Genomic DNA, 57,671 nt, shown 5'->3' on the forward strand with positions numbered 1-57,671 from the left:
GCCGTCAGCACCGGCGCGGCGCCATCGGTACCCTGGTTGTTGCCCAGGACCCAGTAGAGCGCGCCGCCTGCCACCACCAGAAGCACGGCCGCGATGGCCGGTCCGACGAAGGGACGGAAGGAGCTGTTTCGTGATGCCGCCCGCGGCGGCTTGGCGGCCGCACGCGCAGGCTCGGGCTTGACCCGTTCTTCGGCTGCGCGCGCAGGCTCGACCCGCCCGATATCTGCCCCGCTGGCAGCGGCTGCGGCCAGGATCGCGGCTTCGGCGGCATGATCGTCATGGATCGGACGCGCCGTGGCCCGCGGCAGCGGCGAAGGACCGCGCGACACCGGAATTGCCGACGCCGGGCCGCGCGGCTCGATCTTGTTGCCCATGTCATGCTGGATCGACGAGCCGATCAGGCTCTCGATTTCATCCATCGGATCGAGGGGAGCCTTGGGCGTCTCGACCGGGGCCGGCTTGGGCTCCACTGGCGCGGCGGCTGCCGGGGTGGGCGCTTCCGCCGGCGCGGCGGGCTTGGCATTGGAGCCGACGCCGAACACCGGCGGCACGGCGAAGCGATCGCTCGCCGGCTTGGGCTGGGCGGCAAAATTCACGGCGCGCAGGAAGGGCTTGGGCGCCGGCTGCTCCGGCTCAGCCGGTGCGGCAGTCGATTGCGGCGTGCTGGTGCCCTCGTCCCCTGCGGGATGGCTCTCCACCACCGGCTCGGGATCGCTCAGTTCGGCCGCGATCAGGTCGGCAATGGCGTCGTGGCTCTCGGGAGCGCTCGGCGGCACCTCGATAACCGGCTCGTTGGTCACCGGCTCGGAGAGCTTGGCCGTGCCAAAGCCGAAGTCGAAATCATGGCTCGTGAACGCCACCGGCTCGCTCGCGGCAGGCTCACTGCGCGTCGGCTCGGGCATCCGCACGGGCTCGACCGCCCGTGGCGGTTCGGGCGCGCGCGGCGGCTCGGCAGCGCGGATCGGCTCGGGCGTAACCTCGGGCTGCGGCTCCGGGCGCGGTTCGACGCGCGCAGTCTCGGCCACCGGGCGCGCCGGAGCGATGAACGACGGAACCTGGGCAGTCTGCGGCTTCTCGGGCTCCACCGGTGTAGCAGGCTGCTCGGCCATGACCGGCGGCTCTTCAACGCGCGCCATCACGGGCTCCTGCCTGGCCGGCTCGGCCGGGCGCTCGGCAGGCTTGTTGAAGCGATCCTGCCAGCTCACCAGCGGCGCCGGCGCCAGGGCTTCGGCGGGCTTCGGCGGCGCGCCGAAATCGAAATCGAACTTTTCCCCGGCCTGCGCGTTCTCGGGAGGACCCGGGATACGCACGGCAGGAGCAGCCGTCGGCGCCGGGGATGAAGCTTGCGGCTCTGGTGCCGGAGCGGCTTGGTTTGCAGCAGGCTTTTCCGGCTGGGCGTCGGAGGCCGTCATGCGCGCGAGTTCGGCAATCAAGTCGTCGGAACCATCCGACTGACCAGTCGATTGCTGCGGTTTGGCTGTGCTCATTAAGCAGCGCCCCTAGTAATTGTCGCGCGGAAACTCAGGCCCCCGCCGAGGTTTTCCGCTAGTCAGCACGTCAATGCGCCCGAATTATGAAAGGGCCTCTGGCGCCGACACTCCCAATAGTGTCAGACCATTGAGAAGTACCTGCCGGACGGCATCGACCAACGCGAGTCGAGCAAGCGTGAGTTTCGGTTGCTCAACGTTAACAAATCGTAATTGCGGATCTTCGTTACCCTTGGCCCAAAAGCCATGGAAGGCCGCTGCAACATCATGCAAGTAAAACGCGATACGATGCGGTTCATGGGCCACCGCCGCCGCAGCAACGGTACGCGGCCACGCCGCCAATACTCTGATGAGCTCAAGGTCGGCCGGATGGACCAAAAGGTCAAGCTCCGCTCCCTTGATGGCCGCATCGGAGAGGTTCAGTGCAGGCAGTTCGTGGTCGGCCTTGCGGAACACCGAATAGGCGCGCGCATGGGCGTACTGCACGTAGAACACCGGGTTGTCGCGGGTCTGTTCCTTGACCAGCGCGAAATCGAAATCCATTGCCGCGTCATTGCGCCGGAACAGCAGCATGAAACGCGTCGCGTCTGCCCCGACCTCGTCCACCAGGTCTGCCAGCGTCACCAGGTCGCCCGAGCGCTTGGACATCTTGACCGGCTCGCCGTTGCGCAGCAGCCGCACGAGCTGGCAGATACGCACGTCGATATCCGCCTCGCCCAGCGAAACCGCCTTCACGGCCGCCTGCAGCCGCTTGATGTAGCCGGAATGGTCGGCGCCCAGCACGTTGACCATGTGGTTGAAGCCACGCAGGTACTTGTTGCGGTGATAGGCGATGTCCGCCGCGAAATAGGTGTATGACCCGTCCGATTTGATGAGGGCGCGGTCGGTATCGTCCCCGTAATCCTTGGCCCGGAACAGGGTCTGCTCGCGATCTTCCCAGTCGTCCGGCGTCTTGCCCTTGGGCGCCTCGAGCCGACCCTGGTAGACCATGCCGCGCTCGCGCAGCCATTCGAGCGTCAGGTCGATATCGCCGCCCTGCCCGTGCAGCGTGCGCTCCGAAAAGAACACGTCATGCTTGATGCCGAGCTTGCCCAGGTCTGCCTTGATCAGCGCCAGCATCGCGGCGAGCGTGCGCTCCTTGATCAACGGCAGCACGGCTTCTTCGCCATCCTTGAGCAGCCGGTCGCCGAACTCCTCGGCCAGTTCCTTGCCCACTGGCACCAGGTAGTCGCCCGGATAAAGACCGGCCGGAATCTCGACCTTCTCGCCCAGCGCCTCGCGGTAGCGCAGGAATGCCGAGCGTGCCAGCACGTCGACCTGCCCGCCGGCGTCGTTGATGTAGTATTCGCGCGTCACGTCATAGCCCGTGAAGGCCATGAGCGAAGCGAGCGTGTCGCCGTAGACGGCGCCGCGCGTATGGCCGACATGCATGGGGCCGGTCGGGTTGGCCGAGACGTATTCGATATTGACCTTCTCGCCCGCCCCGACATTGGAACGGCCGAAGTTCTCGCCCTCGGTACCGATCGACTTGAGCACCTGGTGCCAGACCTGGTCGGCGAGCCGGAAGTTGAGGAACCCGGGGCCGGCGACCTCGACCGAGGCCACGTCCCGATCGTGCTTGAAATGCTCGGCCAGTACGGTCGCCACCTCGCGCGGGCTCTTGCCCAGCGGCTTGGCAACGATCATGGCCGCATTGCTCGAAAGGTCGCCATGTCCGGCGTCTCGCGGCGGCTCGACCACAAATCGGCTCAGCAGCGCCTTGTCGAGCTCGGGGAAGAGCACGTGCAGCGCAGCGGCGATGCGTGTCGAGAAAAGCGCGAAGACGTCCATGGTAAACCCGTTGATGGAAAGGCTAGCCGGGTTAGCGGAAATCCGGGCGAGCGTCAAACAAGCGGGCATATTCGTCAAGCGCATAGGGGTCGGTCATGCCCGCCACGAAGTCGGCGACCACTCGCGCGCGCCCTGCCCGGCTCCCGGCGGCGTCCGCCGCCTCCTGCCAGCGTCCCGGGAGCCCGCCGTCCTCGAAATATCGGTCGAACAGCGCCGCGACCACCGCCTCGCCTTGCCGCACCGGCTCCATGACATCCTCGTGCCGGTAGACGTTTTCGAACAGGAACCGCTTCAGCCCCAGTTCCGCCTCTGCAAGGCTGTTGGAGAACCGGATCAGGGACTGCCCGGCATTGCGCACGTCGTCCGAGTTGGCCGGCTCCACCATGGCGATGGCGCTCGAGCTGGTGACAATGACGTTCTCGATGCTCCGTGTGATCAGCCGCCGCTGGATTTCGTGCGTCTGCCGGCTCGGGTCGATATCGGGCCAGAGCTCGAGCACTTCGCGCACGATAGGGCCCGCCAGGGGCACGTCCATGAGCTGCGGCAGCGTCAGCAAGCCCGCGCGCAGGGCATCGTCGATGTCATGGGCGTTGTAGGCGATATCGTCTGCAATCGCCGCCGTCTGCGCCTCCAGGCTCGCATAGCTCGACAGCAGTAGCGGTTCGCTCACCGGTATCTCGTCGAGCCCGGGCGGCAAGCCTTCCTTGATATAGCGTCCAACCGGGTTGCCAGCCTCATCGATCAGCGGCCCGTTATGCTTGAGAATACCCTCCAGCGTCTCCCAGGTCAGGTTGAGCCCGTCATGGAGCGCGTAGCGATTCTCGAGCCGCGTCACGACGCGCAGCGCCTGCACGTTGTGGTCGAACCCGCCCCAGTCGGCCATCTTGTCGTGCAGAACGCGCTCACCCGCATGCCCGAACGGGGTGTGCCCGAGGTCATGGGCCAGGGCCACGGCCTCCGCCAGGTCCTCGTTGAGCGCCAGCGCCCGGGCGATCGAGCGCGCCATCTGGCTCACTTCGAGCGTGTGGGTCAGGCGGGTGCGGAAATGCTGGCCCTCGTGATGGAGAAACACCTGCGTCTTGTGCTGCAGCCGCCGGAAGGCCGTCGAGTGGATGATCCGGTCGCGGTCGCGCTGGTATTCTGAGCGCGTCGGGCTCGGGCCCGGGCTGAACAGGCGCCCGCGTGTCTGGGTTGGGTCGCAGGCATAGGGGGCAAGCTCACTCACGATTGACGACAGCCCTCTTTTCAAGTCGGTGGATGGTAACTATTTTAAACTGCCCTCCCAGAAAACGGGCCGGAAAAACACCATGACCGAATCCCTATCCGCCGTAAACGACGTCACCATGACCGATCGCGCCGCCAGGCGCATCGCGCGCATCCTCTCAAAGGAGCCGGAAGGCACCGTGCTGCGCATCTCCGTTGCCGGCGGCGGCTGCTCGGGCTTCCAGTACGAATACAACCTCGTTCAGGACCAGCCTGCGGCTGACGACATCGTTCTGCGCAAGGATGAGGCCGTCGTTCTCATCGACTCGCTCAGCCTCGAGTTCATGGGCGGCTCCCAGATCGACTTCGCCGACGATCTCATCGGCCAGGCCTTCCAGATCAAGAACCCGAACGCCGTCGCCTCGTGCGGCTGCGGCACCAGTTTCGCCCTCTGAGCTCTCCGGATTTCGTCCGCCGCTGGCGCGCCTTGTTGCGCGCCCGGCCCTGATTCTCAATCGACTTCCCCGCAATCACCTTCTAGGTTTTCCTCCTTTCGCTGATTTGCTTTAGGGGATGCTGATGGATTTGCAGGCCAGGCTCGATGCGGCAGTCGAGAGCGCGATTGCCCGCAACAAGATCGTCGGCGCCGTCCTCCTGGTCGCGCGCCACGGGGAGGTCGTCTATCGCCGCGCCGCCGGCTATTTCGACCGCGAAGCGAAGCGGCCGATGGGCGACCGGGCCATCTTCCGCCTCGCCTCGGTCACCAAGCCCCTCGTCGCCGCCACGGCGCTCGCCCAGGTCGAACGCGGGCTTCTGGGGCTGGACAATTCCGTCTCCGACTACCTGCCCTATTTCCGGCCACGCCTCGCTGATGGCTCCGAAGCCACCATCCGGATTCGCCACCTGCTGACCCACACGGCCGGGCTGGGTTACGACTACCCGTCCGATCCGCTGATCAATACCGGCCTCACCAATACCGATTTCGGCTTCGAGGAGAATTTCACGCGCCTCGCCGCACAGCCTCTGCTGTTCACGCCGGGGAGCCGCTGGGAATATTCGGTCGCCATCGACGTTCTCGGCGCCATCGTCGCAGGCGTCCATGGCAGCACTCTCCACGACGCCCTTGCCCATTACGTCACGGGCCCCTTGGGCATGAAGGACACGGGATTCGCGGTCACCGACACCAGCCGGCTCGCCCCGCCCTATGCCGATGCGACACCCGAACCGTTGCGCATGCCCGATCCCCACACCGTCACGAACGACAAGGGCGATAGCACCAGCTTCTCGCCCGGACGCATCTTCAATCGCCGCGCTTTCCAGTCCGGCGGCGCCGGCGCCGTCGGCACCGCGGACGACCTGCTGGCCTTCTTCGAGGCCATCCGCACCGGCGGTGGCCCGATTCTGCTCAACGACACCGTGGCCCAGGCCGTGCAGAACCAGATCGGCGACGCGCCGCGCAAGGACGAGGATGCCGGGCGCCGCTTCGGCTGGTTCGGCTCGGTTCTTGTGGACCCGCGACTAGCGGACACTCCGCAGGGCGCCGGCACCATCGACTGGGGCGGCATTTACGGGCATAGCTGGTTCATCGACCCGGTCGCGGGCCTCACCATGGTCTCGCTGACCAACACGGCGGTGGAAGGCTGCACCGGCAACTATCCAACCGAGCTCATCGACGCCATCTATGACCGCCAGCCCGACTGAACCCAAGGAGCGCAGGATGCGGATCGCCACCTGGAACATCAACGGCGTCAAGGCGCGCGAAGGTGCCCTCAAGCAGTTCCTCAAGGAGCACCAGCCCGACATCCTGTGCCTTCAGGAGATCAAGACCGTCGACGAGGGCTTCCCCGCCGCCGAGATCGAAGGCCTGGGCTACAACGTCGCCACGCACGGCCAGAAGAGCTGGAACGGCGTCGCCATTCTCTCCAAGATGCCCGCCGACGAGATCACCCGCGGGCTTCCCGGCGACGACACCGACGAACAGTCGCGCCTCATCGAGGGCGTGTTCTCGGTTGAGGGCGGCGCCATCCGCGTCTGCAACATCTACCTGCCGAACGGCAATCCGGTCGATTCCGAGAAGTTCCCCTATAAGCTGCGCTGGATGGAGCGCCTGATCGCATTCGTCGAGGAACGCCTCGAGTTCGAGGAGCCCTTCATCCTGCTCGGCGACTTCAATCTCATCCCGGCCCCCATCGACGCGCACGATCCCGATGCCTGGTGGGGTGACGCGCTTTTCCGGCCGGAAAGCCTCGAAAAATTCCGCGCCCTCGCCAACCTCGGCCTCACCGACGCCCTCAGGGCCGTCACCGACGAGCCTGCCTATACCTTCTGGGATTTCCAGGCCGGAGCATGGCGGCGCAATGCGGGCATCCGCATCGATCACCTCATGCTCTCGCCCCAGGCCGCCGACCGGCTCGAAAACGTTACGGTCCACAAGGACGTGCGCGGCTGGGACAAGCCCAGCGATCACGTCCCGGTGGAAGGCGAATTCACCTTCTAGCCGAAACGAAAAAGGCCCGGCATTGCCGGGCCTTTCACCTTGCGGGACCTCAAACGCTCAGTGAGCGGTGAACTGGGGTCCGTATTTCTTGATCATCTTGACCGCGTCGGAGCGTTCCTTGGGCGTGGCCAGCGACATCGCGCTGGTGAGGAGGTCATTGACCCACCCCTCGTCCGCCGTGCCCACCGTGCCGTTATGGGCCAGTGTCAGCCACATGAGGCCCTCAGCCGGCTGCGCCTGGATGCCGTCGCCGTTGAACAGCAGGTCGCCAAGCTTGGCCTGAGCCGCCACATGCCCCTTGCGGGCCGCGAGCGACAGCCACCGGGCGCCCTGCAGCGGGTTGATGCCGATCTTGTCGTCCTGGAGGTAGAGTTCGCCGACTCGATACTGCGCGTCCGCGTCGCCGAAATACGTGGCGGCATGCATGAGCAGCGCATAGGAGCGATCCGCGTCCGCGACGATACCGGCGCCGGGCAGGCCTTCCTTGTAGTACTCGCCCACCTTCACGAAAGACTGGGCCACGATATCGGCCTCGAGTCCCTTGGGAGCGGCATCTGCGTGGTCGTTGGCAATCTGGGAGAAGTAGCCGAAGGCCTTGACCGGGTCCTTCTCCACGCCCTCTCCGTTCTCATACATCACGCCGAGCCGATAAAGTGCCATCGGCTGGCCCGCATCGGCGGCGCCTTGTAATGCTGACATAAGGTCGTCGTTGGAAATACCACCACCGGCGCCATCGAGCATGTTGGCCATGTTGAGGGCCGCGTCGGCCGCGGTCTGCCCCGCTGCCGGGGAAGGCAGGGCTGGCAGTTCGGTTCCGCCTGCCTCTGCCAGCGCTGGGCCGGCGGGCTGTTCGAGGGCCGATGCAGCCATGGGAGCGGACGGAACGACCGGAACCTGCATGGCGGCATCTTGCGCAACGGCTGGTAGGATGGCACCCGCCCCCGCGAACGCCGAAACCGCCGCAACGGAAATCAGGGCCCTTCTAACCCCAAAAGTCCGCATGACACTCCTTCGCGCCCTTACCACAGGCCGGCGCAGCTTCGTGCGCCACTCTTGCCTGCTGGGCAAACATCCAATCCACCCCAGAACCGATCTGGGTCTCGCGCGGCGCCCAATCACGCTTACGCCGCTCAAACTCTTCACTGGCAACTCCGGCACCGGAGGGTGTCTGTCGTTCCAGAGTGATTACGTCGCCATCCCGTAGGAGTGCGATAGGGCCGCAAGTGGCCGCTTCGGGCCGATGCCCGATGCAGTTCCCCCGCATTGCCCCCGAAATTTGGATGGCGGCAGGACGGGCAACTCGGTTGCCCTTGCCGTCGTCCGAACGTGCCGCTGTTACAGCCGGCACCGCTTGCACCTCCCCTGGGAAGTCGCGCTCTGCGGCACGGCTGGAGAGGCTATGGCTCTGGATGTACGCGTGATTTGTGACCGGAATTAAGCAAACTTGCGCCCGAACCAAGCCATTTGCGCTGGTCGCTGCATGAGCCCCTCGCGAGGTGCAGAACGGCAACACTCGCGCCGTCGCCCGTGACGCCTTGCGTCCACGACCGGCAATCGGTGCTCGTCTTTCGAACCTCTGAGCCAGGCTCATTTGTTCAATCCCCCTTGCCGCACCCCCGAAGGGATGCAGTCAGGCCGGCCACGAGGAAAGGCAAGATCGCGCGCCTGCACACAGGTCGCCTCGACGATACCGCCCCCAATACCGGTCTCCGGTCGGTTTTAGGTGAGATTGTGGCGCGGACCATCGCCAAAAGATTGACGAGCGCTCCTCAAGCCCCGATTCAAACCTTGTGTTGCACAAAAAACACGGAGAGTGGCCTAGAGCCACTTTCGCGCCCGCATCCACCAGATGCTCAGCCCGGCGACCGCCACCAGAAACACGACGACCGCCCAGAAGGCATGCGGGTTGTCCGCTCCCGGAATCGGGAAGTTCATGCCGAACACCCCGCTGAGCACGGTCAACGGCGTGAACACCACGGTCACGGCTGCCAGCACCAGCATGGACTTGTTCATCTGCTCGGCGCGGCTGTCCATGATCTGTTCGTGAATGAGCACGGCTCGTTCAGAAAGCGCCTGCAACTCGTCGCCCAGCCTTGCCGTGCGCGCCGACGCCTCGCGCAACCGAGCCCGGTCCCGAGCGGAAAAGAACGACAGATCCTCGATCTCGAGCGTATTGAGCACGTCCCTCTGCGGCCAGAGCAGCTTGCGGAAACCGATGAGCGTCCGCCGCAGATGCGCCAGCTTGGCCCGGCTATCCCCGTTCTGCTCGAGCATGAGCTCTTCTTCGATCGCGTCGATGGAATCGCCCAGATGCTCCAGCAGCGGCTCGATCCGGTCGCTGGCCCGCAGCGACAGCCGCGCCACCAGGTCGGCCGGCGAGACCGGCGCGTGATGGCTTTGCTCCCAGTGGCCGAAGCCGAGCAGTTCCGGAATATTGAGCTCGGAAGCGACGATCACCCGGCCCTTCTCGATCCAGATGCCCACGAGCTGGCGGCCGATATCGTCGGTCTTGGCCCCTGGCCGCGCGATGCGCAGCACCAGGATGGCCTTGTCGTCCAGCATCGTGCAGCGCGACTGCGTGCTCGGAACCGTCAGGGTATCGGTATTGAACGGCCCGAGCTCCTGCTTGAGCCAGACCTTGAATTCGGGAGCCTTGGAATTCCCGCATACGAGCATGAAGCCCTTGGGAAACGGTACCGCCCCTTCCCCGGGCGCCATACGCTTGACGCCGCCCTTGCCGTCGAAAACCAGCACCGCTCCCGGCGCCTGGGCGGCGGAGTCTTTCATCTCCGCCGCACTCTTGTCGGGAACGAGGTCATCCATCCGGCTTTCCTCTCGATTGGGGAGCGGTCTAGCTCAGCCGCGCCAGGGCCTGGCTGATCTTGTCGCGCCGCGCCACGGCATCTTCACGACGCTGGCGCTGCTCCTCGATCACTTCCTCGGGCGCCTTGGCCACGAACTGCTCGTTGCCCAGCTTCTTGTCGATGCCGCTGACTTCGCCGTCGAGCTTGCCAATTTCCTTTTCGAGGCGGGCCCGCTCGACGCCGATGTCGATGATCCCCTCGAGCGGCAACGCCCAGGTGGCTTCCCCGATTACGAACTGCGCCGATCCCTTGGGGATCGACGCCGCCTCGCTGATCGGCTCGACACGAGCCAGGCGCGAGATGAGCGCCGAACCCGCAAGCATACGCCGCGTGGTCTCGGCCGTATTGCCCGTCACCAGCAGCGGCACCTTGGCCGACACCGGCACGTTCATGTCCGTCCGGATCGAGCGGATCGCCGAGATCAGGTCGATCAGCCAGCCGATCTCGGCATCGGCCTCGGCATCCTCGAGGCCCGAGAGGTCCGGCCAGCGCGTCAGCACCAGCAGTTCCTCGCGCTTGGGCCCCACCTTGCCGGTTTCGCCCCACAGCTCCTCGGTCACGAACGGCATCATCGGATGCAGGATCTTGAGGATCTGGTCGAGCGCCCAGGCGGCCGTGGCCCGCGTCTCCGCCTTAGCTGCCTCGTCCTCGCCCATGAACACGGGCTTGGCCAGTTCCACATACCAGTCGCAGAACGTGCCCCAGACGAAGTCATAGGCATTGTTGGCCGCTTCGTTGAACTTGTAGTCCTCGATGGCCTTGGTCACCGCCGCCGCAGCGCGAGCCGTGGCGCCCACGATCCAGCGGTTGAGCGCCACCTTGTTGGCCTTGGGGTCGTAGCCCTCGACACGGAAGCACTCGTTCATCTCGAGGAACCGCGCCGCGTTCCAGAGCTTGGTCACGAAGTTCCGATAGCCCTCGACGCGGTTGATCGAGAGGCGCAGGTCACGGCCCTGCGCGGCCATCGCAGCCAGCGTGAAGCGGGTGGCGTCGGCACCGTACTGATCAACCAGACTGAGAGGATCGATCACGTTCCCCTTGGTCTTGCTCATCTTCTGGCCCTTTTCGTCACGGACCAGGGCGTGCATGTAGACGGTCTGGAACGGCTCCTCGTGGAGGAATTCCAGCCCCATCATCATCATGCGGGCGACCCAGAAGAAGATGATATCGAACCCCGTCACGAGCACGCTCGTGGGGTAATAGCGTTTCAGCTCGGCAGTCTCGTCCGGCCAGCCCAGCGTCGAGAACGGCCAGAGTGCCGACGAGAACCAAGTATCCAGCACGTCCTCGTCGCGCGTCAGCTCGACGGGCTCGCCATAATGGGCAAGCGCCTTGGCCTTGGCGTCGTCCTCGTCCGTCGCCACGAAGCAGGTCTTGTCCGGGCCATACCAGGCCGGGATCTGGTGGCCCCACCAGAGCTGGCGCGAAATGCACCACGGCTTGATGTTCTCGAGCCAGGCGAAATAGGTGTTTTCGTACTGCTGCGGCACGAACTTGGTGCGGCCTTCCCGCACCGAGGCCAGAGCCGGCTGCGCCAGGATCTCGGCCTGCACGAACCACTGGTCGGTCAGGTACGGCTCGATCACCACGAGCTTGGACTTCTCGTCGTGCGGCACCATGATCTTCTTGTCCTCGACTTGGTCGAGGATTTCGAGCGCTTCGAGATCGGCGAGAATCTGCTTGCGCGCCTCGAACCGGTCGAGACCGCGATACTTCTCGGGCGCGTTCTCGTTGATCGCCGCGCGAGAGGTGAAGATGTTGATGGTGTCGAGCTTGTTGCGCTGACCGACCTCGAAGTCATTGAAATCGTGCGCGGGCGTGATCTTCACGGCGCCCGAACCGAGCGTCGGGTCGGCATAGTCGTCACCCACGATCGGAATGCGACGGCCCACCAGCGGCAGTTCCACGAACTTGCCGATCAGCGATTTGTAGCGCTCGTCCTCGGGGTGCACGGCCACGCCCGTATCGCCCAGCATGGTCTCGGGGCGCGTCGTCGCCACCACGATATAGTTGCGCGTCTCGTATTCGGTCGGCTTGCCGTCCTCGTCGAACGCGATCGGGAACTGATACGTCACGCCATCCGCCAGCGGATAGCGCAGGTGCCACATCTTGCCCTTGACCTCGATGTTCTCGACCTCGAGGTCCGAAATCGCCGTTTCCAGCCCCGGATGCCAGTTGACCAGCCGCTTGGCGCGATAGATCAGGCCGCGCTCGTAAAGCTCGACGAACACCTTGATGACGGCTCGCACCATCTGGTCGTCCGGCTGCCCGCGATCGCCCATGGTGAAACGCTCGCGCGACCAGTCGGCCGAGGCGCCCAGGCGCCGCAGCTGGTTGAGGATGGCCCCGCCGCTCTCCGCCTTCCATTCCCACACGCGCTCGAGGAACTTATCGCGCCCCATCTCGCGGCGACCCGGCTGCTGCCGCTCGGCAAGCTGGCGCTCCACGATCATCTGCGTGGCGATACCGGCATGGTCCGTTCCCGGCTGCCAGAGCACGTCCTTGCCCAGCATGCGGTTGTAGCGGACCAGGATGTCCTGGATCGTGTTGTTGAGGGCGTGCCCGATGTGGAGCGAACCCGTCACGTTCGGCGGCGGAATGACGATCGTGAAGCTCTCCGCGCCCGGCAGGGCCCCTGCCCCAGCGGCGAATGCATTGGCGTCCAGCCAGGCCTGGTAGATGCGGCCTTCGACGCTGCCCGGCTCGTAAGTCTTGTCGATCATCTGAGAGTTCCAACAGCATTGACCCACCGAAATCGCTCCAGGCGGTCTCGGCGGGCCGAAAATTCGGTTCAGTCTTCAAGCAAAACGGTTGCGCCTATGTCAACTAGGCGCTCGCCGCCAATTATTCAACGCCGCGCGCGACCCGGGCGATTTCCTTCTCGACCATGCGCTCGACGATGGTCGGCAGGTTCTCGTCCAGCCACTCCTTGAGCATGGGCCGCAGCATTTCACGCATCATGGATTCGACCGTGACGCCCTGGTTGCCGAGCGGGAGAGGATTGAGGCGCGAGAACGAGGAGCGCACGACTGCTTCCGTGGTGGGTTCGAGAAGTTGTTTGGCAAGGTCCGCCGAGAGCGTCGGATCCGGCAGCGGCGCCGCGGCCGGTGCGGAGGGAGCCTCGAAGCTCGGAATGTCGAAGGCGGGAGTTTCCAAGGCAGCGCTCGATTGGGGCATGACGTCTTCCATCCTGAAGTCTTCGGTTGCGGCGGGGTCAGCCTGCTCGGCCTCGCTCACGAAGGCCGCGTCGGCCTCCGTCTCCGTCTGCTCGGGCTCGAAGGCCACGTCGTCCGGATCGACCAGTTCGGGCATCGCCGGCACCGCTTCGCTGGCGCCGACTTCGGCAAGCAGCGCTTCCACCGAAAAGTCCGGCTCCTCCGCTTCGGCGCTCGCGGCTTCGGCGGCTGGCTCCTCGCCCATCTCACCCAGGATCTGGGCGGCAGACAACGTCAGCGGCTCGCTCTCGTCTTCCTCGTCCGCGTCACCGGGGATGTCGAACGAAATCGGCTCGGCCGGAGCGCGCAGGGGCGTCGGGGCTACCTCTTCCGTCACGGCTGCCGGCTTGGCAGTCATCGGCCCCTCGGAATTGACCGCCTGGAATGCGGGCCGGCGCGTGGTGACCGCAGCGTCGTCGTCCGCGATGATCTGTCGGATGGACGAGAGAATTTCGTCCATCGAGGGTTCCTTGGGCGCGGGCTTGTTCATGCGGGGCCTCACTGCCTGCCGGATACCGCCCGGCAGCAATAGTTGTGATTCGTTCATTTACCTTAGACCCGCGAGCGCCCCATTTGAACTGAAGCCATTGGCGTCAAAGCGGTCTTCCACGAAAAGTTGAGCCCGGCGCCTTGCGGGGCCGGGCTCGAATTTCCCTGGAACTGTAAGCGGATGCTTACTCGGCGATGGCGCGCAGGTCCTGCCAGACGTCCTCGACCGTGGCGATGTAGCCGTCGGCCGACTTGATCTTGACCGGGAGCTTGAGGTCCTGGGCCGAGAGCTTGCCGGTAGCCGAGACCAGCGCGAACGAGGCGATCACGCGGCTGGAGGTGGCGCTGATCAGCGCCTCGCGGGCCTGCGTCACCTGCGACTGCGCATTGAGCACGTCCAGCGTGGTCGACTGGCCGACATCGCGCGACTGCACCGTGGCGTCGAGCGCCAGGCTCGCCGCATTGAGCGCCTGCTGAGCAGAGTCGATCTGCGCCACGGCGTTCTGGAGCGTCGCCCAGGAGGTGACGACCGCCTCGCGAACCTGGTCACGGGTGACCTGGGAGTCGAACTCGCTCTTCATCTGGCCGAGATTGGCCTTGCGGACCGAGGCGCCGAGCGCACCGCCCGAGTAGAGCGGAATGGTCAGCGACAGGCCGAGCGAACCGCTGATGGTGTTGGTGCCGTTGCTGTTGGAGAAGGTTTCGGCGGTGCCGATCTTGCCGATCAGCCCGAGCGTCGGGCCAAATGCGGCGCGCGCCTGGTCCGAGCCGGACTGCGCGGCGCGGATGGCCGCCTTCGCCGAGAGGATCGCCGGGTGATAGACCTCGGAGAGCGAGGTCGCCTCTTCCACCGACTTGGGCAGCATGCCCTTGAAGCTGAAATCCTGCGTCAGGTTGCGCGGCTTGTGGCCGACCCAGCGTTCATAGCTGGCCTGGCTGCTCTGCAGGTTCGCGATAGCCGCCTGGTAGGAAGCCACGCCAGTCGCCAGGCTCGTCTGGGCCTGCGACACGTCGAGCTTGGTGCCCTCGCCGATATCGAGACGGTCCTGGGACGATTTGACCTGCGCCTGCAGGAATTTGACGTTGTCCGAGCGCAGCTGGACGAGCTGGGAATCGCGGATCACGCCCATATAGGCCTGTACCACCGAGAGCAGCACGTTCTGCTCGGCATTGCGCAGCGCCTGCGCCGAAACCTCGGTCAGCGCCCGCGCCTGCTCCACCGCCGCATCGGTGCGGCCGTTGTCGAACAGGGTCTGGTTGTAGCTGAGCCCGAGCGAAGCCGTATCGGTCTGCGCAAAGCTCCCAGTCCGGTTGTCGAAGCTGTGCGTCAGGTCCAGTCCCATGCCCACGGTCGGCAGCTTGCCGGCCTTTGCCGACACGATACCTTCTGCGGTCGATTTGACCGCCAGCAGCGCCGAACTGATATTGGGGTTGTTGTTGTACGCAGCAGTAAGCGCCTCGCGCAACGACTCAGCCTGTACGCTCACAGGAGCCGCAGCCACGAAAAGCGCCAACGCGCTCACACACAAAGTCCGAAAATTCATTACCCACGCCTCCAGCCCGGGGACAGTATGCCCGGCACATGGGATTGCCAATCAGATTAGGCAATCCCTACAGAATATTAATGTCAAAAGTCCTAACCCCGTGTTGGTCGCGCAACACTGGCGGACCACGGGTCAGTTTCTCCCAAACGCCATCAAAAAGCCTAAAACACGAATTGTTCCGGGGCCTTAGCCACCGGAAGCGGCGGAATGCTGGTATTGAACTCGGCGCGCGATGCTATGTCTTTGCCCACCTTGACGAAAACATGGGCAGTCCCGGTAAGGCCTTCCTGCACCAGGGCGATCAGCCGACCGCCGTCCCGAAGCGCCAAAAACGCCGATTCGGGCACATTGCGCACCGCGCCTTCCAGGATCACCACATCGAAATGGCCCTGCCCCTTGATCGGGGCATCAAGGCCCGCCTCGACCACCGAGGCGTTCTCGATGCCGAGTGATTGCAGGTTGTCACGTGCCTTGACCGCCAGGTCGGCGTCAGGCTCGACGCCAACCACCTCGCGGGCGAGGCCCGCGAGGACGGCGGTCGAATATCCCGTACCAGCCCCGATATCCAGGACGCGCTCTGTCTCCTGGATGTCGGCAAGCTGCACGAGCTTGGCGAACGGCGCTGGAGCCGCAAGATACCTTGGCGCCGAAGCCTCGGTCAGTGGAATAGCCTCATCGATGTAGGCCAGCTCGCGCCGGCTCTCCGGCACGAACCGCTCCCGCGGCACGCTCAGCAGCACGGCCAGCAGCCGCCGCTCGGTCACGTTGCAGGTGCGCACCTGGTTGTCCACCATCACGGCTCGCGCGCGATCGAAATCCACCATCGGCCTCAACTCTCCGGTTCGGCAATCGTTAACCCGTGATTAGCCTTGCGCCGGTTGCCGTTCAAGAGGCCGGCGCACTACTTCCGGCGCAGCAGCCAGCTACGCACTTCGAAGGGCATGAGGTCGGCCGGCGCGTTACGCTCCTGCGGCTCCTCGAGTAGCGTGATCGTCTTGTCCCCGGTCCAGCCCTCGGGCAGCCCGAAGCCGAACTCGCCGCGCCCGCCGCGCGGTTCGTAGACGCGCAGCACCAGCCCTTCCCCATCCTCGGCCGGCTTGAGCCCCGAGATCGCCGCCGGGATCCCGCGCACCGCGATGGGCGTCACCACGCCGGCCGCCAGGCCCGAAGCCCGCTGCGCCAGCAGGGGCTGGTTGAGGTCTTCTGCCTCTTCGCGCACCCATCCGCTCGCCCAGTCCCCGGCATGGGGCATCAGCGAATAGATAAAGCTCTGCTCGCCCTCGTCGGCCATCGGGTCGGGATAGATCGGCGAGCGCATGAGGCTCAGCCCCAGCACGTTCCCGCGCACCGAATGCCCGTATTTGGCGTTGTTCAGCACGGCCAGGCCGAAGTCCGGCTCGCTCAGGTCCGCGAACCGGTGCGCCGGCACTTCGAACCGCGCCTGGTCCCAGGACGTATTGGTGTGGGTCGAGCGGCGCACCACGCCATAGGCGCATTCGAACGTGGCGAAGTCCGAGCGCACCGCCGCCGGCGTTACCGCCCGCAGGAAGGTCCGGCGGTCGTGCCAGTCGATTTCGGTCTCGATGTCCAGTCGCACGCCGTTGGCCGCCAGCGAATAGGTCTGGGTGACCCGTGAGTCCCTGAAGCGCTTGACGATGCGGATGGCCCCGCGATGCGGCCCGGCCTCCACTACGTCCACGCTCTCCACCTCGGTCAGTTCTTCGCCGACCTCGGCATAATCCTCGTCGACATCCCAGGCGTCCCAGTTGCGCGGCTTGTCATGGGTATAGACCCAGAGCTGGTTGCCACGATCGCTCAGCGCCTCGCGGCCGGTGTCCTTGTGCACCAGGCTCGTGATCGTGCCATCGGCGCCGATCGTCGCCCGCAGATGGGCGTTTTCCAGTTTATCGGTCTGAACGACCAGCCCGCCCGCGGGCGCAAGGCCTGCATGGTCGAGCACAGCCACCCCCAGCGGCGGGATCGTGCCTTCGCCGGTCACCAACGAGCCGTCCTCGAGCGTGAAGCGGATGGCGCGCTCGGAGAGCGAGGGATTGGCGACCACGATCGCATCGGCGACCGTCCCCTTTGCGAGTTGACCGGCAATACGCCCGAGCGCCGATTTCTGTTCTTCCTGCGCCTGGCCGATCACCTCTTCCAGTTCCGCCTTGGCCTCGGCATTGATCTCGGCAATGCCCGAACCCGGCAGGATGTCGTGGAATTCGTTCTTGAGCACCGGATGCCAGAGCGTTTCGAGGCTTTTGGGCTGCTCCCCACCCAGGAGCGCAGCAAGCGAGCCCAGCGTTTCCGCGGTGATCAGTGCCCGCTCGGCATGGCGATGCGCCCGCTTGACGTGGCTCTGGCTGGTCAGGGTCGCCCGATGCAGTTCGAGATAGATTTCGCCCGCCCACGTCGGCACGCCCACGGAATTGGCGGTCTTTTGCGCGCCCTCGAAGAACGCGGAAACCTTGCCCCAACGCGCCTGCGGGAGCGCCGGAAAATCCACCAGCTGTTCGGCCCGGCGGACCATTTCCGGGTTCACCCCACCGCCGCCATCGCCATATCCGACTGCCAGCAGCGTCTGGTCGTGCCGTGTCTTGCCGCGGAAATTCTGCCAGGTGTGCAGGTAAGTCGAGGGCCGCACGATCCCGTTATAGCCCTCCCACGGGTTCTCGAACGTGTGCGCGAGCACCCGGCTGCCGTCGAGTCCTTCCCACCAGAAAAGGTCGTAGGGGAATTTGTTGGTCTCGTTCCAGTTCACCTTGATGGTGAAGAAGTTCTCGATACCCCCCTGCCGCAGCAGTTGCGGCAGCGCACCCGAGAAGCCGAAGCAGTCCGGCAGCCAGCACACCGTGTGCCGCACCCCGAACGTGCGCTCGAAATAGCGTTGTCCGTAAAGGATCTGTCGCGCCAGGCTTTCCCCGGTCGGCATGTTCGTATCGGGCTCGACCCACATCCCGCCGATGGTTTCCCACTCGCCGGATTTGACCCTGGCCTTGATCGCCTCGAGCGCATCCGGATCGTCCCGCTCCAGTTGGTCGTAATAGGCCGCGGTCGACTGATTGAACCGGAAGTCCCCGCTGTCTTCCATCAGCGAGAGAGCCGTATGGAACGTCCGGCGCACCTTGCGACGGGTTTCGCCATAGGGCCAGAGCCAGGCCAGGTCGATATGGGCGTGCCCGGTCATCACGATCTCGCCCTGCGGCGGATAGCGCTTCTGGAGCGCCCGCAGCGTATCGACCAATTGCCCATGCGCAGCGCGGACGGAAGCACGATGTTCCTCGTCCAGTCCGGCCGGCGCCGTCTTGAGTTCGGGCAGTTCCCAGATCTTCTGCTGCTGCGGCAAAGGGGCGGTGCGCGCCACGTAGTCGGCCGAAGCCGACGGCCACACCAGGCTGCGCAGCGCCGTCTCCGCCGCTGTCAGGAGATGCGGCACCACCTCATGATCACCAAGCACTTCAATGGCTTCGGCCACCTGGGTGATCAACAGGCTGAAGGCGTCTAGGTCCACGTCCACCCAGATGAGCCGCGCTTCGTTCAGCACGGGGTGGCGCACCGGCTCGCCGAACGGCAGGCGCGGCACGCTCTGCGTCTCGATGGCGACCTCGCGCCCTTCGACCTTGAACTCGCGGTGATAGGGATCGAGCCCGTAGCGCACCGTACGCCCGCCCGCGAACGTCAGCGAAAGCAGGCTCTCCCCGCCCACGTCGAGCCTCAGTATGGTTTCTTCGAGCGGCCACACCGCCGGCACCTGGGCCGACGCCGTCAGCGCCACCGGACCGTTGCGATGCGGCCAGCCTTCCCCCAGGGCAAGCGGCTGCCCATCGAAAGTCCACTTCTCGATCGGCAGCGCCGCGCGCTCGCGCCACATCGGCAACTCGGCTAGGCGGGTCTTCAACCGGTCCAGACGCTGGGCGGAAGTGAGAGACATTTCGTAAGTCCTGGAAAGGGTTAGCTGTTGATGTAAATGGGGTTCGACAAGGCGCGACGGATCGGCTGCCCCTCGAAATCGATGAGGTCGGCATCCGAGATATGCACGCGGGCGCCCTGAGTCTCAGCAAAAATCCGGTCGTGGCTGGCCACGGCCACGATTTCGGCCCGCAAGAACATCGAGGGTATTCCCCGATAGCTTCCCACCCAATCCTCGCTCCCGATGATCTCTTCGGCCAATGTCCCCGTGGCATCGACCCAGACCAGCCGGTCGCCCGCCGCGTCACGCACTTCGGCCTTCGCCTCGATCGCGCCCGCCGGCACCGCGCCGCCCATAGGCGTCTCGCCGATGGTGATCGCCAGGTGCGGACCTGTCGGGCTTTCGGTCACGTAGCCCCTGCCCGCCTTCATGGCGGCCAGAATCGCGTCTTCCGAGAGCTCGGGCAACTCCAGCACGGTGGTGGGACGCCCCACCACGAACGGTCCTTCCGGCATCAGCCGGTCCGGCTGGTGGAAGTCGCTACCCCCGATGGCCGAAATGCGCAGCCCCGAGGCCAGCCGCTGCTGGTAGCGCGCCAGCGAGATCCAGTTATAGGCAAGCCAGGCGGTCTGCCACACTTCCTGCAGGTCGGCCTGTGGTAGTTCGTAGTCCCAGGGGATGGTCGGCTTGTCGTGGTTGATCGAAAGCAGCCCACCGCGCTTGTGCACGGCATCCGCCAGCACGTGCGCGTGCTCCGGCCGGGTCATGCGGAAATCGATCCAGTCGTCCACGCCGAAGACATTGGCGTGCCCGGTGGCCGTGGTCACCTCCATGCCCCGCACGAACACCAGGTCCGGCGAGGAATGCGGATGGAAATAGCGCCGCTGCGTAATGGTGTTGTGGTCGGCAACCGCCAGGAAGTCGAGCCCGGCCTGCTTTGCGGCCGCGTGAAGCAGTTCCGGCGCCCCGCGCGCGTCCGAATGATGAGTGTGGGTGTGCAGGTCGCCGCGATACCATCCGGCGCCCGGCCGGACGGGGTAGGTCCGCTCGGGCTGCCCCACCAGCGGGCGCGGCGCATCATCGAGCGCATAGGTGATCGTCACTTCCGCGCCGGCTTCGGGCACCTTGTAGAGCCCAAGGATCACCTGCCAGCGCCCCGGCTGGATTTCGCCATGGATATAGCCGGGCGTCGCGTCGTCCCGCGCCACGAAGAACGAGTCCCGCGCCCCGCCGGACCAGCCGCGAAAGCCTTCCTCGGCCGGGTAGTCGGTGATGCGCGGGTCGAGCACGCCAAGGTCAATCACGCAGTCGTCGGCCTTGGGGTAGCGCATCGACACGTCGATGCGGCTCGTTCCCTCCGGCACGTCGAACGGGATGTAGAAATAGGGATTGGCGGCCTGGTCGGCGCGGGTGATCTGGATCGTGCGGCTGTGCGACATGGTTCTGGCTCGGTGCGGCGAAAAATCCCTCCGGCCCCGCCGCGGCCGTCAGCGACGCCGCCGGCGCGGAGCCCGAGGGAATGGTCTCACTTTAACGGCTGCTCGTTGTCCAGCGGAATGCGCGCCCCGCCGGCATCGAACAGGTGGGCGTGCTGGGGCTGGAACGAGAAGGTCACGTTCTCGCCCACGGAAATCTCGTCATCCGTGAAGATGCGCGCCGTGACCCGGCCGCCATCGTTGCGTTCGAACGTCACCAGGCTCTCCGGCCCCATGTTCTCGTTGGCAAAGAGCTTGCCCGAGATCGTGTTGGTGTCCGAGATCGTGCCGATGGCCAGGTGCTCGGGCCGCACGCCCAGCGTCACCGTCTTGCTGGCCTCGAGCGCCTTGGCGATGCCGTTCGACATCGGCAGGTCGCGCACGATCAGTCCATGCGCCCGCAATTGCAGCGCCCCATTCTCGATCATGCCCTCGGCCGGCACCAGGTTCATGGGCGGGTTGCCCACGAAATTGGCCACGAACGTCGTCGCCGGGCGCCGGTAGATCTCGATCGGCGGCGCATATTGCACGATCTTGCCCTTGTCCATCACCGCGATCCGCGTCGCCAGCGCCATGGCCTCGGCCTGGTCGTGCGTCACATAGACCGCGGTCATGCCCATGTCGCGCTGCAGATGGTTGAGGAAACCGCGCGCCTCGAGGCGCAGCTTGGCGTCCAGGTTCGAGAGCGGCTCGTCGAACAGATACACCCGGCTCGGATAGACCAGCGCGCGCGCCAGCGACGTACGCTGTTGCTGCCCGCCCGAAATCTGCGCCGGCAACCGGTTCATCAGGTCGCCGATCTTGAGCACGTCCGCCACTTCCTTGGCCCGCGCATGGCGCTTGTCCACCGGCTCGCCGCGCACCTTGAGCGGATAGGCGATATTGTCGGCCAGGTTCATGTGCGGATAGAGCGCGTAGTCCTGGAAGACCATCGAGATCTGCCGATCCTTGGGGTGCAGGTTCGTAACGTCGTCCCCGCCGATCAGGATCTTGCCCGATGTGGGCGACTCCAGACCCGCGATCATGCGCAGGCTCGTGGTCTTGCCACACCCTGAGGGTCCGAGCAGGCACACGAACTCGCCATCGCCGATGGAAAGGTCGATCCCCTGCACCGCATTGAAGGTGCCGAAGCTCTTGGTGACTTTCTGGAATTCAACTGAGGCCATGAGACTTACGCTTTGATGCCGCCGAAGAACCGGAAGCCAAACCTCCAGCTCACGAACAGGTAAAGGACGATAACGGGGAGCGAGTAGATGAGCGAATACGCCGCCAGCAGGGTAACGATGGGCGTGCCCGCTTCCGAATAGAACGAGTAGATGGCCACCGAAGCCGGCATGACGCTGTCGCTGCGCAAGAGGATGAAGGGGATGAGAAAGCTCCCCCAGATGTTCACGAACGCCCAGACGACCACCACCACGATGCCCGGCCGGATCACCGGCAGCGCCACATCGAAGAAGGCCTGCACCGGCGAGGCCCCGGCCACCATGGCGCTTTCCTCGTAGGTGCGTGGAATGCCGTCGATGAAGTCGCGCAGGATGAACATCGCCGTCGGCAGCAGCCCGCCGCCGAACACCAGGATCACCGCGATATGGCTGTCGATCAGCCCCATCGAGGAGATGATGAGAAAGATCGGCACCATCGCCGCCGAACCCGACACCACCGAGGAAAAGAGCAGCAGGATATAGGTCACTGCCCCCTTGCCGGGGATCGACGAGCGCGAGAGCGCATAGGCCGCCAGCGTCGCCGCGAACCCTACCAGCACCACCCCGCCCAGCGCTTGGATGAGGCTGTTGAGCAGCGCCCGCATGGCAAAGCCGTTCTCGAACACCGTCATGAAGTTCTGGAACGTGAACGGGTCCGGGATCGCAAGCCCCAGCTCCGCCCTGGCGTTGAACGGGGCGAAGATGAACCAGATCAGCGGCAGCGCGAACACCACCCCGATCAGGCACGAGAGGACGGAATACCCGACCCGCGTAAAGAACTGGCCGGCGCTCATTGCTCGGCCTCCTTGTTACGCGAGCGGGCGATCCGCAGGTAGACCAGGGCAAAGGCGAGGTTGATCAGCATGATGATGACGCCAACCGCCGCGCCCTTGCCGAACTCGAAGTCCTTGAAGGCCACGCGGTAGGTATAGATGGAGAGCAGCTCGGTCCGGTAGGACGGCCCGCCATGGGTGAGAATGAAGGGCGTGAAGACGTTGAACGTCCACATGGTGATGAGGATCAGGTCCGTCACCACATGCCCGCGGATGAGCGGCAGCGCGATGTCGCGGAACTTCTGGAACGAAGTCGCCCCGGCCACGTCCGCCGCCTGGAAATAGCTGGGCGGGATCGACTGGAACGCCGAGTTGAACAGCATCATCGAGAAGGCCGCGCCGCGCCAGGTGTTGAAGAACACGATCACCCAGAACGGCTGCTGCAGCAGCAGGTCCGCTCCGGGCAGCCCGATAGAGCGCAGGATGCCGTTGAGCGTGCCGTTGTCATAGTCGAGGAACGCGAACCAGGCGAAGCCGATCACCACTTCCGGCAGGATCCACGCCGCGATCACGCAGGTCTCGGTGAAGGCCTTGAGCGGCTTGGGCACGGCCTGCATCAGCCAGGCCAGCAAGAGGCCCAGCAGCGCCTGCCCAACCAGCGCCGACAGGATCACGAACTGCGTCGTCAGGATCAGCGAGAAGCCGAACTGGCCGCGCGTGAAGAATGTCTCGGGATTGAAGAGCGCCAGGTAGTTCTGCAACCCCACGAAATCGGGATTGACCGCAGTGCGCCCGAGCAGCGTGCGGTTGGTGAACGAGACGAAGATCACCCAGAAGAACGGGATGATGACGAACAGCGCCACCAGGATCGCCCCGGGCGCCAGGAACAAGGCACCGGCGCGGTTGGATAACAGCGAGAATTTCTTCATTTATCGCCCAATAATCGGCCTCGGCCCGATGCCTCACGCTCCTCACCTGCCCTTCGTGGGCACCCTCTCGGTCGAGGTTCGGCGGGACACGACTGTGCAGCAGGCTCCAGAACCTTCGCCCCGTCGAGGAGAAGGTGGCGCGTAGCGCCGGATGAGGGGAAGGCTGCAGACGCAGCCTCCCCGGGGAGCAACCCTTGCTTACTTGGAGACCGTGTTGGCCTCGCCCACGATCGCGATGACCGCGGCCTTGTACTGGGCCATCGCCTCTTCCGGCGACAGCTCGCCCGAAACCACGCTCTCGGTCATGCGCTGGATTTCAGCGGAAACCTTGTTGTAGTTCGGATCGTTCGGGCGCGCGGTGGTCAGCGGCAGCAGGCTCTTCTGGGTTTCCTGCAGATAGACGTTGTTCGGGGTCGGCACGTCGTCGCGGATGCGGCGGGCTTCACGCAGCTTTTGGAAGGCGTTGAGCTGGTCGGCGCTGTTCATGTAGGCCAGCAGTTCCCAGGCTTCCGCCGGATGGGCCGTATTCGGGTTGATCACGAAGCCCGTGCCGCCCGAAACCGTCACGAAATCCTGCCCGCGCAGGCCCTTGCCCGGCTCTTCGGCCGGCATGGACGCCCAGCCGACCTTGGCGTCGCGGTCGTCCACGGCGAATTCTGCGCCCGGCGCCATCACCGAGTTGTAGAACCAGTCGCCTTCGACCAGCATTGCGGTCTTGCCGTCACGGAAATTGGTGAAGGTGCGGTTGCGGCCGTCCGCCAGGAGCTGGGCGCGCTGGTCGCCGAGCTGCTCGTCCACATAGATGGTCTTGTAGAGCTTGAGCGTGTCGAGGATGCCCGGGCTCGAGACGATGTACTTGCCGTCCGCGTCCGTCACGCTTTCGCCGGTGCCGAGCAGCGCCATCCAGTAGCCCTGCATCGTGGTGGCTTCACCCATGTTCACGCCCGCGTTGAGCTGGAGCGGGAAGCTGTCGGGATTGGCCTTCTTGAGTGCACGGGCCGCGTCGAGCAGTTCCGCCCACGACTTGGGCTGGAAAGTCGCCGGATCGATGCCGGCCGCCTGGAGCAGGTCCTTGCGCAGGAAGATGGCGCGCACGTCGGTGCCCAGGGCCAGGCCGTAATCCTTGCCCTTGTAGCTCATCAGGTCGCGCGAACCCTGGGCTATATGGTTCCAGCCTTCCCAGTTCTTGACCGCGTCCCCGCCGAGATCCTCGAGCGGCTTGAGCAGGTTGCCCTCAACGAAGCTGGGAATGAGGAAGCCGTCGAAACCCGAGATGTCGGCGCCGGCGCCGGTCGAGAAGTCGAGGGCGAGCTGCTGGGTCAGTTGCTCGTCCTGGCCGCCGAATTCCTTGAGCTGGACACTGATGTCCTTGCCCTCGGCCTTGGCCTTTTCGGCGAAACCCGGGATCACGTCCTGCTTGATCCACTTGGCGGTTTCGCTGTTCACGCCGCCTTCCACGCAGCGGCAGGTGATCGTCAGGTCCACGGCCAGCGCGGGCGTGACCAAAGCGGTCGCCGCAGCCAGGCCGATGAAATACGAACGCAGGCGATTGCTCATCGAAGTTTCCTCCCATTCGATGGTCCGGACTTAGCCGGCAGACGGATTGAGTGCGCTGGGTTGAACCGCAGGTCACGATCGAAGAATGAACACGTTTTCATTTTCCGTCAATGAGGAGATTAATGAATTTCCAATGACGTCGCGCCATCCTACCGAAACGCCCCGTTTCGGGGACAAAACCATGCAAGGCGCTTGACGTCGGACGGACGAAACGCCAGAACGCAATGTAAGCGCTTTCATTTTGGTGCGAGGCCATGAGCGAGATAGCAGGCAAGACCAGGAGCAGGGCGACAGCCGACGACGTAGCGCGCGTTGCCGAGGTCTCGCGCGTTGCCGTTTCGCGCGCATTCAATCCGCACGCCTCGATCAAACCCGAAAAGCGCGACAGAATTCTGAAGGTCGCCCAGGAACTCAACTACACGCCCGACGTCGCAGCGCGCTCGCTGGTCACGCGCCGCTCGCACCTGGTCGGCGTCATCGTGCCCGACGTCTGCTCGCCCTGGGAAAGCCAGGAAATCGACCAGCTCACCACCGCCCTCCAGGCGGAAGGCTTTGCCACCCTGCTCTTCAAGACGCGCACCGACCGTTCCATGGATAGCCAGCTCCTCACCTACATGAAGGGCTACAATCCGGATTCGGTCATCGCCTTCACAGAAAACGTCGGGCCCGAGATCCTCGGGCAGATCCTCGATCGCGCCGTGCCGATCTACGTCACCTACCCCCATGAGGAGACGTCCGCGGAGAATCCGCAGGGTCAGCGCTTCGATCGCCTCGATGTGGTCCAGCGCGACGGCATCGATCAGGCCATCGCCCTCATGCAGGGTTTTGGTGCCCGGCGTTTCGCCTACCTGGCCGGCGATCCGCATGCCTCTGCCAGCCTCGAGCGGGAATATGTCCTGCGTCAGGTCATGGCCGCGCGCGGGCTGGGCGAGCCGCTCATCGTGCCCGGCGATTTCACCTACGACACAGCTTACCGAGCCACCATCAACCTCTTCCGCGTCGGGGACGGCGCCGACGCCATTTTCGCGGCCAACGACGTCAGCGCCTTCGGCGCGCTCGACGCCCTGCGTCACGATCTCGGCCTCAACGTGCCCAAGGACGTCAAGGTCGTCGGCTTCGACGACATCGCCCAGAGCCACTGGAAGAGCTACGACCTCACCACCGTCAAGATCGACCTGGACGAACGCGTGCGCGCCCTCGTCCGGCTGATCCTGCGCCGCCTCAAGAACCCGGACGCGCCCGCGCTCACCGAAACCATCCGCACCAAGCTCGTCGTGCGCGGCACGGTGGGCTGACCGCCCTTTCGAAAGATCTGCTTGCCATGGCCGAACCGGTCATTCACGTCGTCTTCAAGACCCATCTCGACATCGGCTTCACCGATCACGCCGAAAAGGTGCGCCGCCAGTATCACGAGCGTTTCATTCCGCAAGCGATCGACACCGGCGAGCATTTCTTCGCGGAAAATCCCAACGAGCCGCGGTTTATCTGGACCACTGGTGCCTGGCTCATCTGGGACCACCTCAATACCCGTGGGCCCGCCGAGGTCGCGCGCCTCGAGCGCGCCATCGGACGAGGGCTCATCGCCTGGCACGCCCTGCCCTTCACCACCCACAGCGAGCTCATGTCCCCCGCCGTGTTTCGCGCCGGCCTGAGCTACGCCACCGAACTCGACAGGCGCTTCGGCCGCAAGACCATTGCCGCCAAGATGACCGACGTTCCCGGCCATACGCGGGGCATCGTGCCGCTCATGGCAGAGGCCGGCATCCGTTTCCTGCACCTTGGCGTCAATACCGCCTCCCCGCCCCCCGACGTTCCCGACGTCTTCCGCTGGCGCGCCCCGTCCGGCGAGGAAATCGTGGTCATGTACCAGAAGTCCTACGGCGCCACTCACTTCCCGCAGGGGTTCGACGAAGGCCTCAGCTTCGCCCACACCAGCGACAATATCGGCCCCCAGAGCGTACCCCAGACCAGCGAGGCGCTCCGCGAGATCGCCGCCCATAATCCCGGCGCGCGCCTGCGTGCCGCCACGCTGGACGACTATGGCGCCCTCCTCTGGGATCGCCGCGCCGAATTCCCGGTCGTCGATATCGAACTGGGCGACAGCTGGATCCACGGCAGCGCCAGCGATCCGGTCAAGACCGCCCGCTACCGCGCCCTCCAGCGCGTCTACGATGGCTTCGAAGCCGAAGGGCTGAACCCCCAGCGTCTCGCTTTCGGCCGTGGCCTCACCATGGTCGCCGAACACACCTGCGGCGTCGATATCAAGAGCTACCTGCGCGACGACCGCGCCTGGGACCGCCCGGATTTCGAAGCCGCTCGCGCCGGCGACTACCGCTTCGCCTACACCGAAGCCTCCTGGGCGGAGCAGCGGGCCTATCTCGATGAGGCCCTGGCCCAGCTCGCCCCCGCCGACCGCGCCACTGCCGACGCGGCCCTTGCCGAGCTCGCCGTCCCCGCTTCCCCCGTGCTGGCGCCAACCGCCCGGCAAACCCTTACGGTCGACGGCTGGACCGTCGACCTGACGCCCCAGGGCGATGTCGCCGCGCTCGTGGCCCCCGACGGCAAGCGCCTCGAAGGCGCCGACGGCAGCCTCCTCGGCTACAGATACGAGAGCTACGACGCCGCCGACGTGGCCCGGCACATGGATACCTACCTCACCCACCGCGCCGAGTGGGCGATCCTCGACCACGACAAGCCCGGGCTCGCCAAGGCCGCCACGGCGCGCTCCGCCGTCTGGCGCCCGGTGCTCGAAGCCGCCTCCGGATCGACCCTGCGCCTCTCGCTGGATGAAACCGCCCACGCCGAACTCGGCGCCCCCGCCAGCGTCGAAATGAGCTTCCGGGTCATCGACGCAAGGCAGATCGAACTCACCCTCGTCCTGCGCGAAAAGCCCGCCAACCGCATGCCCGAGGCCGCCTTCCTCTCCTTCACCCCCGCGGCCGACGGGCCTTGGGAATTCGAAAAGACCGGTCTCTGGCAGCGCGCCGACAACGTGGCCGGCCATGGCGGCGGCCAGCTCCAGGCCATCTTCGCGGCCCGCACCGGCGGCGTCACGATCACGCCGCTCGATACCCCCCTCGCCGCTCCCGCGGCCTCGCCGTTCATGCCGTTTGATCCCAATCCCCCCGATTTCTCGGGCGGCATCCGGTTCAACCTGCACAACAACAAATGGGGCACCAATTTCCCCATGTGGTGGGAAGGCGACTTCAAGGCCCGCTTCGTGATTACGCTTCCCTGACGGACGCTACGCCAAGTCTTGGCAGCGGCCTCCCGCAGCGGTATCGATAGCGCTCGACTATCGCGAGGAGCGCTCCCATGAGCAACGTCGTCAAGCTTTCGGACCGCAAGAAGGCTCAGGAGCAGAAGGCCAAGCAGGCCGCCGCCGAACAGCGTGCCCGCCAATCGGGCATGCCCTCCTCCACTCGCGCCAAGATTCCGCTGCTGATTCTGTCGGTCGCCATCGTCCTGCTCGGCATCTTCTGGGAACCCGTCCTCGCCTTCCTCACCAACCTCTTGGGTCGCGGCTAACCATCGCTGCAAAAATCCACAGGGTTTCAAACAAGACCTTGCGTAAGCGCCGACCGTCACTTAGAAACCGGCGCGTGAGGCCACGTGGCGGAGTGGTGACGCAGCGGATTGCAAATCCGTGAACCCCGGTTCAATTCCGGGCGTGGCCTCCATAACTCTCCCGACATTGCAGACCGTTTTTGCACAGGCGCACCGCCGCTTGCCTCCGCTCGTGCATTGTGCGATTGGTCCCCTGCTTCGGTTCCGCCAATTGTGCGCGGATTAAAAGGGAACACGGTGCGGATTACCCATCAGGGGCCAATGCCGTGGCTGCCCTCGCAACTGTAAGCGGCAAGCTTTTCGCTCCCAAGCCACTGGACGCCAGCGTCCGGGAAGGCCGCGAATAGCGCCAGAGCCGCGAGCCAGGAGACCTGCCAGAGCGCAAGACCATGTCGCCGGGCGAGGTGTCCCGGCAGGGGGCGCAATTGGAACCTGACGCACATATCGTGCCATCGGCGATGAATTGGCCTTCCCCGCAAGGGAGAGGCCCATATGCCGTTACCTGAAACGACGACGCCACCGGCGCCGATTCGATCCTGCCGCACTTCCCGCCGGGAGGTCCGGCCATGAGGCTCGATATCGCCGGCTTCACCCGTGGCACCAGAAACCTCGACCATCGCGCCGTGCTCGCCTTTTGCGCGCGCATGGACGCCCTGGGCTTCGATGGCATCTGGTTCAACGAGTTCCACTTCCAGTCCCCGCCCGATCCTTATCCCTCTACGCTCCTGCTCGCCGCCGCCATCCTGGCGCGGACCGAACGCATGCGCGTGGGCACCTCGATCGTCGTCCTGCCCCTCTATCACCCGCTCCTCCTTGCCGAGCAGGTCGCCCAGCTCCATTGGCAGAGCGGCGGACGCTTCGATTTCGGCATCGGCCGCGGTACCCATCCCTCCACGCTTGCGGCTCTCGGCATCGACCCCGCCAGCACGCGCGACCGGTTCGAAGCCGCCTACCGCCTGATGCGCTCGGCCTGGTCAGGCCCCACGCTCGTGCCTTCCGATGCGCCCTGGCCGGCCTCGAGTGAACCGGTGGGGCCGCTGCTTGCGCCCGGCGAACGCATCCCTGTCTACGTCGCCGGCTCGACACCCGAGACCGTCGGCTTCGCCGTCGCCGAAAACCTGCCACTGCTCCTCAGCCTCGAACCCTCCGAGCAGCGCCAGTTCGATGTCTATGACAGCCTCACCGGCAACCGCTCCGGGCGCTATCCCGCCGATTACTCGATCTCCCGATACGTCTCGATCGCTCCCACCCGCGCGCAGGCCATTGCCGCTGTCGACGCCCTCCTCCCGCGCCTTTACGAGCGCCGGCGCCGCTACGCCATCGCCCAGAACCGTCCGCTCGACACCATCACACCCATCGACCGCGACGCCTTCCTCGCCAACCAGATGATCGCCGGCAGCCCCGGCGACTGCTTCGACCAGCTCGCCGCCCTGCGCTCGCGCACCGGCATCGAGAGCATCCGGCTCATCTTCAACTGCAACGGCGAAATCCCCGAGGACGAGGCCGACGCCATGGCCACGCTTTTCGGTCGCGAACTCGTCACGCCCCTTCACGCCCTTTCCAGCCCAATCGAGGTAAACCCATGACCTTTGCCACCCTGATCAGGCGCTCCGGCCTCCTTGCCGGCGCAGCAGCCATCGCCGCCCTGGCGCTGGCCACCCCCGGCCTCGCCCAGTCTTTCCCCGTTACCGACGACAATTGCGGGGTGACCACCACCTACGAAGCCGCACCCACCCGCGCCGTAACCCTCTCCAACAACGCCACCGAACTCATGCTCGCCCTCGGGCTGGAAGGCAGCATGGCGGGCACCTCCTACATGGCCAATCTCAGGATCAGCCCGGCCTATGCCGAGGCCTATGCCAAGGTGCCGGTGATTTCCCCGCTCGTGGCCACCACTGAAGAGCTCATCGCCGCCGAGGCCGACTTCGTCTACGCCGGCTATCCTGATGGCTTCAGCGAATCCCGCCACACCCGTGACCAGCTCCACGACCTGGGCATGAAGACGCGCCTCAACGTGGAAGGCTGCAACCTCGGCGCCTTCGGCTTCCCCCAGCTCTTCGAGGAAATCCGCTCGGTCGCCGCGATCTTCGGCATTGCCGATCGCGGCGAGCAGCTGGTCGCCGATCTTTCCGCACGCCTCGACGCGGTCAAAGACAAGCTCGCCGCCGCGCCGTCCATCCCGGTCTTCATCTACAACGGCGGCGATTCCGCCCCCAATGCCGCCCTCGGCAACACCATGCTGTCCCAGGCCGTCGCCGCTGCCGGCGGTAGGAACATCTTCGATGATGTCGCCAACCGCTTCGGCCAGGTAAGCTGGGAGCAGGTGGCCGAACGCGCGCCCGAATATATCGTGGTCTTCTACTCCGGCACCGCCAGCGGCCAGGTCGTCGCCGATCCGGACAAGGAACTCGGCCAGGCCCGCATTGAAACGCTCAAGTCGATTCCCGCCATCGCCGACGTCCCGGCCATCGCCAACAACCGGTTCATCCTCATCAACTCGGTCCAGGGCCAGCCCGGCCCGAGCACCGTCGATGCGGTGGAAGCCATGGCCAGGGCCTTCCATCCCCAAGCCTTCGGGCAGTAAGTCGCACGATGAACGAATCCCGGCCCATTTCCGCGCGCATTGACCAGCAGCGGCTGCTCGCCGTTCTCAGGTCGAGCGAAAGCGCGACGCCTGCCGCTTCCCCGGCGCCGATTGCCGGATCGCGGGTCGCCGGCCTGCCCTATGGCCTCGCCATGGCGCTCCTGGCCGGGATTCTGTTCCTCCTCGGCCTTGCCGGGCTCATGCTCGGCTCGGTCCACGTCCCTGCGCCCGTTGCGGTCGGTGTTCTCGTCAACTGGCTGTTCGGCGGCGAGGTCATCCCCGCCACCTGGCGCGCCGTCTATGACACCATCATCATCGAGACACGCATCCCGCGGGTGATCCTGGCCGGCATCGTCGGCGCCACGCTCGGTGCCAGCGGCATGACCATCCAGGCCATCGTGCGCAATCCGCTCGCGGGCCCGAGCATCCTGGGCGTCTCCAACGGCGCCGCGACCGGCGCGGTCGTCGTCATGCGCTGGGGCCTCATGGGCCTGGGCGCCTTCACGCTCTATGCCTCCGCCTTCGCCGGCGCCCTCGTCACGCTCGCCATCGTCTTCTGGGTCGCCCGTGCCGGCGGCCGGATGACGCCCACCCGTCTCGTGCTCGCCGGCATCGCCATGAGCTCGGTGCTCAGCGCCCTGACGAGCCTTCTCGTCCTCACCTCGCCCGATCCCCAGCTCGCCGCCCGCGTTCTCTTCTGGACCCTGGGCGGGTTCGGCTCGGCCCAGTGGAAGCTCCTGCCCCTGCCCACCATCGCCCTGGTCATCGGGCTGGGCTTGATGCTCGTGCAGGCGCGGCGCCTCAATCTCCTCATGGCTGGCGACGAGAGCGCCACTGCCCTCGGGCTCGATGTCCACCGCTTCCGCCAGGCCATGTTCGTGCTCACCGCCGCCCTCATCGGCGTCGTCGTCGCCGTTTCAGGCGTCATTGGCTTCGTCGGCCTTATCGTGCCGCACATCGTGCGTTTCCTCGTGGGTGCCGATCACCGCCGCGCCCTGCCTGCCGTCGCCCTCATGGGCGCCAGCTTCACCATCGGGGCCGATCTCGCCGCGCGAACCGTCATCGCGCCCATCGAGCTGCCGGTCGGCATCATCACCGCTCTGGTCGGCGGCCCCTTCTTCATCTGGTTGTTGCGGCGCGACGCCCGCGACAATGGAGGCGCGCCATGAGCATTGCGCCCGGGCACCTGGCCCTCCAGGACGTGAGCTTCACCATTGGCGGGCGCTCCCTCGTCCGCAACGTTTCCCTGACGGTCGCCCCCGGCGAGATGATTGGCGTCATCGGTCCGAACGGCGCCGGCAAGTCATCGCTCCTGCGCACCATCTACCGCACCAACCGGCCGAGCGCTGGCCGCGTCACGGTCAATGGCGAGGATGTCTGGCAGCGCCCGGCCACCTGGGTGGCGCGCCACGTCGGGGCCGTCCTTCAAGACATGCCCGCCGATTTTCCGCTGACCGTGCGCGATGTCGTCGCCATGGGCCGTTCGGCGCACAAGCGCCTGCTCGAGGCCGATAGCGCCCATGACCACGCCCTCATCGAGGCAGCCATCGAGCTCCTGCAACTGCGCCCCCTCGAAACGCGGGCCTTCCGCACCCTCTCGGGCGGCGAGCGCCAGCGCACCCTCGTTGCGCGCGCCCTCGTCCAGCAGCCGGCTGTCCTCGTCCTCGATGAGCCGACCAACCACCTCGATATCCACCACCAGCTTCAGTTGCTGCGCTTCGTGCGCAGTTTGGGCATCACCGTGGTCGCAGCCCTGCACGACCTCAACCTCGCCGCCATGTTCTGCGATCGCATCGCCATACTGCATAAGGGCGAAATGGTCGCTACCGGTACGCCCGAGGCTGTCCTCACCGAGGCGAACCTGGCGAGCATCTTCCGCATCGAGGCCACGCTGGCGCGCAATCCGCGAACCAATACCATCTGGGTCATGCCCGCCTGAGGGTCGCGCCGCGCCACCCACCGAGCCCCCCTGCATCCGATTTATCCTCCGTCGCGAAACCATAAGCGCCGCGACACGTTCGGAATCACAGGAGGATTTGACTCATGGCACAGCAATCCACGACCGAACCGCGCAAGGCTCCCAAGCGCCAGGGTCCCAAGACCAGGGCCCAGGCCCACCGCATCGTCACCGGCGCCGAGAACACCGCCGGAGCAGACGTCCCGCTTCCGGGCGAAACTCTCAAGCACGCCAATTTGCGCTACCCGAAGCCCGGGCCCGGCGACGCCTACAATATTTCGACCGGCGACCGCTCCATCAAGCGGGGCGCGAACCAGGAAACCGAGCACCACAAGCAGCGTGCCGACGAAAGCTAGCGCCAGGGAGCCCGACATGAATAAGCGCATCACACCCAAGGCATCGCCCACCGGTGCCGTATGGACGCGGCAGACCGGCCCGCACACCGCGCCGGCCGATCGCGACGTAGCCGATCCTCATCCCTCCGACGAGGAACCCCAGACCGACGCCCCACGCCCCGGCGGCGAGCACCCTCCGCGTCGTGATCTCGGCCCCAATGACGCCATCAACGATGGCACCGCGCCCCCGCGCCCGCACAACGCCGGCAGCGGCCCGCGTTGATGCCGGGAGGCAGGGATGTCTCACTCCGCCGACCATCATCGGGCGGGCTCATGGCAAAGGGCCGTCTGGAACGGGTTGCGATGCCGCTGCCCCAATTGTGGTGAGGGCAGGCTCTTTGCCCGCTATCTTGAGCCTGTGGAGCACTGTCCCGTTTGCGGAGAGGAATATGCCGACCGCTATCAGGTGGGGCTGCTTCTGCCGTTCCTCGTCATCACCGTGGTCGGGCACCTGATGATCTTCGCTGTGCTGGAAATGGGGCACTTTCGCGTTGCGCCCCTGCTCTTGCTCGCCATCGTCATCCCGATCGTGCTGGTCCTCACGCTCTTGCTGCTTCCGCCCGTCAAGGGAGCCCTGACCGGCATCCTCTGGTACGCCAATCTCACCGACGAACCGAAATAGGATCGCAATAACGGGCGGCGGCACCGCAGCGCCGCCGCCCATTCCAACTCAGCTATCGGCGGCGATCAGCTTGCGCAGCTTGGCGACGGCGGTCGCCGCATCTTCGCGATAGGCGATCGTCCCCGTGAAGTTCCCCTGCCGGTCGAGCAGGAATACCGATGCCGTATGGTCCATCGTGTAGGACCCGTCCTCGGTCGCGATTCTCTTGGCGAACACGCCCCAGGCCTTGATGGCCTTGTCGATCTCGCTGCGCGACCCCGTCACCGCGGTGACGTGCCCCGTCCAGGCTACATAGGCCCCGACCACTTCGGGTGTATCCCGCTCGGGATCCACCGAGACGAAATAGGCCTTGAGATCGCGGGCCTCTTCGCCCAGCGTCTCGAACCAGGCGGTCATTTCGGCGAGCGTGGTCGGGCACACATCGGGGCAATGCGTGAATCCGAAGAACAGGGCCGACGGATGTCCGTTGAAACTATCGCGGTTGAACGCCTCGCCCGCCGCCGTCTGCAGCTGATAGTCCCCATCGCCGAGCGAGGCGAGCGCGGGGCTTCGTGTGCCCAGCGCATAGAGCCCGGTGGCGACGGCCGCCACCACGACCACCGCCACCCACAGCACGATGCGGGCCGTCCTGAGATGAGCGGCCATCAGATGAGCCCCTCGTCGACCATCATCTCACCCGCAAAGGAATCATAGAGCGCCACCTCTTCGGCCGGCAAAGTCGCCTCCGCCGCGGCGAGCCCAGCCGCAAGCGCCTGCGCCGCCGCTTCGGGAACGCCGATCGTCACGAGCGCCGCCGCATCCTTGAGCGACGCCCCGGCGCAGAGATGGATGCCCCAGCCCTTTTCGGTCTTGCGCAGCAGCGCCCGTCCGCCGGCACCGGCCTGGGCCCAGTCGCTGACCGCATATTCGCCCGAAACCACGATCGGCCCCATCTCGAGCGGCTTTTCAGGCGTATCGAACATCGCCATCTGCATCGCCGCGATCGCTTCTTCGTCAGTGAGGTGGGAAGCATCGACCGGTGCCATCGCCCCGTGGTGGGCCATGCCGTGTGCCTCGGGCTCCGCCGCGCTGCTGGCCAGCACCGGCAGCGTCACGGTCACCGACCCGGCCTTCTCGAAGGCGAGCGTCACCTCCACCGCCTGCCCTTCGACCAGCGGACCTTTGAGCTTCATGAACATCAGGTGCAGGCCGCCCGGCTCGAGCGTTACCGTCGCACCGGCCGGAACCGGGATGCCGTCCTTGAGCTGGCGCATCTTCATCACGTCGCCCTCCATGGTCATCTCATGGAGCTGCACCTCGCCCGCGACCGGCGAAGCTGCGGCGACGAGCCGGTCATCGTCCGATCCGCCATTGGTGATCGTGAGATAGCCACCGCCCACCGGCTGGTTGGGCAGCGTCGCCCGGGCAAACGCCCCGGCAATAGTGAGTTCTCCCACCCGCTCCTCGGCGGCGGGCGGGGCGTGGTGCATGCCTTCGGCCAGTGCCGGCGCGGCAAACATGAGGGCTGCCGCAAGGGCAGCGACGGAAATACGCAGGTTCATTTCATCAGTCCTGAATAAAGGGGAAAGGGAACCGGAAAGCGGCGTGCCCTCCGGCGTTCAGGACTGGGCTGGCGGCGCCCGCGTTTGCCGCGGGTTCCCCGCAAGGCCTCCCCCTGCATGCATTCCCACGCCCGGCGCCGGATGCCCCGTGCATCCGGCCTCGATCGGCGCCTCGACCCCGATCGACGCCGGCAGGATTGCCGCCAATTGCTGCTTGGCAACGCCGGCCGCCGGGCACTTGACCGCCGTCGGAACCTCGTGGCTGCCGGCCGGAGCCGATTGCTGGCAGATGCTCCACGTCCCCACCGTCTCGTAGCCGAGCGCCGACAGGTCGCGTTGCAGCGCCGCCGCCTGATGCAGCGGCAACAGCAGCACGAGAATATAGACCGCGATCACCGCGAGCGCCGTTCCGGCCTCCCGGGCGATCAGTCTCCTGCGCTGGCCGGCAGCCTGCCTCATGGCACCTCCACCGGCGACTGCAGGCGCACCAGCGAGAACCGTGACACGCGAATGTCGAGGTCGAGCTGCCAGATCCCTGCGACCGGAATGTTGAGCCCTTCGAGGCGCCACACCCCGTCGCTTTGCTTCGCCTCGCGCTTGATCGGCTCGATCCCCTTGTCCGGCGCCGCCACCGACACCGTCACCGACATCGCCTCCAGCGGCGCGCCGCTCATGTCGGTAAGATCGATCGCCATCGATACCGGCCCGGTCCCGCCCGGCGTCATCGTGACCATGGCCATGGCCGTATCGTCCATCAGGTGCACGAACAGCGGTTCACTGGCCGCCGCCGCACTGGCCTCGACCAGCGCCAGCGCCCGAGGCGGCGGCGTGAAGCGCCAGCCCGCCACCAGCCCCAGTATCGCCAGCACGATTGCGATCTCGACGCCGATCGAACGCCGCAGATGCCTCGTCGCCCTGGCCTCCCCGGCCAATGCCGGCCGCGTCAGGAAAAACCGGTTCCACAGCGCCAGCGCGAAAAGCACCACCAGCAGCACAAGCTTGCCCGCCAGGATAAACCCATAGCCCGTGGCCCATTGCGGACCGGGCGGCCCCATCTGGATGAGGGCGAGCACAGCCCCCGACACCACGATCGCCGCCACCGCATAGGGGATGAACGCGGAAAACCGCGCCAGCGCCAGCCGTCCGGCCTCGCCGCGATCCCTAAGGTGCAGCGCCAGCGGCAGGAGCGCCCCCACCCAGAAAAGAATACCCCCGATATGCAGAAATACCGCCGGCCGGGTCAGCCATTGCGGCTCGGCCGTCCCCGCGTGGCCGCTGATCACCAGCGACAACGCCCCGAGCACCCAGGCCGGCCAGCCGAGCGCCGCCACGGACGGCACGGCCAGCGCCAGCCCCGCCAGCACGAAGGCGCCTAGCGCCGCCCCCACGGTAAGCCCGTAGCTCGTCGCCAGCCCCGCCCGCCATGCCGCCGCACTCGCGACCTGCCCCAGCGTGCCGCCGATGGCGTCGGTTCCATGCAGCCCCAGGCTCGCCACCGCCGCGACCGCGCCCAGAGCCGCTAGCCCGCCCATCGACCGGCCCACTCTGGCGGGCAAGGGCGCAGCCAACCCGAAAGCGGCCGCCCCGACGCCACCGAACAGCGCCACGAACAGCAGCACCTTGCTGCCCCAGAGCGCCGCCGCCACGGTTGGATCACCCGCCGTCGCCACCGCCGCGCCGTTCCCGCTCACGACACCGACCGAAAATACCAGCGAGCTGCCGATCGGGTGGGAATCGAGCGAAGCCGCGCGCCAGCTCAGCACATAGGTGCCCTGCCCCAGTTCCTGCGGCATCCGGACCGACAGCACTGCGCCGCTCGTCGTTGCCGACAGCAGGTCCTGTCGCCCGCCCTGCGGGTCGATCAGCGTCACCGCCAGCGCCGTCACCGGCTCGTTGAAAGTCAGTTCCACCGCCCCCGGAGCGGTGTCGACCACCGCATCGGCAGCGGGATCGGACGAAAGCAGTTGCGCATGCGCCCACGCCGGCCCGCTCGTAGCGAGCAGGGCCAGGATGAAGGCGACGAGCAACCAGATCCGGTTCGAAGTGCCGGCGCGACGCATATTGTCCTCCGATGAGAGCGGGACGCGGCCAGCTGGCCGCGCCCCGGCCGTCCCTTAGTGGGCGGCTGCGTCCGCCGGCACGAGCTCGAGGCTCGGGGCCGGCATGTCGACGCCCTCGGCACCGGTGGTGTCGATCCAGGCTTCCTCGCCATTGGCGCATTCCTGGATGGTCGGGAAGGAGAACTTGCCCGGCTCGAGCGAACCGGCAAAGGTGCCGCGGAAGACGAACTCGTCGTAGAAGGCGTCGGGCAGGTCACCACCCGACCAGACGATTTCCTTGACGCCCTCGGTCACTGCCGTGCCGTGGTTGTCGTAGCTGTTGGCATATTTGCCGGTCACCGTCTCGAGCTTCCAGCCGGCCTTGGGCATCGGCTTGACGCCATAAAAGCCTTCCGGGATCTGGACGCGGACGACGTTGGTCGCCTGCCCCTCGCACCCATGGGGCACGCGCAGCACGGCCTTGTAGGTCGAGCCGATCTTGGCCTGCGGGGTTTCGAGGGTGACGTGCGCGAAGGCCGGAGCGGCAAAGGCGACGAGGGAAGCAGCGGCAACGGCCGCGCGAGCGAAATTGCGGATCATGATGATTCCAGTCCTGAAAAATATAGTCGTGAGGATGCGGCGGCACGCCGCGTGAACTCAGACCAGGACTGGTGGCGCGCGCGCCTGCCCGAAATGCTCGTGGAGTGAAAGCTCCGAACCCGCCAGGACCGGCAGGTAGACCACCGGAGCCGCCTCGAGCATCGGCTCGACGCTGACGGCCACCGGAAGGATGCCGGCGAATTCCTGTTTGGCGATGCCCGTGGCCGGGCACTTGACCGCGGTCGGGGTCTTGCCCTCGTCATCCTGCGCGATCTGCTGACAGATCGACCAGATGCCGACGGTTTCGTAGCCGAGCTTGCCGAGGTCGCGCTGCAGGCCGGCGGCCTGGTGCAGCGGCAGCAGGAGCGTCAGGACGTAGATGGCCAGCACCGCTAGCGCGGCGCTCATCTCCCTGGCGATTCCTCGTGAACGAAACGGCAAAGCAAGCTCCCCTGCGCCGCCAACTAGCCCGTAAGTCGGCCCGGCGCAAGCCTGATGAACGGGACAAGACGTCGCGTTCCGCGTCCCCGGCTCACGCGCCTCCCTGGAGCGGCCGCGTGAGCCCTGCCGGCGGCGAGTGCATCACCCGCCGCCTGCTGGTCTTACCAGTTGAGCGTCAGGCCCAGTTCGGCGGTGCCCGAGAAATCGTGCGCGTCGGCGCGCCCCGAAGCCCGCACGAAGCTCTTGAGGTTGCCTTCCGCGTTGGCGAAGTTGACGCCGGTCGACACACGCCCGAAGACGCCGCTGCCATGCGTCACGCTGCGGCCGATCTGGGCGATGTCCACCGTGCTGTCGCCGAGGAACTCGTTGCCGACCGCCGCCGAGACGAAGGGCGAGGCCAAGTAGTCACCGGCCACCGTGTCATAGCTCAGCTTGACGCCGGTTTCGGCCTGTAGACTTTCGCCCGTCCCGAAGTCGATGCGCGATCCGCTCAGTTCGAGGCTGTCGAACGTGCTGCGGACATAGGCCACGCTTGCCGTCGGCGTAATGGTGAGCCCGCCCGTCTGGTAACGGTAGGAACCTGTCAGCCGCCCGCCGAAGGACCGGCCGCTGAACTGGCCGTTCTCACCGGAAATCGTCGCGTTGACGTTGGCGAAGTTGGCCGCGCCGAGCGCTTCCACCGAGAAACCGTTTGCATCGAGCCAGGCCACATACGTGCCCATGGTCGGTCCGGTCGCCGTGACGCTGGTATCGGTCGTGCTGTAGTCGAGCGTGCTGCCCACATAGCCCACGAAGCCGCCGGCCACGAGTACGCCGCCATCGAGGTCGAACGCCCCGTCGACGCCGGCCTGGATCGAGCTCGCCTGCGAGTCATAGCTCGTACCGCCCCGGTCGCCGCGTCCCAGCGTGCCCGAAACCTTCATCCAGGTGCCCGCGCCGTGCTTCTGCTTGGGAGTTGCAGCGCTCTCGAGCGCAGCGACGATAGGGTCGTTGCGGGTTTCGGTCGGCGCGTAGGCGAGTTCGCCGCTGCCGAATCCGCCACCGCCCCCGGAAAGTCCCCCATAGAAGCGGTCCGAAAGGTCGCCCAGTCGTCCGCCCACGTCTCCGAGAGCCGTGTACCAGATCGACTGCACGTTGGGCGCCACGTTCGTCAGCGGCACGCTTGCCGCCTCGTTCGCGGTGCTCGTCAGGTACCAGGTGTCGGTCGCGCCGTCCTCGTAGCCCAGCGCATAGGAACGCAGGCCATAATTGCTCGCGCCCAGTGCGAAATGCGCCGCGCCGAGCGGGGTCGCACCCTGCACTTCCACGACGCCCACCCGCGACTGCGAGGACCAGTCATACGAGGTCCCGTTGACGAGCGAACCAATGGAAACGGTCGTCGTGCCCGACACGTCGCCGGTAATCACCAGCTTGCCCGGCGCGCCGCCCGAAGGGGTGAACCCGGTCACCAGCTTGCTGCCGGCAAGAGCATTGAAATTGCCGTTGATGGTCAGCCCCGATCCGCTCGCGAGCGACACCAGGTTGATCGTGCCCGAATTGTTGAAGCTGCCGACATTTGCAAAGGTCGTCGCGCCCAGCGCCCACACTTCGCCACTGTTCTCGAAGATCCGCGTGCTGGCCGCGTCGAGGTTGGAAGAGAACGAACTCGTTCCCGCGGTCAGAAGCGTACCCTGGTTGGTGAACCGGTTCTCGGTCGCGCCCGGCAGGGTCCCGCAGGTCCCGTCGTTCATCTCGCAAGGCGCCATGAACGCGATATTGCCGACCATCGTGCCCAGGTTGCTGATCACGGCGGCATCGGTCTGCGTCGCCGCCGTCACCGCCCTGTTGCCGGCTGCCACGGCCACCAGGTCCATCTCGGTCGTCGAAAAGCTCTTGGGCGAAAGCAGCGCGAGCCGCAGCACGTCCGAATTCGTCGAAGCCGCCACCAGGCCCGACGACTTGTTGGTGATTGAAACCGCGATCCCGTCGGCCGGCGCCGTTGCGTTCTGGCTGATGCCCACGACCGCCGCCACACCCGATCGGATCGCGGGCGCACCGCTCGCAACGGTTCCTTCGTTGGAGATCGTCACCTTGCCGTCGAGCGACATCCCCTCGACGCCCGCATCGTCCGCCGCCGTGACGACGCCCGAGGAGGTGTTGGTGATCGTCACATTGCCGCCACCGGCGCCATCGCCCGCTGCCGCATAGATTCCGCGGTAGCTGTCGCCGGCGGAGGCGATCGAAAGATCATTGCCTGCGGTGACCTTGCCGCTGTTCGTCACGTTCACGTTGCCATCATCAGTCATCGCGTGGATGCCGATGTCGTCCTTGGCAACCACCGTGCCGGTATTGGTGATGTTGACCACCCCATTCGGCGACCAGGCCACCAGGCCCTGCTTGGTGGTCGAGGTAATGGTCCCGCTATTGGTAATCCGCGCCTCGCCAAGATAGCCGATCGCGCGAGCACCGGCCAGGTAGCTTTCAACCGTCCCGCTGTTCTCGATACTGACCACGCCCGCCGCGCCGGCGTTGTAGTTGCCGTCGGCGTAGAGGCCGCGCCCGCTCGCGGTGACCGTGCCGCGATTGACCACCGATGCGTTGTTATTCTGAGAGGTTCCGGAGATGCCATCGGCAGCGGCGTTGACGGTACCCTCGTTGATCAGCGTCACGGTTCCGTCGTCTGCGCGCGCCCAGATACCGTCCAGGGCCGTGGACGTGACGTGCACGTCCGCCCCGATAAACGCAGAGATGTCGCCGAACGCACCGGTCTGTTGCGCGGACAGCGCAATGCCATAGTAGCTTGCGGAGCTGACGACACTGTTGCCGCGCAGCTCGAATGTGAGGTTGGCTTGCCCGGTGATCGCACCCTGGCTGAAGGTGATATAGCCGGCGTCTACGGCCGGGTCCGTTTCGACGACGGTGACATCACTAAGCGTCACCTCCGCGTCACCGATCGCTCGGTAGTCGATCTTGTTGCTGGCGCAGACGGGGTTCGTCGTGTTCGCAAACACGTCGCACGCTGCCTGCGCGCTCGTCGCGCCTGCCAGCATGAACAGTCCCGTCAATGGCACGAAAGCGGCAGACAAGATCGGGGAGGCAACGAGTGCCTGGGCCGCGCCCCGGGGAATACCGAACATTCAACAGAACCTAATCAACTAGTTAAGTACTGGTAAATAGCGCTCTTCCCGCTTCGCTCTCAAGCGACCGCCTCGCTTTTCCACCGGCTCGCAACGGAAGTCCCGCGACGAGTGGTTTTTTGGCCTCATTGTTGTGACTGTCCCCGCAGATGTCCGCGAAGTGTTCTCAAATTTTATCGATTGCTCGAGCCGCCAAACCACAAAATATCATGAGGCTACTCGACGTTCTGCGCGTAGCCTCATGCATCACATAAAGCTTAGGCGAGCCCTTCCTCAACCAGCGCCTTATTCACTGCCGGCCGATCGGCAACCGCCTTGAACCAGCGCGCCACGTTGCCCGGAACGCTCACCCCGGCATATCCCGCCCAGCGCAGCACCGTGAAGAGGTAGGCGTCGGCGGCCGTGAACACGTCGCCGAGCAGGTAGGTCTTCTCGGCGATCTGCCCATCGACATAGGCGAGTCGCTTCTCGAGCAGCGCCTTGTTGGTCGCCTTGGCGGCGTCGGTGCTGTCGGGCCGGAAGAAGACGCCGAAATTCTTGTGCAGCTCGGTCGACACGAAAGCCAGCCATTGCTGCGCCTTGTAGCGCTCGTAGCTGCCGGCGGCCGGCATCAGGCCCGATTGCGGCTTCTGGTCGGCCAGGTACTGCACGACCACCGAAGCCTCGGTGAGCACATCGCCCTCGGGCAGCGCCAGGGCCGGAACGTAGCCGTTCGGGCTAACGGCGAAATAGTCGCCGCCATCCTGGGTCTTCTTGGCGGCGAGGTCGACCTGCTCGAGCGCGACGGGCAGCCCGGCTTCGTTGGCCACGATATGGGCGGCCAGCGAGCACGCGCCGGGTTTGTAGTAGAGTTTCATGGAAGGTAGAGCTCCGGGTAGTTCAGCCGAGACTTGGCTGCAGGCCTCTCTCACGGCGCGTCGCGCCCTGCAAGCCCCTGCCCGCGTCCCCAGGCCAAACGCACCGTTCACACTAAGGTGTTGATGAACGGGCCAATCCCGGCCAACACTCTCGCCCTGCGCCCGCCCCGGAGGAGCCCGCTTTGTCCATGCTCGAGCAAACCGCCCCATCCCGCGCCTGGTACGTGCAGCCGCTCCTGGCGGGTCTGCTCGCCTCGGTCGTCGGCTATGCCAGCACCTTCACGCTGGTTCTTGCCGGGCTTACCGCGGTCGGCGCCACGCCGGCCCAGGCCGGCTCGGGCCTCTTTGCCGTCTGCATCGCACTGGGCCTGCTCAACATCGCCATCGCCTGGCGAACCCGCATTCCCGTTTCCGTCGCCTGGTCGACGCCGGGCGTGGCATTCCTCGCCACGGTCGGCGGCGTCGAAGGTGGATTTCCCGCCGTCGTCGGCGCCTTCATCGTCACGGCCGCCCTCATCGTCCTCGCCGGGGTCTGGAAGCCCTTCTCCCGCGCCGTTTCCGCCATTCCAGCGCCCATCGCCAACGCCATGCTGGCCGGCATCCTGCTCACGCTCTGCATCGCCCCGCTCCGCGCCGTCGAGGCCCTGCCTTTGCTGACCTTGCCCGTGGTTGCTGCCTGGGTCGTCGGCCTCGCCTTCTTTCGCCGCTATGCCGTCCCGGTCGCCGTTGCCGTCGCCTTCGTGATTCTCGCCCTCAACACCCACCTGCAGGGCAGCACCGTCGCCAACAGCGCTCCGGCGCTAAGCTTCGTGTTTCCCGTCTTCACCCTCGACGCCTTCGTTCGCGTAGCCATCCCCCTCTTCATCATCACCATGGCCTCCCAGAACCTGCCTGGCCTGGCGGTCATGAAAGCCAACGGCTACGAACTCGATCCGGCGCCGGCCTTCTCGATCACCGGTATCGCCAGTGCCATCATCGCCCCGTTCGGCGCCCATACCGTCAATCTCGCCGCCATCACCGCCGCCATCTGCGCCGGCCCCGAAGCCCATCCCGATCCCGCCCGGCGCTGGGTTGCGCCCGTTGCGGCCGGTGTCGGCTACCTGATCTTCGCCCTGGGTTCTGGCCTGGCCGCCGCTCTCATCGCCGCCTCCCCGCAACTGCTCATCCAGGCGGTCGCAGGCCTGGCGCTGATGTCGAGCCTCGCCCAGGCCCTCTCGGGCGCCCTCGCCCACGATCAGGATCGCCTCCCCGCCGTCGTCACCTTTGTCACGGCCGCCTCAGGCGTCACCATCTTCGGAATCGGCGCCGCCTTCTGGGGGATTGTCGCCGGCATCCTGCTCACCCTCGTCTTCCGGCTCCGGCGCTGACATGTCGCGGGTGGCCGCCGTCATACTCGCCGGCGGCCTCGGCACGAGGCTGGGCGGCGTGCGCAAGGCAACACTAAAGGTCGGCGGCGCCCGCCTCATCGACCTCACGCTGACCGCTCTTGCCGCCGCCGATACGATCGTGGTCTCGAGCGGCACGATTCCCCCTGCCGCCCTCGCACTCCCCCCAGGCATGGCCGCCCTGCCCGACCTCCATCCGGAATCGCGCGGCCCGCTCGCCGGTCTCGCCGCCGCGGCCGCTCATTTCCTCCGGGGCCCCCAGCCGCCCGAGATCATCGTGTGCGCCCCGGTCGACACGCCTTTCCTGCCGCCCGACTTCCTCGCCCGCGCCGTCGCCTTCCTCGCCGCCGGTGCTCCGGCCGCCGTCGCACGCTACGCCGGCCAGGCCTATCCCACGACCTCGGCCTGGCGCCTTTCCCTGCTTGCCGACCTCCCCCGCCGCCTGCTGGCAAACCAGGGCCCGGCGAGCCTCAAACATCTCGCCCGGGAGCTCTCCGCCGAGCCCCTGGAATGGGAAAACCAGCCGTCCGGCGACCCTTTCGCCAATGTTAACACCCTGAAAGACCTGCTGGATTTGGAGCGCCGACAGCGTTCTTCCACAGCTTCTCGAAAATGAGTTAGCCCAGACGCAAATTCGGGCTTGGCAAACCAAATCAAACCCGTTACACGGACGCTGCCTTCGACGAGAAGGCGCACAGAATGTCTTCCGCGATAGCTCAGTTGGTAGAGCAAGCGGCTGTTAACCGCTGGGTCGTAGGTTCGAGTCCTACTCGCGGAGCCATTCTTTCCCCTCCCCCAAAATCCCAGTGATAATAGCGGTGCTTCGGCGCCGCTTTCGGCGTTTGCCGCGGCAATCGCGTTGCGTAAAATTGCAACGAATAATGCAACTGTAAATACATTACGTCTCTTTGCGGACCATTATCAGATGAGCGCTAGCTTCTCCCCCAACAGGGAGAGCTTAAATGCTCAACAAGAAAAGACTAAGAATAGTCATTGCAGGCGCAGTAGCCGCCGTTTCTTTTGGGTATTCGGGCGCGGTCGTCGCACGTGAGCCCGCAAACTTCAGTGCAGTGACGGATTTGAATCCGGTTACGCATGTAAATGCCATGCCGGCTGCAGACCTTTTACTGGCGTCGATCAAGCACAGCGTCGAGCCCGCACGCGACGGAATTGCCGTTGCGGCCCTCGATTCCACTGGAATTCCCACGCTTCCAGGCTTCGACAGGCGCGGAAATGCGGCAGGCGACTACAACGTCTTTGGCTCGGTGGTGATTCCAGTGGGCGCGCTGCCGGCCGCTCGCGCCTGGTCGCACGCCGCCCAGGGCGATTTCCTCAACGTCTTCGGCGCCAACTGCGACGCACAGTCCTGCCGGACGGGCCTGCGCAAGGCCCTGGCCAGCGCCGCGCGCGAGGCGGAGAACCTACCCACCGTGGAGGCCCTCTCGGTCGTCAACCGCGCCGTGAACCGTAACCTGGTCTATCGCAGCGACCAGCAGGCCTGGGGCAAGAGCGACTATTGGGCGAGCCCGCAGGAGATTGCGGACCGGGGCGTCGGCGACTGCGAGGACTTCGCCACCACCAAGCTCTGGCTGCTGCGCAGCATCGGCTTCGATGACAGCCAGCTTCAGCTGGTGGTGCTCAAGGACACTCGTCGCCAGCTCTACCATGCGGTGCTGGCGGTCCACGTCGATGGCAAGGCCTATATCCTTGACAACCTCAGCAACAGCGTTGCCAGCGATACCGCCTTCATCAGCTACGTGCCGATCATGTCCTTCGTTGGCGGCAAGAACTACATCCACGGCTTCAAGGATCGCCGCACCGGCTTCGCCATGGGCGACATGTCCCAGGTCCTTCCCGGCGAGTGAGCCAGCCCAATGGCGTCAAGATGAGCCCCGGTCGCGACCGGGGCTTTCCTATTTGAGCTCGACCACGGCGAACGGTCGCCGTGCCACGCCCGAGGAATCAAACTTGAAGCTTCCGGTGACCCCGGTAAACCCTTGCGCATTCGTCATTGTCGTCGGCCCGAACGGGTCGTCCGCGGCCACCTGCGGCAGCACTCCGCCGAGCACCACGAGGTCGTAGGTGATGGCCGCCTCGATGGTCGGCCGCGTCCCGTAGGCATCAGCGAACTTCTCCGCGAACCCGGCGAGGCCGGCGCGCGATAGCGAAGGATACCAGCCCTTCCCAAGCCCTGTCGGCGCGCCGACCGCCCAACCACCATTGCCGACCACCGGAACCCCTGCAAGCTCGGGAACCGCCTTGAGTGCCGTGACGAGCTCCACGGCTCGGCCGGGGCCGGTGGCAAAGGCCAGGGCTTTTGGCTCGAAGCCCATTGCCGCCTGGGATTGAAGCTGGGCGGCGGCACTGGCTGCGGACGAACCATCAACGAACTGAACCTTGAGGCCAACCTTGGCCGCCGCTTCCGCCAGCCCGTTGGCATAAGCGACGCTCGCGGCGTCGCCCGTTCTCACGATGGCGATCGTGCCGTAGCCGCGCCGCTTCATTTCCGCCGCGGAGAACGCCGTCTCGTCCTTGCGCGCATAGGCGCCGAAAAGCCGGTTGGCGACGTCTCCCGCCTGGCCCACCGAGGCAACGGTCACGCCGCGCGGCGCCAGCGCCGTCGCCAGTTCGCGCGCTGCGCTCTCGTCGCCCGAAACCACCACCAGGCGCACACCAGCCTGCGCCATCTCGCCAGCAGCTTTCTGCAGGGCCGCGGGTCGGGATTCGAAGCGTCGCACCATCAGCGTCACCGGTGCACCCGCCAGGGCGTTCGTCGCCAGCCTGGCCGCGAGATAGGCGCTGCCCGAGGCCCCGTCCGAAAGATTGGCGGGATCGTCGGCAGCCAGGAGGCCAACCAGGTTCTTGCCCGTGCCGACCGTTTCGCTCGCCGGCGTCACGGCCTTGGATTTGCTGGACGAAGCGCTCATCAGCGGGCCGCCCGTCGAGCACGCGGCAAGTGCCAGCAGCACCGGCGCCAGCAACATGGCCCGGCGCGAGAACGTCTTGATCGCTGGGCTGGTCATGGTCACGCGCACCCTAGGAGATGATGTATCCGACAAGCGCGCTGCTGGGCGCCGGCGGCACCGCCACCACCTTGGTTCGCCCACGGCGCTGCTTGTTGTCGATGGTCAGGGTGTACCCGCACTGCAGCGTGGGGGCGCCCTCTGACAATTGCAGGAATATCTGGTCGAGCGGAACGTCGAGCGACATATGCACCACATCCGCCGAGATCTTCTGCGACATGTTTCCCGACACCACGCGCAACAGGTGGATGAACTCGGGATTGACCTGCTGGAGGCGCTTCTGCCGGTTGATGGCGAATGCCGGAACCGGCGCCGCCTGGAGCAGACTCACCACGAACCCCGGCTCGCCCCGCGCTGCAAGCGCCCGGCGCTGCTGCTCGAGTTCACGGGTGGCGTAGACGCGCAGAATGCTTGCCGTGTTCTCGGCGCCCGGTCCGGCCTCGTCGAGGATGTCGCCCACCAGCTGGCTGCGGCGAATGCCGCGTGCCTGGGCGATATCGGAAAGCACCTGCCAGAAAAGCCGCTCCAGCCGCACGCCGCGCCGCCGGTTTCCGGTGTTGATCACGCGGAATTCGGGGGTCAGGAGGCTATCGAGGCCTTCCTCGTCAGATGCGGCTTCTTCGGGTAGCCGCGTTTGCGCGGCTACCTTATCGCTCACGTAGGGCCTCGTCGCGTGCCTTGTTGATCGGCTTCATCAGGTACTGGAGGATCGTCTTCTTTCCCGTGAGAATTTCAACCGACGATACCATACCCGGCAAGATCGGCAGCTTCTTGCCATTGTACTCGAGCGCGGATTGATCTGTTTTGATCAGGACCAAATAATAGGTCTCACGCGTGTCGGGATCGACAATGCTGTCGGCCGAGACGTTCTGCACCTCGCCACGCAACCCCCCGAAGATCGAGAAGTCATAGGCGGTGATCTTGATGTTGGCCGGCTGTCCCGGAAGGATAAAGGCGACGTCGGACGGCTTGAGCTTGGCTTCCACCAGCAGCGTGTCCTCGACCGGCACGATGTCGACCAGCCGTTCGCCGGGCGATACGAACGCCCCGATCGTGTTGACCGCCATGTTGTTGACGATGCCATCGACAGGCGAGCGGATGTCCGTGCGGCTCACCCGGTCGGCGGCGCCGCGCAGGGTCTGCTGCGCACTCGCGAGCTCGGCGAGCCGGGTGGTCAGATCCGTCAGCGCGTCCTGGCGGAATTGCAGGTCGGCCTGCTTGACCTGAAGCTGTGCCTCGGCCACCGCGGCATTGAGGCGGCCAATGGATTCCACCACCGCTTCGAGCTGCCCCTTGGTATCCGTCACGTCGCGCTGTGCGTTGATGAGATCGGTCTGCGAGACGAGGTTCTTTTTGGCCATCGGCTCGACCAGGGCCAGCTTTTCCGCGGCCTGGCGATTGGCGTCGGTCAGGCGCGACTGGTTGGCCAGCGCTTCGCTCAACTCGCGCTGGCGCTGCTCGACGCGTTGCAGAAGCACCTGCTTGCCCTGGTCCAGCGTCTGCTGGCGGGCCTTGAGCAGGTCGGCCTCGTTGTCGCAAACGGCCGGCGCCGCCGCCAGCACGTCCGGCGGGCAGACGAACCCGTCTGCCGAATTGCCTTCGTATTCGATGCGCAGGCGCGCAACCTGCGCCTGGAGCGCATTGACCTTCGCCTCGACCTCGCCGGCCGAAGACGCCGTGGTGGTGTCGTCGAGCTGGATGAGCTGCTGGCCCTTTTTGACCTGCTCGCCCGTACGCACCAGAATCTCGGTCACCACGCCCGCTTCGGCGCTCTGGATAACCTGCATCTTGGATGACGGAATAACCCTGCCCTCCGCGCGGCTGATCTCATCGATCTGGGCCAGCGACGCCCATGTAAGCGCAGCAGCGAGGAACCCGCAAACGAGCAGGATCACGTAGACCCATGTACGCGGTGGCCGGTCCTGCTCGGGAACGGAGGCCAGAAGTTCTTCAAAGGACCCGGTTGGCTTGTTCATCAAGCCTCTCCCCCGCCACCCTGGGCCTTGAGCTGGGCAAGCACCGCATCGCGCGGGCCGTCGGCCGCTATACGGCCGTTATCGACCACGATGAGGCGCGTCACCAGTTGCAGCAGGCTGAACCGGTGCGTTGCGATCAGCACCGTATGGTCGCTCGCTAGCGACCGGCTGAGTGCGCCGATCAACTGGCGTTCGGTTGCCAGGTCCATTGAGCTCGAGGGTTCGTCCAGGAACAGGATCTTGGGATCGACCAGCATGGTGCGCGCCAGCGCAATCGCCTGGCGCTGGCCGCCCGACAGCAGGAACCCGCGCTCGCCCACCGGCATGTCGTAACCCAGCGGATGGCGCGACACGAACTCCTCGACGCCCGCCCGACGCGACACCTCGAGGAACTTCTCCTCGCTCGCCTCGGGATTGGAAAGCAGGATGTTGTCCTTGACCGAGCCGTTGAAAAGCTCGGGATCCTGCAACACCAGCCCGACCTGCCGGCGCAGCGACGCCGGGTGGTATTGCTTGATCGATACGCCATCGATGAGGATTTCACCCTCGCTGGCCGGATAGAAATTGACCAGCAGCCGGCCCAGCGTGGTCTTGCCCGACCCGATGCGGCCGATGATGCCGACCTTCTCGCCCGGATTGATGGTGAACGACACCTGGTCCAGCACGTAGTGCTCGACACCCGGATAGGCGAAGCGGACCTTGCGGAACTCGATCTTGCCGGATTCGACGCTGCGCGAAATGAAGCTCTTCTTGACCTTGCGCTCGTCGGGCAGCTTCATGATGCTGTCGAGCGCCGTATAGGCCTCCATGGCGGACCGGGTGCGCAGCAGCGCCGCCGAGATCATGGCCACCGGTGCGATCACGCGGTTGGAAAGCATCATCGCGGCAACGATCGCGCCCATCGTCACCTGGTTCTCGGAGAACGCGTAGGTCGATCCGATCATGATGCCGATCGTCGAAATCTGGCTGATGACGGACGTCTGCTGGGTTGCCAGCGACTGATACCACTTGATCTTGTTCTGCGTCTCCGAGGACGCAAAGATCGAGCTCTCCCACTTGCGCAGGAACTGGCCTTCCGCACGCGAGGCTTTGACGGTCTGCGTCGCCGAAAGCGCCTCCACGAGGATCGCGTTGCGCTGAGAGGACTCCTTGAGCGCCGCTTCCACGGCCGACTTGGAGCGCATGCCGATGATGATGGTTCCGGTTATGGCGAGCATTGCCCCGATCACCGGGAAGATCACCACCCAGCCGATCAGCATGGCGATGACGTAGACGAAGACGCCCATGAAGAGGATGTCGACGAACATCACGACCGTCTGGGACGTGAAGAAGTCGCGCAGCACTTCGTATTGCGTGATCCGGTTGACGAACGCGCCGGTCGAGGCAGGCCGCGCCGCGACCGAAGTGTTCAGCACCCGGTCGAAAAGTACCGAGGAAAGCCGGAAATCGATGGCGCGGCCGGCATGGTCGATGATCGCGGCGCGGGCCACTTTGAGCATGAAATCGAACACGAACACCGTGATGATGCCGATCGCAAGCACCCAGAGCGTCGACACTGCCTTGTTGGGCAGCACGCGGTCATAGACGTTCATCGAGAAGAGCGGCATCGCGATGGCGAAGAGGTTGATGAACGTCGCCGCCAGAAGCACGTAGGCCAGGTTGCCCCAATGCCCCTGCAGGGCCGCGCGCAGCCAATGGGTTTCCTTGATGGTACCGTCATCGACGTCGCTCAGGCCATCGCCGTCGAGCGCCTGTTTGACCAGAAGCACGCGATGGCGAAAGCGCCACTCGGGCGAGTTGGTCGAAATGACCGCCTCCCCGCCCGTTTCGGGATCGTAGCAGCGCAGCTTCTGGCGCGAGACGCGTCCGACAGCGACCAGCAGTTGGCCATGCTTGCCCGAGATGATGGCGGGCATGTCGAATTCGGGAAGGTCGCGCAGCGCCGTGCGCTTCTGCGTCACTTCCAGCCCTACCCGCTCCAGCGCACGTGGAAGCAGCTCGAAAGTGAGCTTACCCTCGACCAGCGGCAAGCCAGCCGTCAGCACTTCCGGAGCCGTTGGCCGGCTCCAGCGCATGGCAAGGTAACGTACGATTGCAAGCAGAGGATCGCGCGCAGGTTTTTCCGGAGCCGATGGCATCGCCTCGGGGGGCGAGGCGATGACGGCAGGCGGTTCAAGCGGCGTCTCAGTAGTCCTGGATGCGCTGTCGATAGCCATAGTCCATTTCCGTACCTGGACAGGCACGCTCTATGCCTGCAGCGCACCAGGCTCAAGCAGGACAATGAATTGAAGTTAATCAGCAGGCCGCAAAACCACCGAATAACGGCAGTCGTTAGGCGCTGTTAACGCAGGAACTAAAGTTGAACGCGCGCGGAATCTAGTTCACGAACTTAGTAAGATCCAACGGACGATCGAACTGCACCGGAACCGCCTTGTGATCCTTGTAGGAGTCCGCCGAAGGCGTTCCCAGCAAGGTACGAGCGTAAGCATCCGACTGCGCCGGTGGCGTCACGCTCAGGAAGGCCATGAGCTGGCCGGTCGAGGCCATGAGACGATATTCTGCAAACCGGGCCGCATAAACAGCGGTCTCGTTGAGGACCTGTGCGTTGAAGCGGCTGTTCTGGGCGTCAAGCACGTCGAGCAGCGAGCGCTGGCCGATCGTGAACTGCTCGCGATAGGCCTTCACCAGGCCATCGGAAGCCGCCATCTGGGCAGCGTACTGGGTCGCAAGCTGGGTCTGGCGCGTGATACGCGACCAGGAGACGCGCACGGCCTCTTCCACTTCGCGGAACGCAGCCTGCTGGGCCAGCATCGCCTCGGTTTCCCGACGGATGTTTTCCTGGGCTTCGTTGCTCTTGATGCCGCCGTCGAAAATGTTCCACTTGAGAACCAGGCGACCCTGCAGATCCGTGTTGTAGCCGGCGACGCCCGTGTTGTCGTTGCCGATCGTGCCGCGCCCCTCGAGCGAAAGCTTGGGGAACATGCCGGACTGAGACTGTTCGACCTGCGCGGAAGCTGCGTCGATGTCAGCGGCGGCCATACCGATGCGCGGATTGTTCTGGCGGGCGATGTCGATTGCCTGCTCGAGCGTACGCGGCAAAGCCTTGCCGACGCGACGCGGGGCGCTCGGACTATCGAAGGGCACGCCGACTTCCTTGTAGAAGCCGATGCGGGCAGTCTCGAGCGCTTCCTGCGCTTCAAAGAGACGGGAATTGGCCGCGGCCACGCGTTCGTAGGCCTGCTGGCGGTCAGCCTCGGTCAACTGGCCGCTGGAAATTGCATCCGCAACGTTGGCCAGGGTCGATTCATGGAAGCTGACGTTCTGCCGCGCGATCTCCACGATGTGGCTCTGCAGCATGATCTCGAAATACAGGCGCGCGATTTCCAGGCCGATGGCCTCGGAGCGCTCGAGCACGCGGAACGAGGCGCCGTCGATACGCGCGGCCTGCTTGTTGGCTTCGGCCTGACGGAAACCGCCGTCGAAAATGTCGTAGCTGATGCTCGCCCCGACTTCGGTCGGGTAGAGCGGATCGTCTTCGATGCCGGCGCCACGGCGCGACGGATTGTTGAGGAGCTGCGCACCGACCGACGCTTCCAGGCTCACCTGGGGCAGGTAGAGGCCGAGCGCCTGCTTGAGTTCAAATTCTGTTGCTTCTCGGTTGGCGACCGCCTGTCCGATTTCCGGATTGGTTTTCACGGCGCTGGCTATTGCCTGCTGCAACGTGAGCGCCGATGCGTCGCTGACCATCCCGGCGAGGGAGGCGGCGAAAACGGTTCCAAGCAAAACGGTACGAAGCGATTTCATAATTATCCTTTAGGCCCCTGACAGCTCCCGCTCCCGACAATCGGCAGCAGAGACGCTTACACTTCTCTGGCAGGACCGCTGCCGGGCTGGCGAAAGATCGAATTCAAGATTTCGGGGGACGCCTGCAGTCTCTCGGCACCTTACTCGCCATCACGTCACACCAATCACAGACCGGAAACTTCGCACCGACCCAAAGTGTGTTCGTAATTCCGAGATACACCCCTCCCGGAGCGCAACGATGCGCGGCTGAGACTGCGACATGCTCCCCAGCAAGAACTCGTCTAACCGCCCGGCGATTAGCATCTATTAGCAACGTGGAGTCAAAGGGGAGAGCGCAAAAACTCTCAGCCTTTTTAAAGATTGTTGCCGCCTCGCCACATATGAGGCGACATTGCGGCATATTCAATTATACAAATAGATATAATGGACTATGCATTCACCCTAAATCGAAATGCACGTTCACGAATTTACCATTCGGGCAGATAATCGAATGTGGCACATCTGGTGCGGGGGCCACGCTTCCGACCGGTCTAGTTGCCGCTGATTCTCCTCCCTCCTCAAGACGCCTGGCGTCGGCCGGGCGGCAAGTTGCCGCGCGCCAGTCGGACGCGCGCCAAACCGCCACGTCACAGGCCTGTCGCCAAATCGGCCGAACGAGACTAACGTATTGATGGGTCATCAAAACGGAGAGCCGCGATGTTTGCCGGCCTGAGCGCAGAAATCCTTGCGCGCTTTCAGTTCGCTTTCACTGTCTCGTTCCATTTCATCTTTCCGGCCTTCTCCATTGGCCTGGCCAGCTTTCTGGCAGTCCTTGAGGCCTTGTGGCTGATCCGGAAGGACAACGCCTACTTAAGACTGTTCGAATACTGGAAGACGATCTTTGCCGTGACCTTCGGCATGGGCGTCGTTTCCGGCATCGTCATGAGCTACCAGTTTGGTACCAACTGGGCCAAATTCTCCGACATGGCCGGACCGGTCGTCGGCCCACTGATGGGCTACGAGGTCCTCACGGCGTTCTTCCTGGAAGCAGGCTTCCTCGGCATCATGCTCTTCGGCCTGAAAAGGGTCGGCAAGGAACTGCACTTCTTTGCTACCCTGATGGTTGCAGTCGGCACGCTGATATCGGCGACCTGGATCATTGCTACCAATAGCTGGATGCAGACGCCCGCCGGTTTCGCCCCCTCGGCGAACGGCCAGCTCGTCCCTACCGACTGGATGGCGGTCATCTTCAACCCGTCGTTCCCATACCGCCTGGTACACACGGTTCTCGCCGCCTACCTGACAACCGCTTTCACCGTCGGCGCGGTGGGCGCCTATCACCTGCTGCGCAACAACGCCAACCGTCAGGCGCGCATCATGTTCTCCATGGCGATGTGGATGGCTGCCATCGTCACCCCGATTCAAATCGGCGTGGGCGACATGCATGGGCTCAACACCCTTGAGTTTCAGCCTGCCAAGATCGCCGCCATGGAGGGGCATTACGAGACCCATCGCGGTGCGCCGTTGATCCTTTTCGGCATTCCCGACGACAAGGCGGAGGTGACGCGCTACGCCATCGAGATCCCCTATCTGGGATCGCTGATATTGACCCATCAGATCGACGGCGAAGTGAAGGGGCTCAAGGAATGGCCGCGCGACGAGCGCCCCAACGCCCTAATCCCCTTCTTTACCTTCCGCATCATGGTCGGCCTTGGCTTCCTGATGCTCGGCGTTGGCCTCTGGTCCCTCTGGGCCCGCTTCCGCGGAACGCTCTACGAAAGCACCTGGCTGCAGCGCGCGGCGCTCGTAATGGGCCCGTCAGGCTACGTTGCCGTACTCGCCGGTTGGTACACCACTGAGGTCGGCCGCCAACCTTATACGATCTATGGGATACTCCGAACCGAGGACAGCCTCTCGCCCATTGCGGCCCCTGCCGTCGGCACCTCGCTCACAGCGTTTATCATCGTCTACTTCATCGTCTTCGGCGCCGGCGTCTTCTACATGCTGCGGCTGATGCGCAGGCCACCCGAGGGTGAGGATCACGAACTCGAAAAGGCACCCAACAGGGCCGCCGGCATCACCCCAGGCCCTGTTCAGGGCGCACCGATGGGAGATGGTCATGGTGCTTGATCTCGCTTTTGTCTGGGCAGGACTGATTGCCATCGCGGTGCTTGCCTACGTGATCCTCGACGGTTTCGACCTGGGTGTGGGTATTCTCTTCCCGCTGTTCCCCAGTCGCCGGGATCGTGACGTGATGACCAACTCGGTCGCGCCCGTGTGGGACGGCAACGAAACATGGCTCGTGCTGGGTGGCGGCGGCCTGATGGCGGTGTTCCCGGTCGTCTACGCGACGGTGCTGCCGGCTCTATATATGCCCATCATCCTGATGCTACTCGCTCTGGTCTTTCGTGGCGTGGCGTTCGAGTTCCGTTGGCGCACGACGCGCGGCAGCATTTACTGGGACGTTGGCTTCTTCGTCGGCTCACTGACGGCCGCCCTCATGCAGGGCGTCGCCCTGGGCGCCCTCGTAAAGGGTATCAAGATCGTCGACCGCAGCTATGCCGGCGGATGGTGGGACTGGCTGACCCCGTTCTCGGTTCTCACGGGCCTCGCGGTTGCCGTCGGCTACTCGCTGCTTGGGGCCACCTGGCTCAACCTCAAGACCCACGGCGACCTGCAGGCCCGCGCGCGGCGCATCGCCATGATCTCCGGCGTGGCTACACTGGCGCTCATCGGCATCGTGAGCCTCTGGACGCCCTTCATCAACCCGATCTACTTCGAGCGCTGGTTCGGCTGGCCCACCGCTTTCTTCTCGGCGTTCGTTCCTCTGCTCCTGGCGATCTGCGCCTTCGCGCTCTGGCACGGCCTGACGACGGACAAGCATCTCCAGCCCTTCCTGGCTGCGCTAGGACTGTTTGTTCTCAGTTACATCGGGATCGGGATTAGTTTCTTCCCCTACATCGTGCCCGGCGCCTTCACCATCTGGGAGGCGGCCGCACCGGACATGTCCCTGAGCTTCCTGCTCGTGGGCGCCTCCGTGCTCATCCCGATCATCCTGCTCTATACCGGGTATGCGTACTGGGTATTCCGCGGCAAGATCGACCCAGAGGAAGGCTACCACTGATGTCTGCGCGTCAGATCAGCAGCCGCCTGCTCTGGTTCATCGGTCTGTGGGCGGCCGGCGTCCTGACGGTGGCGATCGTGGGCTACGCGATCAAACTGGTGTTGGGGAGCTGATCGCTCCCCTCGCCCATCAGCCAGCGAAAAGCTCGCCGTAGAGCTGGACGGCCAGGTCCTGAGGTTCGCGTTCGCCGCCGGCCAGCACGATGTCGGGGCGCTCCGGCGCCTCGAACGGCGAGTCGATACCGGTAAAATTCTTGATCTCGCCGCGGCGCGCCCTGGCATAGAGGCCCTTCGGATCGCGCGACTCGCACACTTCTAGCGGCGTGTTGACGTAGACTTCCGTAAAGCGGATGTCCCCGGCGATCTCGCGCGCCAGGGCGCGTTCGTTCCGGAACGGGGAGATGAAGGACACTAGGACGATCAGCCCCGCGTCGGCCATCAGTCGCGCGACTTCGGCCACACGCCGGATATTCTCCACGCGATCCGCCTCGGTGAAGCCCAGATCCTTGTTGAGTCCGTGTCGGACGTTGTCGCCGTCGAGAATGTAGGCATGGCGTCCCTCGGCAGTCAGGCGCTTTTCGATGAGATTGGCAACCGACGACTTCCCTGACCCTGACAGGCCGGTGAACCAGACGACATGCGGCTCTTGGCCCTTGAGATCGGCGCGCACCTGCCGGTTCACGTCGAATTCCTGGTACGAAAGGTTCTGTGCCCGGCGCAGGCCGAAGTCGATCACTCCGGCCCCAAGGGTCGTGTTGGTCAGGCGATCGATGAGGATGAAGGCGCCAGTCTGGTTGTTGTCGGCATAGGGGTCGAACGCGATCGGCTTGTCCGTCGCGATCGTAACGGTGCCAACCTCGTTCAGCTCGAGCTTAGTCGCCGCCGTCCGCTCGAGCGTATTGACGTTCGTACGATACTTGATGCCCGTGATCGTGCCCGGAACGAGTTGCGAGCCGACCTTGATGAGATAGGACCGCCCGTGGAAAGCCGGCTCCTCCTGCATCCACACCACCCGCGCCTGGAACTGATTTGAATACTCCGGCGTCTCTCCGGGACGGGTCAGGACATCGCCGCGCGAAATGTCGACTTCCCTGTCGAGGACGAGCGTCACGGCCTGCCCCGGTACCGCCTGACGGAGATCCCCATCCATGGTGACGATCCGCGCCACCTTGGCTGGCTTGCGGGACGCCGCGACGAGCACGTCGTCGCCAACACTGACCGAGCCCGATGCCACGGTGCCGGAGAATCCCCGGAAATCGAGGCTGGCGCGATTAACCCACTGCACCGGGAAACGAAGTGCACCGGACGAACGGTCTTCGGCGACTTCGATCTCTTCGAGGTAGGGCACCAGTTGCGGGCCGCCATACCACGGGGTCGACGCGCTCGGCGCAATGATATTGTCGCCGCGCAGCGCGGAAACCGGAATGGCCTGGAAAGACGAAAAACCCAGCGGTTCGGCGAACCGCCGATAGTCGCTCTCGATCGCCGCGAACACGTCGGCGTCGTAGTCGACGAGATCGATCTTGTTCACCACCAGAACGACATGCTTCACCCCGATTAGGGAGAGAATGAAGCTGTGCCGGCGGGTCTGGGTTAGCAACCCTTTTCTGGCGTCCACCAGCAGCAGAGCGACATCGGCATTGGAGGCCCCGGTCGCCATGTTGCGCGTGTACTGCTCGTGGCCCGGCGT

General features: G+C 65.2%; 48 protein-coding genes, 2 tRNA genes and 1 riboswitch (2 of these 51 cut by a window edge). Of the genes, 20 read left to right on the top strand and 30 right to left on the bottom strand.

The window, feature by feature from the left end; genetic code table 11:
* The 3 genes from FNA67_RS11450 to FNA67_RS11460 form a co-directional block, all read right to left on the bottom strand.
* Positions 1-1,487, bottom strand: partial view of an SPOR domain-containing protein gene (locus tag FNA67_RS11450; RefSeq protein WP_147656107.1) — the 5' portion only. It extends 913 nt beyond the left edge of the window; 1,487 of the gene's 2,400 nt are visible here — the first part of the coding sequence; it begins with the start codon at positions 1,485-1,487; its stop codon lies off the left edge, out of view.
* An 84-nt stretch (positions 1,488-1,571) separates the two neighbouring features.
* Positions 1,572-3,317: an arginine--tRNA ligase gene (gene argS / locus FNA67_RS11455; RefSeq protein WP_147656108.1), complete on the bottom strand. Its 1,746-nt coding sequence runs from the start codon at positions 3,315-3,317 to the stop codon at positions 1,572-1,574.
* Between the two features lie 31 nt (positions 3,318-3,348).
* A complete protein-coding gene (locus FNA67_RS11460; RefSeq protein ID WP_244616333.1) occupies positions 3,349-4,542 on the bottom strand; it encodes a deoxyguanosinetriphosphate triphosphohydrolase in 1,194 nt (397 codons plus the stop codon).
* Between the two features lie 82 nt (positions 4,543-4,624).
* On the opposite strand from FNA67_RS11460, the gene FNA67_RS11465 reads away from it, so the two are divergent.
* From FNA67_RS11465 to xth, 3 genes are all read left to right on the top strand, one after another.
* Positions 4,625-4,975, top strand: coding sequence for a HesB/IscA family protein (locus tag FNA67_RS11465; RefSeq protein ID WP_049705236.1), 351 nt, complete (start codon positions 4,625-4,627; stop codon positions 4,973-4,975).
* 124 nt (positions 4,976-5,099) lie between these two features.
* Positions 5,100-6,221, top strand: a complete 1,122-nt coding sequence (locus tag FNA67_RS11470) for a serine hydrolase domain-containing protein (RefSeq protein ID WP_147656109.1) — start codon at positions 5,100-5,102, stop codon at positions 6,219-6,221.
* A gap of 16 nt (positions 6,222-6,237) precedes the next feature.
* Positions 6,238-7,017 carry an exodeoxyribonuclease III gene (gene xth / locus FNA67_RS11475; RefSeq protein ID WP_147656110.1) on the top strand — a complete coding sequence of 260 codons (780 nt, stop codon included), beginning with the start codon at positions 6,238-6,240 and terminating at the stop codon, positions 7,015-7,017.
* 57 nt (positions 7,018-7,074) lie between these two features.
* Here the strand turns inward: xth and FNA67_RS11480 are convergent, their stop codons facing one another.
* The 13 genes from FNA67_RS11480 to FNA67_RS11540 form a co-directional block, all read right to left on the bottom strand.
* Positions 7,075-7,917 carry a tetratricopeptide repeat protein gene (locus FNA67_RS11480; protein ID WP_170267295.1) on the bottom strand — a complete coding sequence of 281 codons (843 nt, stop codon included), beginning with the start codon at positions 7,915-7,917 and terminating at the stop codon, positions 7,075-7,077.
* Between the two features lie 82 nt (positions 7,918-7,999).
* On the bottom strand, positions 8,000-8,608 hold the full coding sequence (locus tag FNA67_RS11485) for a dihydroxy-acid dehydratase domain-containing protein (protein WP_147656112.1): 609 nt from the start codon (positions 8,606-8,608) through the stop codon (positions 8,000-8,002).
* Positions 8,609-8,835: 227 nt separating this feature from the next.
* Positions 8,836-9,840: a CorA family divalent cation transporter gene (locus tag FNA67_RS11490; protein ID WP_147656113.1), complete on the bottom strand. Its 1,005-nt coding sequence runs from the start codon at positions 9,838-9,840 to the stop codon at positions 8,836-8,838.
* A gap of 28 nt (positions 9,841-9,868) precedes the next feature.
* On the bottom strand, positions 9,869-12,604 hold the full coding sequence (locus FNA67_RS11495) for a valine--tRNA ligase (protein ID WP_147656114.1): 2,736 nt from the start codon (positions 12,602-12,604) through the stop codon (positions 9,869-9,871).
* Positions 12,605-12,725: 121 nt separating this feature from the next.
* Positions 12,726-13,586 carry a DUF2497 domain-containing protein gene (locus tag FNA67_RS11500; RefSeq protein WP_147656115.1) on the bottom strand — a complete coding sequence of 287 codons (861 nt, stop codon included), beginning with the start codon at positions 13,584-13,586 and terminating at the stop codon, positions 12,726-12,728.
* Between the two features lie 184 nt (positions 13,587-13,770).
* Complete coding sequence (locus tag FNA67_RS11505; RefSeq protein ID WP_147656116.1) at positions 13,771-15,129, bottom strand: TolC family outer membrane protein; 1,359 nt, start codon at positions 15,127-15,129, stop codon at positions 13,771-13,773.
* 161 nt (positions 15,130-15,290) lie between these two features.
* Positions 15,291-15,953, bottom strand: a complete 663-nt coding sequence (locus FNA67_RS11510) for a protein-L-isoaspartate O-methyltransferase family protein (RefSeq protein ID WP_147656117.1) — start codon at positions 15,951-15,953, stop codon at positions 15,291-15,293.
* 77 nt (positions 15,954-16,030) lie between these two features.
* Entirely contained in the window at positions 16,031-19,057 is a 3,027-nt protein-coding gene (locus FNA67_RS11515) for an alpha-mannosidase (RefSeq protein ID WP_147656118.1), read from the bottom strand.
* A 20-nt stretch (positions 19,058-19,077) separates the two neighbouring features.
* Positions 19,078-20,475 carry a CehA/McbA family metallohydrolase gene (locus FNA67_RS11520; RefSeq protein ID WP_147656119.1) on the bottom strand — a complete coding sequence of 466 codons (1,398 nt, stop codon included), beginning with the start codon at positions 20,473-20,475 and terminating at the stop codon, positions 19,078-19,080.
* An 86-nt stretch (positions 20,476-20,561) separates the two neighbouring features.
* Positions 20,562-21,677 (bottom strand): ABC transporter ATP-binding protein, encoded by a 1,116-nt coding sequence (locus FNA67_RS11525; RefSeq protein WP_147656120.1) that lies wholly within the window; start codon positions 21,675-21,677, stop codon positions 20,562-20,564.
* Positions 21,678-21,682: 5 nt separating this feature from the next.
* The gene (locus tag FNA67_RS11530; protein WP_049705247.1) at positions 21,683-22,507 is read right to left on the bottom strand and encodes a carbohydrate ABC transporter permease; all 825 of its coding nucleotides are present in this window, start codon (positions 22,505-22,507) and stop codon (positions 21,683-21,685) included.
* A complete protein-coding gene (locus FNA67_RS11535; RefSeq protein ID WP_049705248.1) occupies positions 22,504-23,415 on the bottom strand; it encodes a carbohydrate ABC transporter permease in 912 nt (303 codons plus the stop codon). Before FNA67_RS11535 ends, FNA67_RS11530 begins: the two co-directional genes overlap by 4 nt.
* Before the next feature lie 198 nt (positions 23,416-23,613).
* Complete coding sequence (locus FNA67_RS11540) at positions 23,614-24,972, bottom strand: extracellular solute-binding protein (protein ID WP_049705249.1); 1,359 nt, start codon at positions 24,970-24,972, stop codon at positions 23,614-23,616.
* Between the two features lie 254 nt (positions 24,973-25,226).
* On the opposite strand from FNA67_RS11540, the gene FNA67_RS11545 reads away from it, so the two are divergent.
* The 11 genes from FNA67_RS11545 to FNA67_RS11595 all read left to right on the top strand — a co-directional run bounded on the left by FNA67_RS11545 (position 25,227) and on the right by FNA67_RS11595 (position 34,097).
* Positions 25,227-26,267 carry a LacI family DNA-binding transcriptional regulator gene (locus tag FNA67_RS11545; protein WP_049705250.1) on the top strand — a complete coding sequence of 347 codons (1,041 nt, stop codon included), beginning with the start codon at positions 25,227-25,229 and terminating at the stop codon, positions 26,265-26,267.
* Between the two features lie 26 nt (positions 26,268-26,293).
* Positions 26,294-28,210, top strand: coding sequence for a DUF5054 domain-containing protein (locus tag FNA67_RS11550; RefSeq protein ID WP_147656121.1), 1,917 nt, complete (start codon positions 26,294-26,296; stop codon positions 28,208-28,210).
* Between the two features lie 77 nt (positions 28,211-28,287).
* A complete protein-coding gene (locus tag FNA67_RS11555; RefSeq protein WP_147656122.1) occupies positions 28,288-28,500 on the top strand; it encodes a hypothetical protein in 213 nt (70 codons plus the stop codon).
* A gap of 78 nt (positions 28,501-28,578) precedes the next feature.
* Positions 28,579-28,652: transfer RNA gene (locus FNA67_RS11560), tRNA-Cys, on the top strand.
* A gap of 69 nt (positions 28,653-28,721) precedes the next feature.
* Positions 28,722-28,932, top strand: a riboswitch (cobalamin riboswitch).
* 173 nt (positions 28,933-29,105) lie between these two features.
* Positions 29,106-30,125, top strand: a complete 1,020-nt coding sequence (locus FNA67_RS11565) for an LLM class flavin-dependent oxidoreductase (RefSeq protein ID WP_147656123.1) — start codon at positions 29,106-29,108, stop codon at positions 30,123-30,125.
* The gene (locus FNA67_RS11570; protein ID WP_049705255.1) at positions 30,122-31,123 is read left to right on the top strand and encodes an ABC transporter substrate-binding protein; all 1,002 of its coding nucleotides are present in this window, start codon (positions 30,122-30,124) and stop codon (positions 31,121-31,123) included. Before FNA67_RS11565 ends, FNA67_RS11570 begins: the two co-directional genes overlap by 4 nt.
* A gap of 8 nt (positions 31,124-31,131) precedes the next feature.
* Positions 31,132-32,292, top strand: a complete 1,161-nt coding sequence (locus tag FNA67_RS11575) for a FecCD family ABC transporter permease (protein WP_147656124.1) — start codon at positions 31,132-31,134, stop codon at positions 32,290-32,292.
* Positions 32,289-33,062 carry an ABC transporter ATP-binding protein gene (locus FNA67_RS11580; RefSeq protein ID WP_147656125.1) on the top strand — a complete coding sequence of 258 codons (774 nt, stop codon included), beginning with the start codon at positions 32,289-32,291 and terminating at the stop codon, positions 33,060-33,062. Before FNA67_RS11575 ends, FNA67_RS11580 begins: the two co-directional genes overlap by 4 nt.
* A gap of 104 nt (positions 33,063-33,166) precedes the next feature.
* Positions 33,167-33,436: a hypothetical protein gene (locus FNA67_RS11585; RefSeq protein ID WP_049705258.1), complete on the top strand. Its 270-nt coding sequence runs from the start codon at positions 33,167-33,169 to the stop codon at positions 33,434-33,436.
* A gap of 16 nt (positions 33,437-33,452) precedes the next feature.
* A complete protein-coding gene (locus FNA67_RS11590; RefSeq protein ID WP_147656126.1) occupies positions 33,453-33,698 on the top strand; it encodes a hypothetical protein in 246 nt (81 codons plus the stop codon).
* A gap of 15 nt (positions 33,699-33,713) precedes the next feature.
* Positions 33,714-34,097 (top strand): DUF983 domain-containing protein, encoded by a 384-nt coding sequence (locus FNA67_RS11595; RefSeq protein ID WP_082202105.1) that lies wholly within the window; start codon positions 33,714-33,716, stop codon positions 34,095-34,097.
* A 48-nt stretch (positions 34,098-34,145) separates the two neighbouring features.
* Here the strand turns inward: FNA67_RS11595 and FNA67_RS11600 are convergent, their stop codons facing one another.
* The 8 genes from FNA67_RS11600 to gstA form a co-directional block, all read right to left on the bottom strand.
* Positions 34,146-34,742 carry an SCO family protein gene (locus FNA67_RS11600; protein ID WP_211198789.1) on the bottom strand — a complete coding sequence of 199 codons (597 nt, stop codon included), beginning with the start codon at positions 34,740-34,742 and terminating at the stop codon, positions 34,146-34,148.
* Positions 34,742-35,638, bottom strand: coding sequence for a copper uptake system-associated protein (locus tag FNA67_RS11605; RefSeq protein WP_147656128.1), 897 nt, complete (start codon positions 35,636-35,638; stop codon positions 34,742-34,744). The genes FNA67_RS11600 and FNA67_RS11605 overlap by 1 nt, the downstream gene beginning before the upstream one ends.
* Positions 35,639-35,695: 57 nt before the next feature.
* Entirely contained in the window at positions 35,696-36,097 is a 402-nt protein-coding gene (locus FNA67_RS11610; RefSeq protein WP_147656129.1) for a hypothetical protein, read from the bottom strand.
* On the bottom strand, positions 36,094-37,698 hold the full coding sequence (locus FNA67_RS11615; RefSeq protein WP_147656130.1) for a copper resistance CopC/CopD family protein: 1,605 nt from the start codon (positions 37,696-37,698) through the stop codon (positions 36,094-36,096). Before FNA67_RS11615 ends, FNA67_RS11610 begins: the two co-directional genes overlap by 4 nt.
* 54 nt (positions 37,699-37,752) lie before the next feature.
* On the bottom strand, positions 37,753-38,277 hold the full coding sequence (locus tag FNA67_RS11620; RefSeq protein WP_147656131.1) for a YcnI family copper-binding membrane protein: 525 nt from the start codon (positions 38,275-38,277) through the stop codon (positions 37,753-37,755).
* A 57-nt stretch (positions 38,278-38,334) separates the two neighbouring features.
* Positions 38,335-38,685 (bottom strand): hypothetical protein, encoded by a 351-nt coding sequence (locus FNA67_RS11625; protein ID WP_049705264.1) that lies wholly within the window; start codon positions 38,683-38,685, stop codon positions 38,335-38,337.
* 194 nt (positions 38,686-38,879) lie between these two features.
* A complete protein-coding gene (locus FNA67_RS11630; RefSeq protein ID WP_147656132.1) occupies positions 38,880-41,834 on the bottom strand; it encodes an autotransporter outer membrane beta-barrel domain-containing protein in 2,955 nt (984 codons plus the stop codon).
* A 257-nt stretch (positions 41,835-42,091) separates the two neighbouring features.
* The gene (gstA, locus tag FNA67_RS11635) at positions 42,092-42,691 is read right to left on the bottom strand and encodes a glutathione transferase GstA (protein WP_147656133.1); all 600 of its coding nucleotides are present in this window, start codon (positions 42,689-42,691) and stop codon (positions 42,092-42,094) included.
* A 188-nt stretch (positions 42,692-42,879) separates the two neighbouring features.
* Between gstA and FNA67_RS11640 the strand changes: the two genes are divergently transcribed.
* The 4 genes from FNA67_RS11640 to FNA67_RS11655 all read left to right on the top strand — a co-directional run bounded on the left by FNA67_RS11640 (position 42,880) and on the right by FNA67_RS11655 (position 45,941).
* The gene (locus tag FNA67_RS11640; RefSeq protein ID WP_147656134.1) at positions 42,880-44,058 is read left to right on the top strand and encodes a benzoate/H(+) symporter BenE family transporter; all 1,179 of its coding nucleotides are present in this window, start codon (positions 42,880-42,882) and stop codon (positions 44,056-44,058) included.
* A gap of 1 nt (position 44,059) precedes the next feature.
* Entirely contained in the window at positions 44,060-44,692 is a 633-nt protein-coding gene (gene mobA, locus FNA67_RS11645; RefSeq protein ID WP_147656135.1) for a molybdenum cofactor guanylyltransferase, read from the top strand.
* Between the two features lie 89 nt (positions 44,693-44,781).
* Positions 44,782-44,857: transfer RNA gene (locus FNA67_RS11650), tRNA-Asn, on the top strand.
* Between the two features lie 325 nt (positions 44,858-45,182).
* A complete protein-coding gene (locus FNA67_RS11655) occupies positions 45,183-45,941 on the top strand; it encodes a transglutaminase-like cysteine peptidase (RefSeq protein WP_170267296.1) in 759 nt (252 codons plus the stop codon).
* Positions 45,942-45,989: 48 nt separating this feature from the next.
* Here the strand turns inward: FNA67_RS11655 and FNA67_RS11660 are convergent, their stop codons facing one another.
* The 5 genes from FNA67_RS11660 to FNA67_RS11680 form a co-directional block, all read right to left on the bottom strand.
* Complete coding sequence (locus FNA67_RS11660) at positions 45,990-47,099, bottom strand: ABC transporter substrate-binding protein (RefSeq protein ID WP_147656137.1); 1,110 nt, start codon at positions 47,097-47,099, stop codon at positions 45,990-45,992.
* A 13-nt stretch (positions 47,100-47,112) separates the two neighbouring features.
* Positions 47,113-47,757: a ribbon-helix-helix domain-containing protein gene (locus tag FNA67_RS11665; RefSeq protein ID WP_049705270.1), complete on the bottom strand. Its 645-nt coding sequence runs from the start codon at positions 47,755-47,757 to the stop codon at positions 47,113-47,115.
* Positions 47,747-49,075, bottom strand: coding sequence for an HlyD family type I secretion periplasmic adaptor subunit (locus FNA67_RS11670; protein ID WP_147656138.1), 1,329 nt, complete (start codon positions 49,073-49,075; stop codon positions 47,747-47,749). Before FNA67_RS11670 ends, FNA67_RS11665 begins: the two co-directional genes overlap by 11 nt.
* Positions 49,075-51,291 (bottom strand): type I secretion system permease/ATPase, encoded by a 2,217-nt coding sequence (locus tag FNA67_RS11675; RefSeq protein ID WP_147656139.1) that lies wholly within the window; start codon positions 51,289-51,291, stop codon positions 49,075-49,077. Before FNA67_RS11675 ends, FNA67_RS11670 begins: the two co-directional genes overlap by 1 nt.
* A gap of 160 nt (positions 51,292-51,451) precedes the next feature.
* Entirely contained in the window at positions 51,452-52,879 is a 1,428-nt protein-coding gene (locus tag FNA67_RS11680; RefSeq protein ID WP_147656140.1) for a TolC family outer membrane protein, read from the bottom strand.
* Between the two features lie 696 nt (positions 52,880-53,575).
* Here FNA67_RS11680 and FNA67_RS11685 point away from each other — a divergent pair.
* Both FNA67_RS11685 and cydB read left to right on the top strand, forming a co-directional pair.
* Positions 53,576-54,988 carry a cytochrome ubiquinol oxidase subunit I gene (locus FNA67_RS11685; RefSeq protein ID WP_147656141.1) on the top strand — a complete coding sequence of 471 codons (1,413 nt, stop codon included), beginning with the start codon at positions 53,576-53,578 and terminating at the stop codon, positions 54,986-54,988.
* Positions 54,978-55,982, top strand: coding sequence for a cytochrome d ubiquinol oxidase subunit II (gene cydB, locus FNA67_RS11690; RefSeq protein ID WP_147656142.1), 1,005 nt, complete (start codon positions 54,978-54,980; stop codon positions 55,980-55,982). The genes FNA67_RS11685 and cydB overlap by 11 nt, the downstream gene beginning before the upstream one ends.
* Positions 55,983-56,111: 129 nt before the next feature.
* Here cydB and cysN read toward each other — a convergent pair whose 3' ends face one another.
* Positions 56,112-57,671, bottom strand: the 3' portion of a protein-coding gene (gene cysN, locus FNA67_RS11695; protein WP_244616675.1) for a sulfate adenylyltransferase subunit CysN. It continues 348 nt past the right edge of the window; only the last 1,560 of its 1,908 coding nucleotides appear in the window; its start codon lies beyond the right edge, outside the window; its stop codon occupies positions 56,112-56,114.

It is taken from the genome of Youhaiella tibetensis (assembly GCF_008000755.1).
Lineage (GTDB): Bacteria > Pseudomonadota > Alphaproteobacteria > Rhizobiales > Devosiaceae > Paradevosia > Paradevosia tibetensis.

Coding starts and splice junctions, on each gene's coding strand:
- argS (WP_147656108.1), bottom strand. CDS start 3,317: ATGGACGTCTTCGCGCTTTTCTCGACACGCATCGCCGCTGCGCTGCAC.
- FNA67_RS11465 (WP_049705236.1), top strand. CDS start 4,625: ATGACCGAATCCCTATCCGCCGTAAACGACGTCACCATGACCGATCGC.
- FNA67_RS11470 (WP_147656109.1), top strand. CDS start 5,100: ATGGATTTGCAGGCCAGGCTCGATGCGGCAGTCGAGAGCGCGATTGCC.
- xth (WP_147656110.1), top strand. CDS start 6,238: ATGCGGATCGCCACCTGGAACATCAACGGCGTCAAGGCGCGCGAAGGT.
- FNA67_RS11480 (WP_170267295.1), bottom strand. CDS start 7,917: ATGCAGGTTCCGGTCGTTCCGTCCGCTCCCATGGCTGCATCGGCCCTC.
- FNA67_RS11485 (WP_147656112.1), bottom strand. CDS start 8,608: ATGAGCCTGGCTCAGAGGTTCGAAAGACGAGCACCGATTGCCGGTCGT.
- FNA67_RS11490 (WP_147656113.1), bottom strand. CDS start 9,840: ATGGATGACCTCGTTCCCGACAAGAGTGCGGCGGAGATGAAAGACTCC.
- FNA67_RS11495 (WP_147656114.1), bottom strand. CDS start 12,604: ATGATCGACAAGACTTACGAGCCGGGCAGCGTCGAAGGCCGCATCTAC.
- FNA67_RS11500 (WP_147656115.1), bottom strand. CDS start 13,586: ATGAACAAGCCCGCGCCCAAGGAACCCTCGATGGACGAAATTCTCTCG.
- FNA67_RS11505 (WP_147656116.1), bottom strand. CDS start 15,129: ATGAATTTTCGGACTTTGTGTGTGAGCGCGTTGGCGCTTTTCGTGGCT.
- FNA67_RS11510 (WP_147656117.1), bottom strand. CDS start 15,953: ATGGTGGATTTCGATCGCGCGCGAGCCGTGATGGTGGACAACCAGGTG.
- FNA67_RS11515 (WP_147656118.1), bottom strand. CDS start 19,057: ATGTCTCTCACTTCCGCCCAGCGTCTGGACCGGTTGAAGACCCGCCTA.
- FNA67_RS11520 (WP_147656119.1), bottom strand. CDS start 20,475: ATGTCGCACAGCCGCACGATCCAGATCACCCGCGCCGACCAGGCCGCC.
- FNA67_RS11525 (WP_147656120.1), bottom strand. CDS start 21,677: ATGGCCTCAGTTGAATTCCAGAAAGTCACCAAGAGCTTCGGCACCTTC.
- FNA67_RS11530 (WP_049705247.1), bottom strand. CDS start 22,507: ATGAGCGCCGGCCAGTTCTTTACGCGGGTCGGGTATTCCGTCCTCTCG.
- FNA67_RS11535 (WP_049705248.1), bottom strand. CDS start 23,415: ATGAAGAAATTCTCGCTGTTATCCAACCGCGCCGGTGCCTTGTTCCTG.
- FNA67_RS11540 (WP_049705249.1), bottom strand. CDS start 24,972: ATGAGCAATCGCCTGCGTTCGTATTTCATCGGCCTGGCTGCGGCGACC.
- FNA67_RS11545 (WP_049705250.1), top strand. CDS start 25,227: ATGAGCGAGATAGCAGGCAAGACCAGGAGCAGGGCGACAGCCGACGAC.
- FNA67_RS11550 (WP_147656121.1), top strand. CDS start 26,294: ATGGCCGAACCGGTCATTCACGTCGTCTTCAAGACCCATCTCGACATC.
- FNA67_RS11555 (WP_147656122.1), top strand. CDS start 28,288: ATGAGCAACGTCGTCAAGCTTTCGGACCGCAAGAAGGCTCAGGAGCAG.
- FNA67_RS11565 (WP_147656123.1), top strand. CDS start 29,106: ATGAGGCTCGATATCGCCGGCTTCACCCGTGGCACCAGAAACCTCGAC.
- FNA67_RS11570 (WP_049705255.1), top strand. CDS start 30,122: ATGACCTTTGCCACCCTGATCAGGCGCTCCGGCCTCCTTGCCGGCGCA.
- FNA67_RS11575 (WP_147656124.1), top strand. CDS start 31,132: ATGAACGAATCCCGGCCCATTTCCGCGCGCATTGACCAGCAGCGGCTG.
- FNA67_RS11580 (WP_147656125.1), top strand. CDS start 32,289: ATGAGCATTGCGCCCGGGCACCTGGCCCTCCAGGACGTGAGCTTCACC.
- FNA67_RS11585 (WP_049705258.1), top strand. CDS start 33,167: ATGGCACAGCAATCCACGACCGAACCGCGCAAGGCTCCCAAGCGCCAG.
- FNA67_RS11590 (WP_147656126.1), top strand. CDS start 33,453: ATGAATAAGCGCATCACACCCAAGGCATCGCCCACCGGTGCCGTATGG.
- FNA67_RS11595 (WP_082202105.1), top strand. CDS start 33,714: ATGTCTCACTCCGCCGACCATCATCGGGCGGGCTCATGGCAAAGGGCC.
- FNA67_RS11600 (WP_211198789.1), bottom strand. CDS start 34,742: ATGGCCGCTCATCTCAGGACGGCCCGCATCGTGCTGTGGGTGGCGGTG.
- FNA67_RS11605 (WP_147656128.1), bottom strand. CDS start 35,638: ATGAACCTGCGTATTTCCGTCGCTGCCCTTGCGGCAGCCCTCATGTTT.
- FNA67_RS11610 (WP_147656129.1), bottom strand. CDS start 36,097: ATGAGGCAGGCTGCCGGCCAGCGCAGGAGACTGATCGCCCGGGAGGCC.
- FNA67_RS11615 (WP_147656130.1), bottom strand. CDS start 37,698: ATGCGTCGCGCCGGCACTTCGAACCGGATCTGGTTGCTCGTCGCCTTC.
- FNA67_RS11620 (WP_147656131.1), bottom strand. CDS start 38,277: ATGATCCGCAATTTCGCTCGCGCGGCCGTTGCCGCTGCTTCCCTCGTC.
- FNA67_RS11625 (WP_049705264.1), bottom strand. CDS start 38,685: ATGAGCGCCGCGCTAGCGGTGCTGGCCATCTACGTCCTGACGCTCCTG.
- FNA67_RS11630 (WP_147656132.1), bottom strand. CDS start 41,834: ATGTTCGGTATTCCCCGGGGCGCGGCCCAGGCACTCGTTGCCTCCCCG.
- gstA (WP_147656133.1), bottom strand. CDS start 42,691: ATGAAACTCTACTACAAACCCGGCGCGTGCTCGCTGGCCGCCCATATC.
- FNA67_RS11640 (WP_147656134.1), top strand. CDS start 42,880: ATGCTCGAGCAAACCGCCCCATCCCGCGCCTGGTACGTGCAGCCGCTC.
- mobA (WP_147656135.1), top strand. CDS start 44,060: ATGTCGCGGGTGGCCGCCGTCATACTCGCCGGCGGCCTCGGCACGAGG.
- FNA67_RS11655 (WP_170267296.1), top strand. CDS start 45,183: ATGCCGGCTGCAGACCTTTTACTGGCGTCGATCAAGCACAGCGTCGAG.
- FNA67_RS11660 (WP_147656137.1), bottom strand. CDS start 47,099: ATGACCAGCCCAGCGATCAAGACGTTCTCGCGCCGGGCCATGTTGCTG.
- FNA67_RS11670 (WP_147656138.1), bottom strand. CDS start 49,075: ATGAACAAGCCAACCGGGTCCTTTGAAGAACTTCTGGCCTCCGTTCCC.
- FNA67_RS11675 (WP_147656139.1), bottom strand. CDS start 51,291: ATGGCTATCGACAGCGCATCCAGGACTACTGAGACGCCGCTTGAACCG.
- FNA67_RS11680 (WP_147656140.1), bottom strand. CDS start 52,879: ATGAAATCGCTTCGTACCGTTTTGCTTGGAACCGTTTTCGCCGCCTCC.
- FNA67_RS11685 (WP_147656141.1), top strand. CDS start 53,576: ATGTTTGCCGGCCTGAGCGCAGAAATCCTTGCGCGCTTTCAGTTCGCT.
- cydB (WP_147656142.1), top strand. CDS start 54,978: ATGGTGCTTGATCTCGCTTTTGTCTGGGCAGGACTGATTGCCATCGCG.